This window comes from Chryseobacterium sp. FR048 (genome assembly GCF_056844665.1).
Map to the genome: position 1 here is coordinate 295,727 of NZ_JBXDSE010000008.1, position 57,671 is coordinate 353,397.

Sequence of the window (57,671 nt, forward strand, 5' to 3'; positions counted from 1 at the left end):
CATTCCTTGGGATCAAAGCCATAGGACTGGATAACAACATCTATGTACAGGTAGGACTGATCATGCTTATCGGTTTGTTGGCCAAAAACGCGATCCTTATTGTGGAGTTCGCTGTCCAAAGACGAAAGGCAGGACTCTCCATTCTGGATTCAGCATTAGAAGGAGCAAAAGCGAGGCTGCGACCGATCATTATGACTTCACTGGCCTTTATTGTAGGGATGATTCCATTGATGATTTCCACGGGAGGAATGGCTTCAGGAAATAAATCAATCAGTGTAAGTGCCGCCATAGGAATGTTGAGCGGAGTGGTTCTGGGGGTATTTGTAATCCCTGTACTGTACATGTTCTTTCAGTATCTGGACGAGAAATTTTCATCCAAAAAGAAGTATCCTGTAATCCAAAATCAATTGACAAATGAGACTATTTAATATAAAGAATTTCCTTATTTCAGGCGCATTGGCATCAGTACTGGTGTCTTGTGCCGTGGGGAAACCCTATACGAGAACAGATCTGCAGATTCCGGAGACTTATAAAGAATCTGTGCAGGTGACGGGAGATACGGTAGTACTTCCATGGAAGACCTTTTTCAAAGATCCTAAGCTGATAGGTTTAATTGATAAAGCACTCATCAGAAATACCGAGGTGAATGTCGCATTGAAAAACATCGAACAACTGGATCTGATCTATAAACAGGCTAAGCTGTCTCTGATGCCTACTTTGGATCTTACCGCAGGAGCCAACAGAAGCTGGGCTTCTACAAACACCCTTAATGGCTCTCTGAATGAGCAGTTCGTAGGAACCAAATATATGGATGATTTCAGTGCGGCCCTCAGACTTTCATGGGAAGTAGACATCTGGGGAAAAGCCAAAATGCAGAAAGAATCTGCAGCCGCTGAATATTTTGCCCAGAAAGAAAATTTAAATGCTGTAAAAAGCCGAATCATTGTTCAGGTAGCCCAGGCTTATTATAACCTGATAAGCTTAGACGAACAGTTGAAGATTGCCGAGCAGAACATCGAACTGAGCAATAATACTCTTAAAATGATGGATCTTCAGTTCAAAGCAGGACAGATCAATTCATTGGCGGTACAGCAGTCGGAGGCACAGAAGAAAACCGCTGAGTTGCTGATTCCGCTGGCCAAACAGAATATTTCCGTTCAGGAAAATGCACTGAGTATCCTTTGTGGTGAATATCCGGATAAGATCGAAAGAGAAGGTCATCTGAAAACAATGATCCCTGAAAATAAACTTTCAGAAGGACTTCCTGCACAGCTGTTGAGCAGAAGACCAGACCTGAAAGTTGCAGAATTTAATGTGATCAGCCTGAATTCAAAAACAGGATTGGCAAAAGCAGCAATGTATCCAAGTATCAGCCTGAGCCCACAGATAGGAGTAAACTCCAATAAATTCAGCTCATGGTTTGATATACCTGGCTCCATTACCAAAGCGATTGCAGCGAATCTTGCAGCTCCGATCTTTCAGAAAAAGCAATTAAAAACCGCTTATGAAACGGCTCTGATCGAACAGGAAAAAGCAGCTATTAATTTTAAACAGTCGGTAATGACTGCCGTAGGAGAAGTTTCTGATGCTATGGCAAAATCTAAAGGAACGTCCGAAAGATTACAGCTTTTAGACCAGAGAACAGCCATTTTAGACAAAGGCATCAATGATGCTCTTAAACTGTATAAAAGCGGTATGGCCACCTATCTTGAAGTGATCACAGCTCAGAACAATAAGCTTCAGAACGATCTTGAAGTCATCAATGTTACCCTAGAGCGTTTGAATGCTGAGGTGGATCTTTACAGAGCCCTTGGAGGTGGAGTACAGTAAGATATAAATGGTAAATAAATGCAGAAAAGGAAGTTACAGGTGTAGCTTCCTTTTTTGCTTAAATATTTGTGTTTTTACCAAAAAACTGATCGTAAATAATGAAGATGATGAAAACTATTTAGCCTGATAAGAGTAATCTTTAATAAAGTTCTGGCCTGCCACTACAGTTCTGTTCTCGTTCGTTTCTACAGTTCCACCTACCTCCGCTTTATAACTTACAGAAAGAGGAGCTCCGTCAAGATTAGCTAATATAATATGCAGACTGGAAAAATTAAATGGCTTTACGGTTTCAAATACATAGGTCTTCGTAGTTCCTGTAAAATTATTAACATCCAACTGAATATCGTTTTCATTACCCTGAGTTACTCCATTCATCTTCCAGACTGGGTTTCCGTATTGGCTGGTGTCGTGATTTCCTGCGCTTACGAGAAAATCTACCTGATCATTAGAATCTGCTCCGTTTACGGTAATCGTAAATTTCACATTGGCTTTGGCTTCTGACGGATCATCATCTTTGCTGCATGCTGTAGAAACTGTTCCCAGTAAACTTGCCATGAGAAGTCCTGAAATAATTTGTCTTGTGTTTTGAATTTTCATTCCCATTACTATTTTGCATTGTTAAAGGCAAATGTAGCTTGCAATGAAGTGTCAGAACAATACCATAAACTGGCGGTTTTTTTCTACCGGTAATTAGGTAGAGAAGATGAAAAAAATAAAGTCATAAGATTGTACATAAGGTAAAGTCTTATAAAATGCAAATATATAAAGATCAGAAGGTTTTATTAAAAAACGTTCAATGTTGAATGATTTTTATTTGCACAAAATCAATTGTTTATGAAAAATTTCATCTTTTTTTTTAAAAAAAGGATGCAAGATTTCTGAAATGAGTGATTTATATAAGTGAGTACTCGAAAATAATCAATGTTCAATGAAAAAATAATGCAATGAAAAAATTTACAGTACCCCGATTTTTAATAGCAGTTGTAATCGTATTGGTAGGATTTACTTTATCCTCATGCAATACCGACGGACCGGATGTACCACCGGTGAAGTTGGAAGAAATGAGCGGAAATTATAAAGGAAAACTGATTACCATACAGGGAAGCACAAGGAAAGAAAGTGTCAGAGATTTTAAAGTAAAAAAAGATACCATCATGTTTGCAGAATTTCCGATCAATGAAATTGTAAAAACAGTAGTGAAAGATCCGGTAAAAGCAGAAGCCGCATTAAAAGCGATTGGAAAAGTGAGATATGACCTTAAGTATACTGCATCAGTAAACCAAGCCAGTAATGTAGTGGAGCTGACTTTTGCCCCTAAGACGCTGGAACTGCAGATTCCAGTAGAAGGAGTGAATAAAAAGACTGTTGTGGTAATGACAGCAAAGCAGAAAGGATTTTATGTAGGCATGGACAGGTCGCTAAGATTTGCTGTCATGGCAGAAAAAATTACAGTAGACGGGACGTTACTTACCCCTTATGAGGTGATTGAGTATAACTTCCCATTCTGTATAAAAAATTAACAATAGATATGATCATAAATGGATTGCGTTTTAAAAGATGCAATCTATTTTTGCCCTGCCAATAGGGTCAATATTGAAACAGCTACGGCAGCAGTATATGAGTGAGAACAAAGAACAGATTTTAGTAAAGCAGCTTCTGAAAAAAGAGGAAGCAGCCTGGAAAGAGCTTTTTGGAGCTTATTCCGGAAATCTGACCTATGTGTGTTCACGGTACATCGCGGAAAAAGAAGATGTTCATGATGTTCTTCAAAACAGCTTTATCAAAATGTTCCGCTCGATAGAATCTTTTGAATATAGGGGAAATGGATCTTTGAGAGCCTGGATGACCCGTATTGTTGTGAATGAATCTTTGAAATATATCAGACGGAATAATGACTTCAAGTCTGCTGTGGAAGTAGAGGACCTCTCTGATATTCCTGAAGAGGAAGAACCTGATTTTGAAGAAGTACCACAGGAGGATATTATGAAAATGATCAGAACTCTTCCGGAAGGCTATAGGACGGTTTTCAATCTGTATGTGTTTGAAAAAAAGAGCCATAAAGAAATTTCAGGACTCCTGGGAATTGCAGAAAACTCTTCCGCATCGCAATTTCACAGAGCAAAAGCATTGCTTGTTCAGAAAATAAAAGAGTTTAAAATGTCAAAAAAAGCACAAGTATGAATAATGAATGGTTAAATAGCCTGCGCAGCAGAATGGAAGACCATGAAGAAGATATTCCTGATGGGCTGTGGGATGACATCAGAGACGAACTGTTCTCCGGAGAAGAAGAAAAAGGAGCTGTTTTCAGTTTAGCCTCCGAATCAGATAAGACTTCTGAAATGGGAGATACAGGAAACCCGGATGTGGGGCAAAGATCACTGCTATACCGTATAGGAGGTATTGCCGCAGCCATTGTACTGCTTATTCTGACCATGAAGTTATTGCCTGACAATAAAACAGATCAGATGCTTTCTGAAAATAAGGCAGATCATACAGAAAGTGCAGGGAAAAGTGCTGTTGAGAACAAACCGGAAAAGCCATTTACTCCAAATGCTGAAAAAGGAATGCATTTAAACACAGAAGCTTCTATAGCTCAGAATGCTTTTAATAAAGATGAGGTAAAAGAAACTGTGGGAAAAAGAAATTTTAACAACGTATGGAGAAGTGAACCCGGGAATAATAAAAAAGAACCCGGAAAAACAGAAAATATTGAAAAGTATTTCCCTGATAGTAACCTTGAGATGCCCAAAATAGTGTCTTCTGATGAAACCCCAAAAGGGTCGGTAAATGAGAAACCAGAAGATGAAGTTCTTTTGAAAGAACTTCAAAATGAGAAGGCCTATGCTGACCATAAGGATAAAACAGGAAAGCTTCATCAAAAAAGATCATGGATGTTGAGTATGCTTACAGGAAATGCTTCATCCAATTCGGCAGAACAGCAGTTTCCGGGGTATGCATCCATTGATGGGAAACCTATGAATATTGAACAAGTATGGACTGCAACAGAGTATGAAGAAGATCCTCTGACAGAAATTTTACTGGCCAATCAAAGCAGACCGGTAGAGGCCAGAATCAGGCATAAAGTCCCTGTTACATTAGGATTATCCCTGTATTATAACCTGGGAAAAAGGTGGGGAATAGGAACAGGACTGAATTACACCAAACTGGCTTCCGAGCTTCATTCAGGTAATGGAAGTAATTATATCAAAGGAGATCAGGTGGTTCACTATGTGGGAATTCCGGTTCAGGTCAATTATAATGTGATTCAGAAAGGACGGTTTACAGGATATGTTACAGGAGGGATGTTGTTGGAGAAACCTATATCGGGAAGTATTACAACAAATTATATCGTCAATGATGAGGTGAAAGAAACCATAAAGGAGAAGCTGGACCATAAGCCTTTGCAGTTTTCTGTCAATACGGCGGTTGGAGTACAGCTGAAAGTCATAGATAAATTTGGGATTTATGGAGAGCCGGGAATAGGCTATCATTTCAAAGGAGAAAATGCTCCCAATACAATGTATAAAGAAAAGCCACTCCTTTTTAATATAAAGTTTGGAGTCAGATTGCTGCTTGACTGAATGTAGAGGATGTTTATAGAGAAATCAACTTAAATGTCTATATATGAAAACAAAACTAATTTTTTTAGCCGTCGTATTATTCAGTTTTCTGAATATAAAGGCGCAGTGTAATCCTACCATAACCAGCCCCAGGCTTGGCTTGAAAATCACTGGAAGTATCCTGTTCTGTGATGGAGAGAATGAAGTCCTTTCGACACAAGCTTTCGGTTCATATCAATGGTACAAGCAGGAGTGGACCTGGCAGACCCCAAACAATAACCCCTGGGTTGCTATTCCGGGAGCTACATCACAGCAGTTGACGATTAACGGGGGCGATCAGCTTAATTATTTTAAAGTAGCAGTTGTGGAAGGAGACTGTATTGCAGAAAGCCCTGCCGTATTTGCAGATGGATTCGTTTACGGACTTCCTGCGATGATGTCTACTTTTACTCCGGGAACCTATGAAGAAACAGATACGGGAGCCATCAATGTATGCAATGGAGCATCAGTACAGTTTGATGATATTTTCCCTGTGGTATATGGGAAGCATCTTTGGTTCAGATGTGTTCCGGGAGGAAATCCTCCTGCCAACAATGATCCTTGTATTATTCCTGGCGTTCAGGGAGATACCTATGTTGCTACTCAAAACGGGAAATATGGATTTTATGCCTGTACAGAATATTGCCCGGAACAATGTCACATGCTGGATCCGCTTACGTTTGTAGAGCTGAACTTCGGAAACTGGGAATTCTGCAGTAATCTGGGAACAGGAGAGGTAAAAGCCCAAAATAACAACCTGAAAATATATCCGAATCCTACCGCTCAGTTCCTTTATATCGGGAAAGAATCAGATAAAAATTATAAAGAAATTACCATCATCGATATGTCCGGAAAGCTGATCATGAAAAAGAATGATCACAAGTATAATCAGGCGATTGATGTAAGCCACCTGGTCCCTGGAAATTATATCATTGTTTCTAAAAGTGATGACGGAACCGAGTATAAGAACAGATTTATAAAAAAATAAGATTAAATAATTTGAATACAGAAATATATTAAAATTTTGATTGTGGGAAAGAAGTATAGGTGCCGGAAGTAGGAGTATCCTTGTGCTGTAGAAGAAGATCTGAGCGTTATGTTTTTTTAATACTTGTGTAGAGCAACATCTCCTTGTTAAGTAATGGTCATTATAGGCCCCCTAATAAGGAACTTCTTCTTTTCGGCATCTGACTTCTTGATTTGAAATTTATTTTTTATTCAGAATTCAGATATATTAATTTCTTCGTTAGTTTAATAATAGTTGGGTCCGGTACAAATTGATTTTGTACCGGTTTTTTATTGTATGACGTTTTTATTATTTACGAATACCCGGAAATAATTGTAAATATAGATAGGAAAAAATGCTAGAAAAAGAGACAATAAGACATTTTTCTGAAATATATCGGCAAATTCAAAAGAGAAAAAAACAAACATTATATAGGTGATGTATAAACCTGCCGGAATCAAAATACTGATTTTTTTAGATCTTTTCCAATATAAAGCAACGGATGAAATAATATAAAGCATTGGGAAAAAGATAAAATTAAGCAGGTCAAGTAGTAGACTCCCTCCATGAACGTTTGAATATGGGACTTTACTTGTAAAGAAATCTGTTGATAGAAAAAGAATGGTAATTCCTGTAAAAAAGTCCAATACCGCATTCACCAACATCTTTTTTCTGAAGAAATATTTATAACAGATAATGATGCACAGTAATAAAATTAAAAAGAGAAGGCTTGAAAAAGTTAAGATCATAAGTGAATTCTAAATGATGATGATTAAGCGTCTGTGTGGTCTTGCATTTATTGAGAGATTTGCATAGGTAGGTAGACTATAGATTTACTGAAGGATAGATGCGCAATCCATTCCCAGGGTTTTCGTTTTCTCCTTTAAACCCATTTTTATAGCCTGTTTCTCAAGTTCTTTTATTTGTGCAGGCTTTGCAGTATTCAGCTTATAAAAAATGGTAAGCTCTTCCATGTTCAGTTTTTCACCTAATCCTTTTATAAAGCAATCTGCAAATTTTTCAGCATTTTTTTTAGAAGCACCCCCTTCGACTGTTCCTTTAGCGAGCTTGTTGCGTAATACCTTCAGCATAGAAACTTTGGTCTCAGTCGTTTTCGATTGTGCCATTACCCCATGGCTACAGCCTAAGATGATCATGTACAAGACAAAAAATAGTTTTTTCATGGTTATTGAGTTTAGTACCCGAAAATAAGACTTTTTATAACCAAATGATTGAATTTATTTTCTAGAAATGAATGGGTAATGGTATATTAAAGATCTGTCGAAGCACAAAAAGTGAAAGATGTACTTTCTGATCACTATTATCCAATCTTTGTTAGGAGCAGACAACTATTTTTCGTTCAGAATTTGTTGTAATATTAATGCGGTTGCTTTTGCATCATCTAATGCTCTATGAAATTTAAAATCTTCTTTTATATTCATTTTTTCTAAAACTCTTTCCAATGAAATTCCTGATGTAGAGATGTTTTTTTTAGCCAGCCAATAAATTCCCAGCGCTCGGATGTCAAAACCTCCACCAACAAAATATTGATTATAATCAAATCCAAATTCCGTAAACTCTTTTCTCAAAAGAGGCAAGTCATAATACAAACCCCAACCCGCTAACGTTGATTTATTTTTTTCTCCGTACCAATCTAAAAACAAAGGAATGGCTTCATCAAAATACTTTTCATGCTCAACCATTTCATTGGTAATGTTCGTAATATCTGTGATTTCAGGCAGAATTGGAAAATGTTTGGGTTTTATTAAAATTGAGAACTCGCTTTTTATTTCAAAAGTTTTCTTGTCTAATTTTACAGCCCCTATTTCTATGATATTCGTTTCGTGTATTTCATTTTTTCCAAAAGTTTTGCAACTTCCTTCTAAATCATAAATTACTAAATCACTTGAAAATTTCATAGTATGGTTTTTAAACGTTTTTAAATTGGGCTATCATTAATTTTTATCAAAGGTATATTATTACTGCGCAATCTATTAACGTAGGACCTTGCCTTTTGAGGCTGCCTTTTTATTTCGCTTTAATAAATGCTACAGCATCTACCTCTATCAGCATATTATCCAGAGCCAACCTTGGAACTGGAATGAGTGTACTGGCAGGAAGCTGATCATTTTTCCAGATCTTATTCGCTTCTTCTGTCCAAATTTTGAGTTTTTCCTGATTATGGTCTACAATCAATACTGTAATTTTAAGAACATCTTTAGGCTCTAATTTATATTCAGTCAATACTGTTTTCAGATTCTGAAGCGATGATTGTACCTGGGTTCTGAAATCTTCAGATAGCTGATGATTCAAACCTTCTCCACCGCTTTGACCGGATATATAAACATATTTTCCATTAGCTGTTGTGGGAGCTGCAGAATGCGAAAAAGCAAACGGAGTCGGGTCGAAAATGGCTGTTGGATTTTTATGTACAATTGAAGACGTTTCTTTTGTCGCTTTATGTTGTGCTAAAGCTAGAAAGCCCATGAAAAGGGCTGATAAGTTTAATATAGATTTCATTTTTCTTATGCTTGCAACAAATGTAGACCGATGGATGATAAGAAAACTATACATATGTTGATCGTATTTACCTAAAAAAGGTTAAGATAAAAAACAATTCCTCACTTGTATCTATAAAACTGAAGCAGAGATCTCAGGATCCATTTTTCTTAATATCGTTTTCAGAATATCTTTTTCCATAGAAAAAAATACAATTAAGTTCCTGATTTTCAAAATGACATATTAGTTATATTTACTTCAAAAACACACCATGCTGATCAAAATTTATGGCAGTGCCATTCATGGCGTTGCTGCACAGACGATAACGATTGAAGTGAATGTAGATACCGGAGTTGGATACCATTTGGTAGGTCTTCCGGATAATGCGATCAAAGAAAGCAGTTACAGAATTTCCGCTGCTTTGAAAAATGTAGGCTATAAGATTCCCGGAAAGAAAATTACCATTAATATGGCTCCTGCAGACCTTAGAAAGGAAGGTTCTGCGTATGACCTGAGTATTGCTATCGGGATTTTAGCAGCATCCGATCAGATTTTAGCTGAAGAAATTCAGGATTATATCATCATGGGGGAACTTTCTTTGGATGGAAGTCTTCAGCCTATAAAAGGAGTCCTTCCAATTGCTATTCAGGCAAGGGAAGAAGGATTTAAAGGAATTATTCTTCCCATTCAAAATGCGAGAGAAGCTGCCATTGTCGATAGTCTTGAGGTATATGGCGTAGAAAATATCAAAGAAGTCATTGATTTCTTTAATGAAGGGAAAGCAATTGAGAAAGTCGTATTGGATACCAGAAAAGAATTCCATGAAAAGATCAATGATTTTCCGTTTGATTTTTCAGAAGTAAAAGGTCAGGAAACGGCCAAAAGAGCAATGGAAGTAGCAGCGGCTGGTGGTCACAACATCATCCTGATAGGTCCTCCCGGAAGCGGAAAAACCATGTTGGCGAAAAGAGTACCCAGTATTCTTCCTCCTTTGACGTTAAAAGAAGCACTGGAAACCACTAAAATTCATTCCGTAGCAGGAAAGATAGGAACAGAAGCATCGTTAATGACTGTTCGTCCTTTCCGCTCGCCACATCACACAATCTCAGATGTTGCCCTTGTTGGTGGAGGAAGTTATCCCCAGCCCGGAGAAATTTCCTTAGCTCACAATGGGGTCTTATTTCTGGATGAAATGCCGGAGTTTAAACGGACGGTGCTGGAAGTCATGAGACAGCCTTTGGAAGATAGGGAAGTGACCATCTCCAGAGCACGGTTTACAGTAAATTATCCCGCAAGCTTTATGCTGGTAGCTTCTATGAACCCAAGTCCGAGTGGCTTTTTCCCTGATGATCCCAACAATACTTCTTCTGTGTACGAAATGCAACGATATATGAACAAACTTTCCGGGCCGCTTCTGGACAGGATCGACATTCATATCGAAGTACAGAAAGTAGAGTTTGAACAGCTTTCTGAAAAAAGGAAGGGAGAAAAAAGCAAAGACATCAGAGAACGGGTTTTGAAGGCAAGGGATATTCAGAATGAACGCTATAAAAATCTTAATATCAGTAGCAATGCCCAAATCGGTCCTAAAGAAATTGAAGCTTACTGTAATTTGGACGAAACTTCTTTTAACCTCATAAAACTGGCTATGGAGAAACTAAATCTTTCAGCAAGAGCCTATGACAGAATTTTGAAGGTAGCCCGAACGATTGCAGATCTCGAAGAATCTGAAAAGATCCTTTCCCATCATATCTCTGAAGCCATACAATACCGAAGCTTAGATCGTGAATTCTGGAATGGCTAATAGATTTGAATTCAAAAAATCATTACTATTGAAAAAGAAATTAAGTCTACTACTATAAATCAATATAATCTCAGACAACAAGAGACCTGATGTTTTAATTCTATTATAAATATAAATTTAGGTAATTACACAAAAAACTAGGAGATATATAAGATAAAAACTTTATTGTTAGGAGGTGCTTTTGTTTGTAGTTATAATACGATAAACTAAGTAACGCTGTAATTAAATTAGACAAATTTGTCATAAATTCGATGTCTGTTAATAAATAAACAAGTCATAATTTCAGTAATATAAAAGTTTTTTATATTTTTGCCGGCTTTTATTTGGATAGGTACAAAATTTGTATAAATTTGTATAGCATGTGAACACGTGTAATTTAATATTCATATTATGAAAAACAAATTAAAAGAACTTCTTAAAAGAGACTATTTAAAGTCTAAGAAAGGCTTTGTTGTTGGCATGGGTAGCATATCTGATATTTGGGGAAGTTGCTATTATGCTAATCCCAAACTAAGACCAGAAAAAGATTTTGACGAAATTTATTCTGACTGGATTTTTGTTGGAGAAGATATTGAAAATGCACTAAAGGAATTTAAAAAGAATATTAATTTAGAGAATAAGCGATTAAACAATAATAGCCATGCCAGAGAAAAGTCAGAATGCACCTGAAGAAACTTCAGTTGAGAATGCTTCTAAGAATAATAAGCCAGAATCAGAAAAAGAAACTGAAATTATTGATGCTGACTTCATAGATCTTCCAGAAGAATATAGGGAACCTGCACAAATTCTTTTTGAAGAGAATCCTAATATTTTTAATGGAATGAGTCGTTCTCAAAAAATTGAAGTTATTAAAACTGTTGGATTTGTTTCACTAAAGGCTACAAGTCACTCTGGCCCACTTCCAGATCCAGATTCACTTCAAAGATATAATGAAATAATACCTAATGGAGCTGACAGAATTATGAAGTTAGCTGAAAATCAACAAAACCATAGATTTGAATGTGATAGAAAAGATATTAAGGCAACAAATAATCAAACTACGAGAGGACAATGGTTTGCATTTATTCTAGCACTGCTATTTGCTGTATCTGGTGTTTATTTGGCTATGAATGACCATGAAACTGCTGCAGGAATTATTTTTGGAACAACAATTGTGGGTTTGGCTGGAACGTTTTTAGTTGGAAAAATTATAAGTAATAAAAATTCTAATGAATAACGCTTATTTGTACTGTAAATGAGATAAATTCACTATTATTTTATTTAAAAGAGCAATATCGTTTCTTTAGGTAATAACAATTTTAAATTACTAATATTAAATTGAGCTTATTAACCGTTTCCATAGATACAAATGAATGGTAAATAATATTTGCAAACGTCTATTGTTCAATTTTCTATTTACCACTTTTATATTTATATCTGCCATAACTTTACTTAAAAATAAAAGCTAATGGCAGATATTATTATTTTTGGTAATTTCTAATTATTAAAATTTGTATAGAGAGATTATAGTATCTAAGTTTAATTCATTGTTACTTTGATAATATTCTGTACAGCAGGAACTGAATATTGGGTTCCAACTTTAGAAATAGGTATACTTTCATTTTGTGGGGTTCCTCCAAATAAAGCCTGGTGATTTCCCGCTCCAGGATATTGGTCTACTCCCGTCCCGGAATCAAATAAAGAAGTTTTTGAAGTAAGATCCCCTTTTACATTAGCTTCGATACTTTGCTCATTGGCATAGAACCAGTCATTAGAAAATCCAAACATGGTTGCGTAGGCAATTTTGTCTCCAGGATCAGCATTGAAATTTGCCATTACCTTACTTCCAGGCGGCACAGGTGCATTGCCCGCAACATACACGCCTTTCACATTCGGTAACGATTTCAGACTGTTCTGAAGTTTCGTTACATTACCAAACTGGGCAATTTCTTTCAACCCCATTCCGGTATCTGTTTTTCCCAGTTCATAAATCGGATTCTTATCCCCACGATAAACGACAACCAATGCAGGGGAGAGCCCTGTCATAATTCCTGTATTGGCCATAAGTTTTACCTTCATTTTATCAATATTTCCCATCTGGGCAATATCTGTGATTTCAGGATTGGATAAAGCATTAGGCGTAAAAAATGGAGTGCTGTTCAGTAATTGAGTACCATTATAGTTGGAAACGGCCCATACCCCGGGAGAAAAAGGAGTCTCATTAGCTGTTCCGCCGGAAGTGTTCATAATAGTTAGAGTAAATTCGGAAGTTGCATCATTATAGGTAAGATTAAGTTTCATCAGTTGTGAAGCATTGACATTAGGAACCTGTGTGATAGGTTTGCTCTCAGACTGTCCGGTCATGTTGTCCTTCGTTCCGTTGTCCCATAATAACACGCTTGAAGAGACATCACCTGTGATGGCATTTCCATTAGTGTCAAAGAGTTTGATGCCCGGCTGCTGAGAAGCAAAGAACCAATCTTTTGAAGCTCCATACATGGTGGCAAACATAAGAGCCTGGGTTTTCCCTGCACTGAACTTGAAAGATACAGACTGCCCCGGCATAATCACCGGAGGAGTTCCTGTTCCCTGAAAGCTTCCGCTTTGCACAAAATCTTTAGGAGTAACAACGTTTTCAAAGGTAATCGTTCTTTGAAAAGACATATCCATCATTCCATTGTCTGAATCGCTGCATGATGAAAGAGTAAATGTTGCCATGATCCCTGCCATAGCTGCTGTGATTTTTAAAAAAGTCTTTTTCATAAAAGTTATTTTTTTATAGTTATAACTGGTAGTTGAAACTATAGTCGAAGCCTTTTTTAAATCCTGACAAAAAAATTGAATATTGATTGACGATGTATTTGTTACGTACTGTAAATCAAGATGTTTTTTTTAATTGTTTAATAAATAATACGTCAAGTTTTGTCGCAGTATAGGGTGATATTTGCATAAGACAAAACAAAATATGGCCATATAAGTAGTTGTCTAAAAAATTAACCTGTAATCAAAAAATATTAAAATGAAATTCACCGATGATTTTTTCTCAGCCACTTCAACAGATCCTGCCGATGAATTGGTACAATTAGTAGATAGTTATTCAAAAGAAAATGTAAACTATAAAAAAGTGACCAGCTGGTATCACGCTGCTGCTCCGGTTCCAATGACTGATGCATTATGTGACGGGATTATTTATAGAAAAAGATGGAATGCTTCTGAAAATAAAAATGATTATTATGTATTAACAAGCTTTTTAGCAGGAGAGCCAATTAATATTGAGCTTTTTGGGGCAATAGGAGATGCTACAACAGATGATACAAAAGCTTTTCAAAACGCAGCTAAATTTGTCAATGGACTTTATGACTTTGTATCAGCAAATCCAAACGACTCTCAGGAAAACTGGTCGCTTGAAAAAGTAGGCGTTACTTTAGTGGGAAACAGTCCTGTTGGATATAGAATAGAAAAAACAATCCAATTTAAAAAACCAGTCAACTTTTTGGTGGAAAAGATATTTTATAGAGGAACCTCTGATAAAACGGCTTTAATTTTCCAGAATAGCCATAGAAATGTTATTGATACTCATGTTACAGCATATCCGAAAGCTGATTTTTCTTCCGATGATTTTATTGGAATTCATATTCAGGGAGCTGTCTATTCTACACTTAAAGTTGGAGCTTCGTTCTTTACCAAAGGAGTTATTTGTGAAGCCAATAAAACTGCGGGAATATTTGAAGGTTTTGCATGGAACGACATTCAATTGAAATCATTTACCACGAATCTGGATTCTTTTGTCATAAGAAATATGAATAATGGCTGGGCCAATGCCAATAGAGTAACAGGAGGGGAGTTTGGTTCTTTTTCCGGGCTGCTTGATGAAAGTAAACCTGTACGAAGAAGAAGGACTTTTATAAAATTTGAAAAAGATGCTGCATCTAAAGAATGTAATTCCTGGTTATTTTTTAATCAGTCTTTTGAAGGAAAATATTTAGATAGCAATAAAAATCTGCTTGAGGAAACACTTTGCTTTGATTTTTCCGAGGCAAGTTGCTCAGGAATTTCAATTGTAGAACCTAGAATAGAAAATGTAAATGATAAAAGGGTTGGTATTTTCCGCCGAGGTTCAGAATTTACATTCAAATCGAACCAATATGTTTCTGTAACAGATTTTACAGATGAAAACGGAATCAAATATATTGGTGAAAATCCTCTTGTTCTTCTGGATGAGAATTTAGCAGGGGATTATAAGCGGGATGGTAAAACTGAGTCTACAACTCCGTATGTGGTCCCTCAGACCTATGTTAAAAATTTAGAATCATTTAACGAGAATACAGGCCTTATCCCCAATGCTTACTATCCTAATAAATTTTGTCAGGTCTTCAAAATCAATAATCCTAATACATCTTTATGGGTAAAATGGAACAGATTCGCAGAATTTGTTCTATTTGATAAAGACAGAAAAGTAATCACTAATTCTGTAAAGCTGAAGGAACAAATACAATTAATCAATAATATTCCAAGTGATTTTTGGGCAGATATTACTCCTAATATGGCGGTTATCAGATTAGGAGCAGAAACATATGGCGATTATATTAATAGCTTTCCATTCATCCCAGATGCAAAATATGTAGGTATTATTCAGAGAACTTTTGAGAATGCAAGGCTGAAAGTGATGATCAATAAAAAAGATATAGGATGTATTGAAAAAGTAAAATTCCTGGGTATTCCCGAAGATACTTATGCAATTGCAGATGACCCTTCAAGTTCTCTTATGTCTGGCTTCAACTTTAATACAGGTGAGAAGTTTTATAACTTTAGCACTCATAAGACGTCAGTTATTAAAGAGTCCGGAGTAGGAAGTCCTTTGTTAGGATATACAGTTGATGCAACCAGCGGCTTAAGTACGTTTATAGTAAAAACCGGAGATCCTGAAAAGTTATCTCTTGGAACTATATTTTACATCAATTCAGTTGGTGGAACGGTTCGTTTTAAAATTGTAGAGAAAAAAGGAAATATAATCACAACCAATATTCCTTCTTCTGTCACTGCAAATGATACGGCTGTTACTTTCCCGTTATGTACTTATGATACGTATTAAATTGAAATGATTCTTATTAAAAATTAATAACCATTATTGAAGAGTTCAGGAATTCCTGGACTCTTTTTATATTCCCCTTTTCCCATCCAGAATCATCTGGATCATTTTCACCTTTCTATTCTCTCTCGTCTCAGGTTTCTTGGCTTCTTCAATCCAGCGGATGTATTCTTTTTTGTGGGTATAGCTCATCTTGTCAAATAATATTTTTGCTTCAGGATTCTCATTAAAGACCAAAGTAATATCCTCTGCAATTTCAACGATGCGCTCTTCCTTATCTTCAATAAGAGAAACAGAAACCTCATCACCAAAAGTTTTTCCGAGCTGTTGTCTGACTTCCTGAGTCAGTCCTAAAATATGACAATCCGATTTCATTTTGACAAGACTTCCACGGTATTCAACCTTATCGTCGAAGGTAGCTTTTATTTTTACCTGTCCTTTTTTACCGAACATATCTTCTGCGGAGAAGGGAAACTCTACATAAGCAGCGTTCATTTCCCCATTTTGTTTAATGATGGCGGCGAACTTTATAGGTTGAGGATTCATGACTGATATTTTAATCATTAAAAATAAAAAAACCGTGAAAATTAATTTCACGGTTTTCAAAAATAAATCAGATCAGATTATTTTTTCTTTATTTTCTTAGGAGTTGCAGTAGTTCCTGAGTTTTTAGTTTTAGTATCAGCAGGAGTATTTGCGTCTCTTACAAGCTTCAATTCGTCCACTAGTCTTCTTGCACCAGCATATTTGTCGATGGTCCAAAGAACGAAACGAACATCTACGTTGATCGTTTTCTGCCATTCAGATTCGAATACAATATCACCGCTTAAAGCTTCGCTGTTTCCATCGAATGCAATACCGATAAGGTTTCCGTCTCCATCAATTACCGGAGAACCAGAGTTACCTCCTGTAATGTCGTTGTTGGAAAGGAAGTTTACAGGCATATATCCTTTAGCATCAGCATACTGTCCGAAATCTTTAAGGTTATAAAGATCGATCACTCTTTGTGGAAGATCAAATTCTTCATCCCCTTTCTTATATTTTCCAACAAGACCGGTCATATCAGTGTAATAGTTGTCTGTAACACCGAAATAGTTTCTGTCATTTCTGATAGGAAGTTTATCTACAGTACCGTAAGTTAATCTCATTGTAGAGTTAGCATCCGGGTAGAATTTCTTCTCAGGCATTGCCTTCATCAGACCTGCTAAGAACAGACGGTTGTTTTTGGCAAAATTGTCATCCACTTTCACAAATCTTTCATTGCTCATCTTTTGATCAGCAGAAATTCCGTTAGCTGCTTTCCAAAGCGGATCAGCATCAAGCTTCAATGCATCCGGATTCAATAAGAAGTTCGTTGCAGAAGTTTTGTTGGCAAAAATTGAAGAGTAAGCAAGGTTTGAAACCGTTTTAGCATCTAAACCTAAAATCGTAGCAGAAGCAACTTCTGTGTTTTTTACTCTTGATTGGTAAAGACTTGTCATAGCAGCAAGCATTTCTCCCTCCAAAGATGGGTTGAAGTTTTCATAAGCTTCTTTAATAGCCGCTTCAGTTTTAGCCTTCATAGCCAATCTTCCCTGCATATCCTGAGCAGCATAAGCTTTAAGTACAGAACCTACTTTTTGAGCAAGAGAAATATATTTTGCATTTCTGGAGAACTGTGTTGCATAGTTTCTTTCAACATTTCTTTCAGATACCTGCTTATAATAAGCCTCTATATCTCCCAGAATACCATCATATTCTTCATTTCCTGTCTGGATAGACCATTTTCTGTATATATCTTCGATCTTTTGCTTGTCAGTAATAGTACCGTTTTTCTCTACTGCATCAATCGTTCCCTGTCTGTTTTTCCAGTAGTTAGCTACTGAAGCATACTGAGAAGCATAATTAAGTTGAGTTGCTTTATCCTTGTCCATGTATTTTTTCATAACATCCATGGCTACTTTAGAAGCTTCAACCCATGCCGGATAGTCTTTGTTTACCATCTGCTGAATTCCGTAAGAAGTCAGATAACGGTTTGTTCTTCCCGGATAACCCATGATCATTGAGAAATCACCTGGCTTAATTCCCTTAAGAGAAACCGGAAGTGAGTGCTTCGGAGTCAAAGGAACGTTGCTTGGAGAATATTCCGCAGGGTTTCCTGCAGCATCAGCATAGACTCTGAAAACCGTGAAGTCTGCAGTATGTCTTGGCCACTCCCAGTTATCAGTATCACCACCGAATTTTCCTAATGAGGAAGGAGGAGCACCTACTAATCTTACATCTTTATAATCTTGGTATACGAAATAATAGAATTCGTTTCCGTTGAAGAAATCCTTTACAACTACTGTATATTTCCCGTTCTCAGAATTTTCTGTCTGAATTGCTTTTGTTTCAGCATCAATAATAGCCTTTCTCTCAGCGCCGGTCATATTGTTGTTCAGTTTGGATGTGATTCTTTTAGTCGCATCATCCATTCTTACCAGGAATCTTACATAAAGATCCTTTGCATTGAATTCGTCTTTCTGTTTCATTGCCCAGAAACCGTTCTTCAAATAATCTTTTTCAGGAGTAGAAGCAGCAGCTACAGCTCCGTAACCACAGTGGTGGTTGGTAAATAAAAGTCCTTTATCAGAAACAATTTCACCCGTACAGAAACCACCGAAGCTTACGATAGCATCTTTCATACTTGAATTGTTCACAGAATAAATTTCCTCAGGCGTCAGGTGAAGACCCTCTTTTTGCATATCAACACCGTTAAGTCGTTTGATAAGCATAAGCAGCCACATCCCCTCATCCGCCCTCATCTGAGCAAAGCCCAGCAAGAAAGTGAATAGTAGAAATAGTCTTTTCATTTTATAAAATAATTTTTGTGTCGCTAATTTACTAATTTTTACGAGATTCTATCCCGGATTGGTATGAAAATGGAATGATAATCCGCATGAAAAAAATGCTTTTACCTCTTTTTACGGTTTTGTTTTTAGGCCTTGTCTGGAATTGCACAGCAGTACCGGAGAAAAATCCTTACCTGCAAAGACAATGGATGATGGTGTCTTTTGATGGTTTTACCAAAGATCAGCTGATGGCAAATAAGGCGGAATTTAACCTAACATCCCACATGGAAAAAGGAAAAATTCAGGCAAGCGCATACATGGGCTGCAACAGGATGTCTTTTTCTTCAGAATTTAAAAAAGGAGGAAAAGTAAAAATATCAAAAGGGATAAGCACAATGAAAGCCTGCCAGGATATGAATCTGGAAACAGCTTTTCAGAAAAAAATAGAAACAATGACTACCTATTCCATAGAAGGGCATTTTCTCACTTTGTCAGACGGTAATGGGAATTCAATGAAATTTGTGGCTGCAGACTGGGACTGATCTCAGGCTTCGATATAAAAAAGTCCGCATCGTAGCGGACTTTCTTTTTGTTTGAAAAATCTAGTTTGGCTATCAGTTTTTTAGAAATTCTTATATTTCTCTCAGAGTTGCCATTCGGATCTCAGGGCATTAAAAATTTGTGTTCCTAGAATTAACCGTATTGACGGACTGCCTGTTTTTGAGATGTTATTGAGTTATCAGTTTTATTGAATTGATTTTGGGAAGACTAAATTACAACCTGTCAGAAAAAGATGATGAAAAAATAGACCAACGGCAGAAATAATCGACGAATAACATTTTTGTGAATTTCTGAGTGGGCTGTTGTTTTTTTTAAGGCTTGAAGAAGGATAGATTATCTTTATAGGTCCTGCCGATAGGAAGCCTGATATGATGGGCGAGTTCTATTTCGTGACAGTTTTTTCCACGAATGAGGTGGCGGGGAACAGCATAGCTCCGATGAATTCTTACAAAAGAGTCAAAAGCGTTTTTTTGAAGAATATTGCCCAGAGAATTTAGAATGCAGTGCTTTTTTTCAAGAGTAATGATGCGGGTATAGTCTTTTAAAGCTTCCAGATACAAAATGTCTTTCATCCTGATCTGGGAAATATTTCCGCCTTCTTTTATGGTAATGGAGCTTTCTCCTATCATGGCATCATAGCATTCACATTTTTCTCTCATTTCAAAAAAGGTGAAAAGTTTCTGCATCGAATAATGGAAGCGTTCCGAAGTCAAAGGTTTGGTGATAAAATCTAAAACATTCATTTCAAAGACTCCAGCTGCCAGTTCCGGATGGGAACTGATAAAAATACAGGCCGGGACCTTATGGGCCGTCTTTCGGAATTCAAGCCCGCTCATGCCTTTTAAATTGGTTTCTGTGATAAGGAGATCAACAGGAAGATGAAGACAGGAAATTGCCTTTTCTGCTGAATCGAAGGAGCCGACAATTTCTATATTGCCGTACGGTTTGATATAATGCTGAAGAACCAGTCTGTCCAGTTCATCATCATCAATAATCATACATCTAATATGGGAAATCATGATCTTCTGGATGTTAATTTTTAATTTAAATATTTAAAAATCAGAAAATTATTATATAAAGTTATTTATTTTTTATAAAATATACCAGAGACAAACTTAAATTTATATTAAAATATGTTATTAAATAAAATTTGATTTTGTTTTTTTTCTGAAAAATATTATCTTGTAAAAATCATAAACATAGACAGAACTTAATGTTAGAAAAGAAAGAACATAATTATGAGAAAGCAGTCCTGGTAGGTGTTATCACACAGAACCAGGATGAAGAAAAACTGACGGAGTATTTGGATGAACTTGAGTTTTTGGCTTTCACAGCAGGCGCAACCGTACAAAAGCGCTTTACCCAAAAATTAACACAGCCGGATTCCAAAACCTTTATTGGAAGCGGAAAAGCAATTGAGATAAAAGAGTATGTAAAAGAAAATGAGATCGGAACCGTTATTTTTGACGATGAACTTTCTCCTTCACAGCTTAAAAATCTCGAGAGAGAAATGGAAGTGAAGATTTTGGACCGTACCAACCTTATTCTTGATATTTTTGCCCAGAGAGCCCAGACTTCTTATGCAAGAACTCAGGTGGAGCTGGCACAGTATCAGTATCTTTTACCAAGATTGACTAGGATGTGGACCCACCTTGAGCGTCAGAAAGGGGGAATCGGGATGAGAGGTCCCGGGGAAACGGAAATTGAAACCGACCGTCGTATCATCCGTGACAGGATTACCCTGCTGAAAGACAAGCTGAAGACGATCGATAAGCAGATGGCGACTCAGCGTAACAACCGCGGAAAAGTGGTGCGTGCGGCTTTGGTAGGATATACCAACGTTGGAAAATCTACCCTGATGAATTCCATTTCAAAATCTGAAGTTTTTGCAGAAAATAAATTGTTTGCCACCCTGGATACTACCGTAAGAAAAGTAGTGATCGGAAATTTACCGTTCCTGCTTACGGATACGGTAGGATTTATCAGAAAACTGCCTACCCAGTTGGTTGAATCATTTAAATCTACACTAGACGAAGTTCGTGAAGCTGACCTTTTGATTCACGTGGTAGACATTTCTCACGAAAGTTTTGAGGACCACATCGAATCTGTAAATCATATTCTGATGGAGATCAATGCTCATCAGAAGCCGATGATCATGGTTTTCAACAAAATCGATGACTTCAGCTATGAGAAGAAAGACGAGGACGATCTTACCCCTTCTACCCGCAAGAACGTTTCCCTGGAAGAATGGAAAAAAACCTGGATGGCCAAATCCAAATATCCAACGGTTTTCATTTCTGCGCTGACGAAGGAAAACTTCCCGGAAATGAAAAAAATGATCTATGATGAAGTGATGAAAATTCACATCTCAAGATTTCCGTACAATGATTTCCTTTTCGAGTATTTTGATAACGAAGAAGAAGAAAACAATTAATGAAATACTACTTTTCCCTACTATTCGTCATCTTTTCGGTTTTTGGGTTCAGCCAGAAATCAAAAGTGGATTTAAAAGCTATTGAGAAAAGCCTTAGCCGTTCAGATTCCCCCTACAATTATGATAAGCTTATCTTTAAATACAAGGGGTATCCGAAATCTTTAGACAGTATAGAATCTCAGTATCTGTACTATGGCAGGAACTTTAGAAAAGACAAAATATCCACCTCAGACGAAGGCTTTAAGAGTCTGGCAGAAGCTTTTAAACAAGGCAATTTTGCAGATTGTATCAAGCAGGGAAAAGCATTGTATGACAAAGACCCTACCAATCTGGATATTCTGCTGATCCTTCTCAGAGCTTATGATTCTCTGAAAGACGGAAATAATTTTATGCATCATCTCAACCAATTCCGCTCATTGACTGACGGGATAAAGAGTTCCGGAGACGGGCTGTCTGAGAAAACAGCTTACCTGGTCAATTCGGTGGGGGATGAATACATTCTGCTGAATATTCTGAATATAGGGCAGGACTACAATAGAAATTCAAAGGCCGTAAAAGACGGTATGATAGATGTCTGGGGAAAAGGAGATCGGCAGGTCTACATCAAGATACTCTATTTAGACTAACTCATTAATCTTAAAAAACACTTAGTGGAATTATATTATTCATTTTCAGCATTAATCGTATTAGCATCAATATTTGCATATCTTAACTACAGATTCTTAAAACTTCCAAGTACCATCGGAATTATGGTGATTGCCATCGTAGTTTCTATTTTCCTGGTAATGTTTGGAGAAACGGTACTTCCAAGAACGTTCGGACATCTTCATAACCTGATGAACAGTATCGATTTTACGGAAGTCCTGATGGGAGCTATGCTTAATTTTCTTCTTTTTGCAGGAGGAATTCATATCAACATCAATGATCTGAAAGAACAGTTCAGACCGGTAGTGATATTTTCAACGGTAGGGGTTGTGATCTCTACTTTTGTGGTAGGATTTGGAATGTTCTATTTACTGCCTTATGTGGGCGTTAAATTACCCTTTATTTACTGTCTTGTTTTCGGAGCATTGATTTCACCTACCGATCCGGTGGCGGTTCTGAGTGTCCTGAAACAGGCAAAAGTATCCAAATCACTGGAAACAAAAGTAGCCGGAGAATCTCTTTTTAATGACGGTATGGCAGTTGTTGTTTTTACCGTAGTATTGCAGCTTGCTGTGGGAAAAGAAGTAGATCTTGGGGTTGAAAATATTGCGTTACTTTTACTGCATGAAGCTGGTGGAGGAATTCTGTTAGGCGTTTTGCTGGGTTGGGTTACCTCAAGGCTGATGCGTGAAGTGGATGATTATATTATTTCCGTATTGGTGACGCTTTCTGTGGTAATGGGTGGTTATCTTATTGCAAGACAAATGCATATTTCCGGACCATTGACGATGGTAGCAGCAGGATTGTTCATGGGTAATTTCAACAGGAATTTCAAGATGAAATCTGTTACCCAGGACTATCTGATCAAATTCTGGGAGCTGATTGATGAAATTCTGAATGCGGTATTATTCCTGTTTATCGGATTTGAGCTTTTAATGATCAAAGATCTGAAACATTTCATGATTCCTGGTCTGTTGGCCATTTTTGTAGTGCTGTTTGCAAGATTTATTTCTATCTGGGGACCTACGAAATTTACTTCTCTGAGAAAAAGTTTCAGCCCGCAAACCGTAAAAGTATTGGTCTGGGGAGGAATTCGTGGTGGTGTTTCCATTGCACTGGCGATGTCTATTCCCAAAAGTGAGTACAGTGAGATCATTCTGAGTATCACGTATTGTGTAGTGGTTTTCTCTATTATTGTTCAGGGGCTTACTATTGCTAAAGTGGCGAACCCTAAACAGATTGTGAAAGAAGAGGAAGAACAGGAGGGGGGAGCCTTAGAGGAAAAAGCTTAATGTCTTCATTTAGCATAAGGTAACATGAGCAGCATCATTAAAGAAATACAGGAGGCATTGGCTGTATTATCCATTCCTGAAAAAGCAGAATTTTTTCCAAGATTTTTCAAAACCGGAAAAGGAGAATATGGTGAAGGAGATTTGTTTCTGGGAGTAAAAGTTCCGGACCAGCGGTCTGTTGCAAAAGAATACTATTCAAAAATAGATCTGAAAGAACTAAGCAGCCTGCTTTCTTCAAAATATCATGAGCATCGCCTCACCGCGCTTTTTATACTGATCTCAAAGTTTGAAAAGACAAAAGACCAGTCCATAAAAGAGGAAATTGTGAATTTTTACCTCAATCATCTCGCTTACGTCAACAATTGGGATCTGGTAGATTCAAGCTGCTATAAAATTTTAGGAAGATATGCTTATGAGACTCAAAAAGAGCATCTTCTGAGAGACCTTTCAGAGTCTGAAGAGATGTGGCATAAAAGAATTGCCGTTGTAGGAACGATGCATTATGTGAAAAAAGGCTCATTTGCTCTTACAAAAGAACTGGTAACCCGAAACCTGAAACATCCCCACGATCTTATGCATAAAGCAAACGGCTGGCTGCTGAGGGAAATGGGAAATATCAACGAAAAAGAACTGATAGATTATCTGAATCAGTATTACAGAGAGATGCCAAGAACCTGCCTCAGATACGCCATTGAAAAACTGGACGAAGATCTTCGCCAGGACTACCTTAAAGGACGTATTTAAAAAAGAGTAAATACCAAAAATGAGAAAATTTTCCGTCCTGAAAAAGTACCGGAAAACAGCTATTTATGCTCAAAAAACCAAACATTATAAGGATTTAAGGCCAGAATTGAGTAATTTTGTGGTTTTAAACCCAGTCATGAAAAATTTTCTCAGATTATTTCTCTTATTTGCCCCTTTGCTATTCCTGACAAGTTGTTTCGATATTTTGGATAAAGTGAATCTAAAGGCGGACGGAACAGGAGAATACACCATTATTCTCAATGCCAGCAAAAGCAAAACGAGATTGGCTTCCATTGCTAAAATGGAAACCATAAACGGCAAAAAAGTGCCCCAAAAATCAGAAATTGAAAATAAGATCAATGAAGCGGCAAAGATCTTCAGAGCCACTCCGGGAATCAGTAATGTGAAGACCTCTATGGATTTTGATAATTACATTCTCAGGCTGAGCTGTAATTTTAAGAATATTGAAAATATCAACGCCGGACTGGAGAAACTTAAATCCCAGAAGATATTGGGAAAAATGGTTCCTACCCAGATCTACAGCCATAGTGCGGAAAAGAAGTCGCTGACCAGAAATAAGGTAAGTACCTTCAAAGCAGACTATGACAAGATGAGTAAGGCAGACAAGGAAATCTTCAATGATGCTAAATATACCTCGATCATGCAGTTCGAAAATACGGTGAAATCCCAGACGAATACTGCCTATCTGCTTTCTCCGAACAAAAAGGCACTTAAGCTGGATGCTGATATTCTGGATCTTATCCTGCAGAAAAAACAAATACAGAACACCATCCTTTTTCAATAAATTTCTACCCTATCGTTATGAAATCTATACTATTAAAAACACAAAAAATTATTCTTCTGATCTTTGGCTTCACACTTGCCTTTGCTCAAAACAGCATGAAAGTTCCGGGTGATGCCGTATTTTATATGGAAGTGAACGGAAAACAGCTTAACAACAAAATTAACTGGACTAAGCTTAATCCTTTGCTGCATGAGCTGAGTAAAAAGACAAAAGAAAAACCTTCATGGACAGACTATTCCAAAACGGGGATCAAATATGATGCGGTACAATACCACTATGCAAGCTTTAACGATTCTATCAAAGCATACCATACCCATTTCATCATCGATAATAAAGAAAAGTTCCAGGAATTTGTAGATTCTGTTAAGAAAAAAGGATTGGAGGTTTCCAGAAAAAGCAACTATTCTTACGTAGATATAAATGATGATGTCTTTGTAGCATGGAACGGAAACCGTGCTGTACTTAGCATGGTAAGCTATACTAAACCTTATAAAGATATTTGGAAAGATGAAGCGGTGGCAGATAGCGCTATAGCCGTGGTTGTTGATAGTGCCGCAGTAAAAGCAGCAGAATCAGCTGATATGGAAGAGGAGGAAAAGCCTTTTGACTATAAGAAAGAAATAGAAATGCTGAAGGGAGATATTCATTATTATAAAGAATATAATAAGCAGAATAATGCAGAAATAGCAAGAATTCAAAAAGAAATTAAATACCTTCAAAAATATCACAAATATCCTGAAACAAAGGAAGATCCACGTAGTCCTGTTCTACCGGATGAAGAAGAATCCTCGAAAGAGGAAATTCCAAATTATGACGAAACAGAAGCGGATAAAGCTTTTCAGAAAGAACAGGACTCCATCCGAAAAGAGAATTATAAAATTGTAAAAAAATATGCTGAAGGCCGTTTCGATGCATATTTCAGTTCCAATTTGGAAGTAGAAGCTCCTAAAGAAATGCTGAAGTTCAGGGATGCCAACTCTGATGTTTTTGTGTATACTGATTATGGAAGAATTGTGAATGAAGGCATTTATGGTAAAATGACAAAGTATTATACCTATGGGCAGATCTTCAGGAATATGTACAATTCCAACTATTCATACAACCTGTATTTTGATAAGGATAAAGTAAGGCTAATCAATAATTATCAGCACAAAGATGCTGAGATTCAGAAAAGTATTTCATCTGTTTATAAAGGCAAGAAAAACAAAAAGCTGCTGGAACTGATCAATGAGAAAAGCGTGGGTTACTATGCGATGAACGTAAATGGAGCAAAATGTTTTGATGTGATGTACAGTCTTCTTCAGAATTCGGGAGAGCATGAGTACAGGAAAGAAATGGAGCTGATCATGGAAACGATGAAAATTGTGCTGGATGAAGAAGCCATTGCCAAAATAGCCCCAGGAAACGGAATCTTTGTTCTGAATGAGCTGAAATCCAAAACCGTAGAATATACGGACTATGAATATGATGAAGACTTTAATTCAAAAGAAGTAAAGAAAACAAAAGAAATAGCGGTTCCTAATTTTACTTTCGCTTTTGCAACGGAAAATGAAGGCTACTGGAATCGTATTTTCGACCTGCTGACCACCAATAAAAAACTGGCTAAAAGATTTTCTAAAAAAGGAAACTTCTACACATTTAAAGGAGATAAAAGCGGCGGATATATCGACCAGCTGTTTTTTACCGTAAAAGATGGTGTTGTGTATCTGATGAGTTCTACAGATAATATTGTATCAGTTAATCAGTCTGATGTTTCCAGAAAATGGGCAAAAGATTCAGCCAAATATCCTCTATCCGGAAGATTGGATATTCAGAAACTATTGACCGGGCTGGATAAAGAATTCAAAAGTCCTTCAGAAAGAAGAACATTGGATGCCATCAGAAAAAATGTTGGGGAACTTTATTATAAAACAGAGGCAAAAGGAGAAAGTATCCAGACTGAAATGAATTATATCATCAAAGATTCTTCAGAAAACAGCCTGATGTATTTCTTCGATCTTTTTGATCAGATCTTTAAAACCAAAGAATCAGAAAAGAAATCACCAATATTATAGATGAAGAAAAAGAAGATTATTGTCCCGTTAGTTCTGTCACTCGCTGTGGCCTTGTATTGGGTGTTTTTTCATAAAGATAAAACCCTGAGGTTTATTCCTGACAATGCAGATGCTGTTGTTTTGATTGATGTGAAACAAGTAACGGGACAATATATCTTCAGTTTTATTACCCATCCTTCACAATGGTCCGGAGGTGAAAAGAAAGACAGAAAAAACAGTTCTCTGAAAGATTCCGGAGTGAGAATTCCCGACTTTTTGCAGATATTCCACCTCAAAGAATCCCGCTTCTCCGAGTGGTATACGGTTTTGGAACTCAAAGATCCACAAAAGTTCCAACGTTTTTTAAAAGAGCAGAAATTTACAGACAAAGGGAACCTCCGCTTTCAGAAAGATCAGATTTTCCTGATGATCGATGGAGATCTTTGTATTGCCGGAACTACTGAACAGGCTTTTGAACCAATCAGGCAATATCTGCACAGTTCTTCCCCGAAAAAAACTCTTCATGCCGATCAGTTGATCCTGGGTACACCGGGCAGTATTTCTTTTATTTCAGGAACAAAAATTCAAAACTTTTCTGTTGAGTTAAAAGACGATGAAATCGAAATAAAGAACAATGTTGGTTTTAATGGATTACCCTCTATTGAATCCAGGCTTCAGCAGACGCCTCATTTTCTTGAAATGGAACTGGATGCTGCGAATGTAAAGCACTATGCCCGTTTCTTCAACAAAAGCATTGCTGATTCATCGGAAATCAGCAACTTCAGAGCAATAGCTGATCTTGAGCAGGTAAACGATACCATTATCAGCTATGAATATGATGATAATTTTAATGAAGTTGAAAAAAAGAGCATTCAAAAGATTACCCAGCCTAATTATACCATCGATCTTCAAAGTAAAATACCTGAAAAAACATGGGAATATTTTCAGTCTAAAAAATGGATCAATACCGAGAATCAGTTTACTGCAATTCCGTTTCAGCCTAATAAGGTCAGCCGTTCCGTTAACGGAATTACCATACAGTCTGTCAGAAAACCACAGGCATTATCTTCAGGGTTGAAAGAAAATTTCATTCTGATCAGGAACAATTCTTTATTGTATTCTTCCCTGAAAAGTTTAGGAAAAATAGAAAAAAAGATCATTTCAGACATCGATTATATCCTTTATGAGAATAAGGGCGCAGATTATCGGGTGAAACTGAAAGCAAAAAAAGGAGAATTACCTTTAATCTTAAGATGGTAATCATATCTAACCTCTAAACGAATATGTTGTAATGACCCCTTCAGAAATTATGCTGCTCAAAACAATCACGCATTATTTTTTGCACTTTGTTTTTCCCTTGTTTATTGCATTGGTCTTTTATCGTAAAAACTGGAAGAAAGCGTATTTTATTCTATTGGCAACAATGCTGGTGGATCTGGATCATCTTTTTGCCAATCCCATTTTTGATCCGTCCAGAGGAAGCATCGGGTTTCATTTTCTGCATTCCTATTATGCAATTGCAGTGTACTTTTTGTTGTTGTTCTTTAAAGGAAACGTCAGAATTGTTGCGATCGGGTTGCTGTTTCATATGCTGACGGATTATCAGGACTTTAACTTCTGGCCTCATTAAAATATCATTAATATTTTCTTTTAATATTTCAGATTTTATAGATTTTTTGTACTTTGTAGTCACTATATGAGACCTAAAGAATTTTTACATTATACCTATATTCTCCCTCTCCTTACGGTAGGGTACTACTTTTCCGGATTGATGGGAACAGGAGTTGTTTATGACATCATTGCCGGAGTTTTACTTATCGGAAGTGTTTTATCAGCAGTACATCATGCAGAAATGGTTGCTCATAAAGTAGGAGAGCCTTTCGGAACAATCATCCTGGCCCTTTGTATCACAATTATTGAAGTGGCACTCATCATCTCACTGATGGTTGCCGGTGGAGATCAGGCGATCACACTGGCCAGAGATACGGTTTTTGCTGCTGTGATGCTTATTCTGAACGGAATTCTGGGAATCTGTATTTTGGTAGGTGGGGTTAAATACCACGAGCAGTTTTTTGCGAGAACCTCTGCTACAACCTATCTGGTAAGTATCGTTTCTATTCTGATCCTTACCCTTGTTCTTCCTAATTTTACTTCAAGCGTTAATGGGCCTTTTTATAACGAAGCTCAGCTTATTTTCATATCCATTGCCTGTCTTGTCATCTATGGGGTATTCTTGATGGTACAGACGGTGCGTCACAGAAGTTATTTCATTGTTCCCGATGAACACCCGGAAGAGCATTATATTCCTTCATTAACGAAAACGATGATAAGCTTCGCTTTTTTGGTGGTTTGCCTTGTTATTGTGGTTTTAATGGCGAAAGGACTTTCTGATACTATCGAAGGGATGGTACAGAGTGTAGGAGCCCCGAAATCATTGGTAGGGGTAATCATTGCGGCTGTAGTTCTTCTTCCGGAAGGAGTAGCGGCTATACGTGCGGCAAGAAGCAATCAGATTCAGTCCAGCTTAAATCTGGCACTAGGCTCAGCTCTTGCAAGTATAGGGCTTACAATTCCTGCCGTATCTGCCGTATGTATTCTGTATGATATTCCTTTGGTTTTAGGACTGGACAAAAAAGACGTAATTCTGCTTTCTTTATCCGTGTTTATTGTGATGCTGTCATTAAGCCGTGGAAAAACAAATATCCTCTACGGAACCGTTCTTTTGGTGAACCTGGCGGCTTATATCTTTACGGTAATTGTTCCTTAGGAGGTTGGATAGGCAAAAGGGCAAAATAGCTAAAAGGTAAAATAAGGGATTTGTTTATTTGTAAAACAGTTTCAGATGTAATATTTATATCCCGTACCTGCATTCCGTTATAACCTTCTTGCCAGTTCCATTTTGAATGCCATTAGTTTGGCAATATTCTCAGATTTGTAGATCGCCATATCTGCATTTTCACCCACAAAATTTTCTTCAATGGTGGTACGCCATAGCTCAAGCCATCTGTCGAAATGTTTCTGTTCCATAGCCTGTATTTCATTGATCGGAAAGTGTACTCCCATAGGATTCCCTTTATAAGTCATTTGCCCAAAGAGAATAGATTCCCAGAAGGAATACATCTTCGGAAGGTGCTTATCCCAGTCTACTTTGGCAATATCATTGAAAAAGAATCCAATGGTCTCGTCCTTAACGACCTTTGTGTAAAATGAATTAACAAGATGTTCAATATCTTCTCTAGATTCCAACTTTTTCATACTTCAAATGTACAGTAAAATCAAATTAGAAATCAAATGATTCAATTGATAAAATTCATGAAAACAATATTTTATCTTTGCATCAGAAACATTGAAAATAGCAGACTCGTTCATTGCCTTCAAATGGTTCCATAAACAAATGTTACAAAAATGACAGGAGGGTTCAGAAAAAAGATCCGTCAGAAAAACGCGGAGAACAGTGGCTTCGGAGGCAATGCATCCGGAAGGTTTATCAATAAAGACGGCCTCCCGAATGTTCAGAGAAAAGGCGTGAATGTCTTCAACAGACTGAGCTGGTATCATACCATGCTGAATCTGTCTTCATTCCGGTTTATTTCTTATCTGGTTATCGCTTATATTCTCATCAATCTTCTTTTTGCCATGATCTACTATCTGATCGGGGTAGAGCACCTTACCGGAATTGATAAAAGTGATCCGCTGAATGAGTTTATAGACGTCTTTTTCTTCAGTTCACAGACCTTTACCACTGTTGGATATGGAAGAATTGCTCCTGTAGGATTTATGGCCAGCCTTGTGGCAACTTTTGAAGCTTTTTTGGGATTGCTTACCTTTGCCATTGCAACCGGGCTTTTTTATGGGAGATTTTCAAGGCCAAGAGCTTACCTTAGATTTTCTGATATAGCGGTCATCGCTCCATTTCATACGTCTTCAGCATTGATGTTCAGGCTTGCTCCTTACAAAAATAATGCACTGACGGATGCTGATGTTATCGTTTCCACAGCGATTGAAGTGATAGAAGATGGTGTTGCCAAAAGTAATTTTTACAGATTAGAGACCCAATTGAGTAAGATCAATACTTTGGCCCTGAACTGGACCGTTGTACATCCTATCAACGAAAATTCTCCTTTTTACGGATTTTCTGAGGAAGATTTTAAAAATACAGATATTGAGATCATTGTTCAGGTAAGAGCATTTGATGAAGTTTTCTCCAACACCGTCGTACAGAGATCGTCTTATGTGACGGGTGAAATTGTATATGGAGCAAAATTTGTCCCGATGTATTATCCGAATAAAGAAAACCTCTCCACTGTGCTGGATCTGGATAAGATTAATGCCTATCAGAAAGAAGAATTGCCGGTCTCAGTGAGAAATAAAGAATAAATGAATTTAGATTTTTATAAAAAACAGGCTTTACAAAAGCAAAAAGAACATAAAAAATTTCTGGACGGATTGAAGAAGAAACCGCCCAAGAATCTTGATTATATCGTCCAGGAAACCCATGATGAAGTCTTTGAAGAAATAGACTGTTTACAGTGTGCCAATTGCTGCAAAACGACAGGCCCATTGTATACAGAAAAAGATATTGAGCGTATCTCAAAACATCTCCGTATGAAGCAGGCCGACTTTGAAGCTAAATTTCTGAGAGTGGATGAAGATAATGATAAAGTTCTGCAGAACCTCCCTTGTTTTTTCCTGAATGATGATAATACCTGCTCTATTTACGAAGTAAGGCCGAAAGCCTGTCGTGAGTATCCACATACCGATCGTAAAAAAATCTACCAGATCAATAATATCATGCTTAAAAATACGGTGATCTGCCCGGCTGCTTTTGAGTTTGTAGAGAAAATGATGAAGAATATTGCGAAGTAGATGTAATGTAGGGAAGCTGGATGATAGAGGTGGGAAGATCTTTTCGTTGATAATATGACTATTGCTTCTTTGATTCTAAACTTAGTAAAATAGACTATTGAGCTGTTGTTTTCACCTTAAAAAACTTCCAGCATCCATCTTCCGCCTTTCAGCCGAACTAATTGAATCTTTTTCCAAAATCTTCTTAAAAAATGATAAAGTACGTTAAATAAACTAGTTACGCATAATTTTGTAAATGATGCTCCGTTTAAGTTAAACAATCATTTAAAATATTACATTATGAAAAAGTTATTTTTAACGGCCGCATTTACATGGGTCGGAGTTATCGCAGTATCGGCACAGACAGACCAAAAACCTGCCGAAGAGACCAAAAAACCTTCGACTACCCAAACCCAACAACCGGATTCAAAGACTAACCCCACTACGCAGGATACCGGTACCACACAACAAAATACTACAACAACTGTAGAAACAGCTCCCGCTACTGAAACAACACCAGGTAAAGTAACAACGATGGAGTCTACGAAGCCTACAGATGCTACCAAAGAAGAAAAAAAAGATAAGAAAAAGAAAAAGTAGTAGAAAATTCATTTTAGCAAACACTAGTCGGAATCCTGAAATCTCGTATTTCAGGATTTTTTGTGCTGTTTTTATTAATACAAAAAGACAGAAGGGCTAGCTGCTTTTTTTATCTTCTATTTCCTTCATCCGGAACTGTACAATCTTATGGACCAGATCCAGAGGAAGAGGAGCGTCTATGGGAAACTGTACGGCGCCTTTGGAAAATTTATAACTTCTTTTTTTGAAATCGTCCTCAAAGTTGCTGATTCCTTTAGCGCCAGGATAAAAACCGATATGCTTTTTGTGCCCTGCAAAATAAACCAGAGGTTTTCCTTTATATCTGAAAGCAGGCATCTGATACCCGATGTATTCTTCAGCATCAGAAGCCAGAGAATGAATAAACTGTCTTAGTTCAAGCAGTTTTTCCTGTATTTCTATCGGAAAGAGGAGAATATACTCATCAATGTTTTTAAAGGTGTTTTTCATATACCTAAAAATAAAAAAAGTGCTGCAATACGCAGCACTTTCTCCTTTCACTTTTTACTTTTTTCCCATTATCCCGGGAACAGGCTATATTAAAAAAGGTCGGGAGTTTTTCCCAACCTTGTCTTTTTATGTTACACAACTCCTTGAGCCAACATTGCTTCTGCTACTTTTACGAAGCCGGCAATATTTGCACCTTTTACGTAGTTTACATAACCGTCTTCGTCTTTTCCGTAGTCTCTACAAGCTTTGTGGATACCGATCATGATTTCCTTTAATCTTGCATCAACTTCTTCAGAAGTCCAGTTAAGACGGATAGAGTTCTGAGTCATTTCTAATCCTGATGTAGCAACACCTCCAGCGTTGGAAGCTTTACCAGGAGAGAATAATACTTTATTGTCTAGGAAATAGTTGATAGCGTCTAGTGTAGAAGGCATGTTAGCCGCTTCAGTTACACAAAGACATCCGTTTTCAACTAATTTTCTTGCGTCATCTAAATCTAATTCGTTTTGAGTTGCAGAAGGGAAGGCTACATCACACTTCACATCCCAAGGACGTTTTCCAGCATGGAATTCCGCAGATGGATATTTTTTAGCATAGTCTTCAGCTCTGTTGTTTCCAGAAGATCTAAGTTCTAATAAATAATCGATCTTTTCTCCGCTGATACCATCTTTATCGTAGATATATCCGTCAGGACCAGAAATAGTTACCACTTTAGCTCCCAGTTCAGTTGCTTTTTTGATAACTCCCCAAGCTACGTTTCCGAAACCTGATACAGTTACTGTTTTCCCTTGGAAATCCTGTCCGATAGTCTTAAGCATCTGCTCAGCGAAGTATACAACTCCGTATCCTGTAGCTTCAGGACGGATCAATGAACCACCGTAAGCAAGACCTTTTCCTGTAAGAACTCCGGTAAACTCGTTTCTGATTTTCTTGTATTGTCCGAATAGGTAACCGATTTCTCTTGCTCCTACACCAATATCTCCTGCAGGTACGTCTGTTTCAGGACCGATGTGCTTACATAATTCTGTCATGAAAGCCTGGCAGAAACGCATTACTTCCATATCAGATTTTCCTTGTGGATCGAAATCTGAACCTCCTTTACCACCTCCCATTGGAAGAGTTGTCAAAGAGTTTTTGAATACCTGCTCGAAAGCTAAGAACTTAAGAACGGATAAGTTTACAGTAGGGTGGAAACGGATTCCTCCTTTGTATGGTCCAATAGCAGAGTTCATCTGAATTCTGAAACCTCTGTTAACCTGAATTTCTCCTTTATCATCAACCCATGGAACTCTGAAAATAATAATTCTTTCAGCTTCAGCCATTCTTTCAAGCAGCTTCATTCCGTTATATTCTTTTTTCGTAGCAATGAATGGAATTACAGTTACGGCAACTTCTTTTACAGCCTGTAAGAACTCCGGTTCGTTAGGATTTTTTGCTTCAATTTTTGCAATAAACTCTTGGATTTTCTGGTCAATATTATATTGTTCCATATATTAAGGTTGAATATTATTGTCAACAAATTTAATTTTTTTTTCAAGATTCACAACACTATATTTTAACATTGTTAAAAATTAAATAATAATGTTTGAGAATATTATTAAATTGATAATTTGTGATTAAATTTTATTAAAAATGAAATGTTATGTGTGAAATAATGCAATATTAAGAAATCATTAAATCTTAAATTGCGATAAATTGCCTCCCGGAAAACGATTTTACTTTCCCCAAAAGTTCTAATTCCAAAATTATTGGTAAGATTTTGTGGGAAGAAATTGAAATCAGGTGGGTGAGATCATCTAACGAAATCTGTGGATTCTCTTTTATGGATTTATATATTAAATTCTGGTTATCAGTCAATTGAATGGTAGTTTCGCTGTATGGAAAAAGCTCTTCTATTTTTTCTTTTGGATTATTAAATCCAAGTAAGGTGATCAGATCTTTGACCGTTGAAATGGCTGTCGCTTTATTGTGGAAAATCAACTGATTACACCCCTGGCTGTATATATCAGTAATCTTGCCCGGAAGTGCAAAGACATCCCGGTTATACTCATTGGCAAAGGCTGCCGTACTTATAGATCCACCCCCAAATCCGGTTTCCACAACGATGGTGGAAGGTGAAATTCCCGCTACAATCCGGTTTCTCTGAATGAAATTTTCCCGGTCCGGTTTTCTGGAAGAGCTGAACTCTGTAAGCAATGCACCGCCTTCCTGAAGAATTTTCTCTGAAAGTTTTTTATTTTTTGAAGGGTATAAAAACTGAAAGCCGTGAGCAAGAACTGCTATTGTAGGCTTCCGGTGACGAATGGACTGCTCATGAACCTCTTTGTCTACTCCTAAGGCAAGTCCGCTTACCGATATATAGCTGGAAGATTGCGAAGCCTCAAAAAACTCTTCAATGAACTGCTTTCCATAGCCGGTCATACTTCTTGTTCCTACAATGCTTGTCTTTTGTAGAGTATCATCAATATTTCCTTTCTGGTAAACTATGGCGGGAGCATCAGGGCATTCGTTGAGTAGGGAAGGTGTCTCGTTAAGGTGTCTGATCGTGATCCGGATATTATTCTTTTCACAAAATTTCAGTTCTTCTTCTGCGAATTTCAAATGATCCGGGTTGCCTATATCTGAAACGGTTTTCAGACCTATTCCTTCCCGTTTTTTATAATCTTTTTTTGCTTTTTTCCAGGCTTCCTGAGCACTTCCGAAAGTCTGAACAAGCTTATGAAAATTGATGTCACCAATCTGGCTGCATTCCCGCAGGGCGATTGCATAAAGATATTCTTCGGAGATCATGTGTGTTTTTTATCAAATGTAATGAAATAAGTTTTATCTCTTTCTTAATTCATCCAAATGATCCCAGATGTCATCTTTTTTCTTATAAGGAAGTTCCAGAAAATCTTCCGGATGATTTTCTTTATACTCCTGCCACAATTTATCGTCTTTTTCACTATAATAATTAGGGAATTCCCAGATGTATCTCTTCTTTTTTTCACCCACATTTTTAAAAGCAAAAGCAATGATACTTCCCACTACAGCTCCTGAGAGATGGGCCTGCCATGAGATTTTACTCGGTTCCTGCATATTATAGAAGAGCTCTTCAGGAAGCATCCCCCATATTAAACTTCCATAATATAATACGACAAGCATTGAGATGGTAAGAAGCTTTGTATTCCATTTGAAGACTCCGCTGAAAAAAAGGAAAAATGCAAGAACATATACTACACCACTGGCGCCGATAGTACAGGTGTACATATAATCGCCGGTGAAAATATCAATAGGAGGAAGAAGCCATACCAAAAGTCCGGTAGCCAGCCAGCCGATAACAAATACTTTATTGGCAACCAACGGATAAAACTGATAAAGCAGAAACATAAGAGCGGCAATAGGAATTGAGTTTCCTATAATATGGTCTATATTTCCATGTAAAAGAGGAGAAGTGATCACCCCAAGAAGACCTTCCGGTAGAAGAGGGATAATGGCTCCGAAGCAACTGCCAAAAAAGCCCTGCATCTGTAAAAAATACCCGAACCACATTGCAGAAAGCATCAGCAATGGATATATGATCGCTCTTTTGGAAATTACATTTTTAAACATGAGGATTCTACGTCAAATCAAAAGCCAATGATCAATTTCGGAAAATTTGTCGATGAATTGGCTCTAGTGATCTGATTTTAAGACAAAAAGTTTCAATTTTAACTCTTCAGGCCATTAATTTGGCACTGATTTTATTGAAGTATTGTATTGCAGAAGAATAAATGGTGATGAAAATAGATTCTTTAAAGCCGAATATGTCTTTAAAAAAAATTATTATTAATATTTTTGCAATGAAAATTATTTAGAGAAATGAAGAAGTTTTTATTGATTCTTTCCTTTTCTATAGGGATTTATGCGAGTGCTCAAGAAGATTTAAAAAAAGACTCCGTAGTGGTAGACACCGTAAAATACTGGTCGGTGCTAGGGAAAAACACCTTAATGATCAATCAGGCAGCCTTTTCGAACTGGGTAGGAGGGGGAGCCAACAACGTAGGATGGCTTGCCGGTGTCAATTATAATCTGACGTATGAAAAAGACAAAGATCTTTGGGAAAATATTATTATCATGGGATACGGGCAGAATGATACCAAAGGATTAGGAATAAGAAAAACCCAGGATGTCATTAATGTCTCAACCAACTACGGGCGAAAGTTTTTGAAAAGCTGGTATCTGTCTTTAGGGGTAGGTTTACAATCTCAGTTTGCTCCGGGATATGAAGATGGAAACAATCCGGAAGCTAAGAAAATCTCAAACTTTATGGCTCCAGGGTATGTAAACGTCGGGATGGGTCTTACTTACAGGCCTAATGATAATTTAACGGTTACTTTACGTCCTACCAACGCCAGATGGACTTTTGTACTGGATAAAAGTCTTCAGCTTGCAGGAAATTACGGTCTGAAAAGCGATGGAGACTCTTCTTTACTACAATTCGGTTTCCTGGGAACGGCAATATATAAGCTTAAAATCATGGAAGATATTTATTTAACCAATACCGCTTCGGTCTTTTCCAACTATCTGGACCGTCCGGACAGGCTGGTGCTTGCTTATGGAGCACTTTTGAACCTGAAGGTCAACAAATATATTTCATCCAATATAACCCTGGATTTATTATACGATCATAACCAGATCGAAAAAACGCAGATGAAGCAAACCCTTGGTATTGGTTTCGCTTATACTCTTGATAATGGGGTGAAGCGTTCTGACCGTAAAGACAGCCAGTGGTGGATCAAAAAATAGATCAGCATATATAGATTTTAAAATACAAAACATCTCAGCAATGAGGTGTTTTTTTGTTTGAAAAATACTGTAATTTTAAGTACCTTTAAGTTTGGGGCTGCTGGTGAAGTTGAGTTATGTGTTTGTAGACAGTTTGTTACAAGCGATTTTTTGAATATGTTAAATTCATTTTAAAGTGAATTTTATCCTGGCGTAGATTATTATTTATACATTTGTATAAATCCTTAATTATGAAAAAACTTTTATTGATCGCTTCCGTTTCTTTCGGAGCTCTAGTAACAGCTCAGGAAACAAAATCAGATGCTCCGGCAGCAGATACCGTTAAAGCTTGGTCTATTCAGGGACAAAATACATTGATGCTTAATCAGGCTGCCTTTTCAAACTGGGTAGGTGGTGGAGCCAACAATGTAGGATGGCTTGCCGGTGTCAATTACAACCTGACATATGAAAAAGGTAAAGATCTTTGGGAAAATATTATCATTCTCGGCTATGGACAAAATAATACCCAGGGTACAGGAGTAAGGAAAACACAGGACGTTATTAATCTTTCTACAAACTATGGTAGAGAATTTGCCAAAAACTGGTATTATTCTATGGGGGCAAGTCTTCAGACACAATTTGCTCCGGGCTATGAGGACGGAAATAATCCAGATGCTAAGAAAATATCCAATTTCTTTGCGCCGGGATACCTGAATCTTGGAGCAGGGGTTACCTATCGTCCTAATGATAATTTGACGGTAACTTTACGCCCGGCCAACGCAAGATGGACTTTTGTACTGGATAAAGATCTTCAGACCGCAGGAACTTATGGGCTTAAAAATGATGGAGATTCTTCATTATTCCAGTTCGGTTTCCTGGGAACGGCTATGTATAAGATCAAGATTATGGAGAATATTAACCTGACCAATACGGCTTCGGTATTCTCAAATTATCTGGATCATCCAGACAGATTGGTGCTTGCCTATGGTGCTATTTTAAATATGAAAATCAATAAGTATATTTCATCCAATATTACCCTGGATCTGCTGTATGATCACAACCAGATCTGGAAAACACAGCTGAAGCAGACATTGGGGGTAGGATTTGCTTACAATATAGACAACGGAAAGAAACGTTCGGATAATAAAGACAATCAAAGCTGGTTGAAAAAATAAATCCAATCGATTAGATTACAAAAAAGCACTCCGTTTCTGGAGTGCTTTATGTATCAATATATATAATGTTTAAAACTCTATATCTACTTCTAATTTCTCAGCCAATAGCTTAGAAATTTTTTCTTTTAGAGGCTCAATGTCGATATTCTGCATCGCATCATTGGCAAAAGCGTATAAAAGTAATGCCTGAGCTTCTTTTTTAGAGATTCCTCTGGCTCTCAGATAGAACAGGGCATCTTCGTTCAGCTGACCTACTGTACATCCGTGAGAACATTTTACATCATCTGCAAAGATCTCCAACTGAGGTTTAGTATCAATACTTGCTCCTTCACTTAGCAATACGTTGTTGTTCTGTTGGTAAGCATTGGTTTTCTGAGCAATCTTATCTACAAAAACTTTCCCGTTGAAAACTCCGTGTGCATTGCCATCGAAGATTCCTTTGTAGTTCTGGTAACTCTCACAGTTCGGGAAGTTGTGGTGAACTGCCGTATGGTGGTCTACCAACTGATCCTTTCCAATGATTGTAATACCATTCATAAATGAGTTGATATTAGATCCGTTATGGATAAAATCAAGGTTGTTTCTTACCAGTTTACCTCCGAAAGAGAATGTGTTCACAGTCGTTAAGCTGTCTTTCTCCTGTTTTGCGAAAGTATTATCGATAAGATATGATGTATTGTTATCATTCTGAAGCTTGTGCCAGTCTGCTTTTGCATTTGGATAAGTGAAGATCTCTGTCACAGAGTTGGTCAGTACATACGTGCTGTCAAAATTGTGGTGACTTTCAATAACTTCTACTTTTGCCCCTTCTTCTACGATCAATAAGTTTCTCGTGTTATAGAATGTGTTTTCTTCCTGATTTTGAGAAATGTAGAAAACGTGAATCGGTTTTTCAATCACTACATTTTTAGGAACCTTAAGGAAGAACCCGTATTTGCAGTAAGCAAGGTTAAGATTGGTAAAAGCCTGTTCCTTTGAAGCGATGCTGTTGAAATATTTTTCAAAAACCTCTTTATGCTTGTCATCATTCAATGCATAATTGAATGAAAGAAACTCTACATTTTCAATAGAAACTTTCGAAAGTTCCTTGTGAAGCTTACCGTTTACAAAAACGATCCAATCAAAGTTTTCCTCACCCAGGTGTAATTGGTCAAACTGCTCCTTAGTAATATTATGGTGCTCATTCGGGAAAAAATTATAGTTTTTCTCCGTGATCTCCTTTAGATTGGTATATTTATATTCTTCGTCTTTCTTTGTCGGAAAACCAATATTTTCAAACTTTTGAAGAGCTGTTTTTCTCTCCTCATCCAGAAATCTGTGACGAAGACTCTCCAAAAACCCATTATGGTTTTCTATAATTTGTTCTTTTAATGCCATTACTGGTATATCTGTGGTTTGCACCATTTTTTCTTTTTATTTGAACTAAAATATGGTCATTCCAGGAAACAAGGAATCCCAATTTTCAATAATAGAGATTCTGTATTTTGCTACACTTCACAAAGAATGACAGCGAAAAATTTTTGATCTCCGAAATAATCGATTTCCTTCTTAGTTAAGAAGCCAATCGTAACCTTTTTCTTCAAGTTCCAGAGCTAAAGACTTATCACCTGTTTTGATGATTTTTCCGTTAGCTAAAACGTGTACGAAGTCAGGTTGGATATAGTTTAGCAATCTTTGATAGTGGGTAATCAAAAGAACTGCATTTCCTTCGTTTTTGAAGTGGTTTACTCCGTCTGCCACGATTCTTAAAGCATCGATGTCTAATCCGGAATCGGTTTCATCCAGAATAGCCAATTTAGGATTAAGCATCATCATCTGGAAGATCTCGTTTCTTTTCTTTTCACCTCCTGAGAATCCCTCGTTCAATGATCTTGAAAGGAAATCTTTTTTGATTCCTAATTTTTCAGATTTCTCACGAATCAGGGCAAGCATTTCTTTTGCCGGCATTTCTCCCAATCCGTTTGCTTTTCTTGTCTCGTTTAAAGCAGCTTTGATAAAGTTCGTTACTGAAACTCCCGGAATCTCCACTGGATACTGGAAAGAAAGGAAGATCCCTTTGTGTGCTCTATCTTCAGGAGCGTCCTCAACGATGTCTTCTCCTTCGAAAAGAATCTTTCCACCCGTCACTTCGTAATCTTCTTTTCCTGCGATTACAGAAGAAAGGGTAGATTTACCGGCTCCGTTCGGCCCCATGATAGCGTGAACTTCACCCGGCTTTATTTCAAGATTAATGCCTTTTAATATTTCTGCGCCATCTTCAATTCTGGCGTGAAGGTCTTTAATTTGTAACATTCTTGCTAACTTTTTCTTTTTATAATTGTATTAGCTTCCTCTGTACGTGGAGTACCCGAATGGCGATAAAGTGATCGGAACATGATAATGTTCACTATCCTTGATCTTGAATACCACCTCAATTGACGGATAGAAGCTTTCTATATTTTTATGTTTGTAATAATCTTCTACAAAGAATATAAGTTTGTATTTCCCGTTATTACCAGTCTTTTGATAAGGTAAAAAATCTGAAACCCTGCCATTATTATCAGTTTGCTTTTTACCTATAGAAACCCATTGTTTAGTAGTTTCATTAAATTTCTCCAGTTCTATTTCTACTTTTCCGGCTGGTTTGCCCTCCGAAATATCCAGAATATGGCTCGAAAGCTGAAATCCTGTCTTTTCCTGAGCAGAAAGACTGAAGAAAATCAATCCAAAAAATGCTAATAACAACTTCTTCATAGCGATCATCTTTTTCTGTGGATTATCCTACTGATCCTTCTAATGAAATTTCCAGAAGTTTCTGTGCTTCAATGGCAAATTCCATCGGAAGTTTATTCAATACCTCTTTACTGAATCCGTTTACAATCAGAGCAATTGCTCTTTCCGTATCAATTCCTCTCTGGTTGCAATAGAAAATCTGGTCTTCCCCGATTTTTGAAGTCGTTGCTTCATGTTCCAGCTGTGCAGAAGGATCTTTGATTTCAATATAAGGGAAGGTATGTGCTCCACATTCATTACCCATCAATAGAGAGTCACACTGGGAGAAGTTTCTTGCCCCTTTTGCAGAAGGCATTACTTTTACCAATCCTCTGTATGAATTCTGAGATTTTCCTGCAGAGATCCCTTTTGAAATGATAGTAGACTTGGTATTTTTACCAATGTGGATCATTTTTGTTCCTGTATCAGCATATTGGTGATTGTTCGTTACAGCGATAGAGTAGAACTCTCCGATAGCGTTGTCACCTTTCAGGATACAAGAAGGATACTTCCATGTTACTGCTGAACCTGTTTCAACCTGTGTCCATGAGATTTTTGCGTTTCTTTCGCAAAGTCCTCTTTTCGTTACAAAGTTGAATACCCCTCCTTTTCCTTCTTCATTACCAGGATACCAGTTCTGTACTGTTGAATATTTGATTTCAGCATTGTCTAATGCAATCAGTTCCACTACAGCAGCGTGAAGCTGGTTTTCGTCTCTTGATGGTGCTGTACATCCTTCAAGATAAGACACATAACTTCCTTCATCAGCAATCACAAGGGTTCTTTCAAACTGACCTGTTCCTGCCTGGTTGATACGGAAGTAAGTGGAAAGTTCCATCGGACATTTTACGCCTTTAGGAATATAGCAGAAACTTCCGTCAGAGAATACTGCGGAATTCAGTGCTGCGTAGAAATTATCTCCTCTCGGAACTACTTTTCCAAGATGTTTTCTTACTAAGTCAGGGTGGTTTTTAATCGCCTCAGAGATTGAACAGAAAATAATTCCTTTTTCTGCTAATGTATCCTGAAAAGTAGTCTTTACAGAAACTGAGTCAATAACAATATCTACGGCTACCCCTGAAAGTCTTTTTTGCTCTTCTATGTTGATTCCAAGCTTTTCGAAAGTTTTCAATAATTCCGGATCTACCTGATCAAGGCTTTCCAGCTCAGGTTTTGCTTTTGGAGCAGCGTAGTAACGGATGGCTTGAAAATCAGGTTTCTCATATTTGATATTTGCCCATTCAGGCTCTACCATTTTCTGCCAGATTTTGAAAGATTCCAAACGCCATTCAGTCATCCATTCAGGTTCCTCTTTTTTAGCAGAAATCGCACGGATGATGTCCTCATTTAAACCAATCGGGAAATCTTCGTAATCAATCTTCGTTTCCCAACCGAATTCGTATTTTTTATTTTCTAGATCGACTCTTAAATCGTCTTCAGTATATTTACTCATTATATTTTTTTAGATTTCAGATTATAGATTACAGGGATCAGAAATTCTGAGCAGTGTAATCTAGATCTTATGTCTTTCTCTAAAGACTAAATGATTCGCCACATCCACATGTTCTGGATGCATTCGGGTTGTTGAAAACAAACCCTTTTCCGTTCAATCCTCCTGAATATTCAAGAGTAGTTCCTGCTAAATAAAGAATGGATTTTTTATCAATGATAATTTTAATATCATTATCTTCAAAAATCTGATCGGTGTCTGTTTTTTGGTTGTCAAACTTTAGAACATACTCTAAACCAGAGCATCCGCCACTTTTCACACCCACTCTTATATAATCTTCAGCAGGGTTAAAACCATCTTCCGTCATCAACTGGATGGCTTTCTCCTTTGCATAGTCTGATACTTTTATCATTGTATTTATTTAGAATGATTTAATGATGCAAAAATACGAACTAATTTCCGCAATCTCAAATCGAAGCTATCTATTTTAATGATTCTGATATTAGTAGGGGATTTCTGAAGTCCTGTTTATGTTAAAATACGATAAATTTTCTTTTCAGAGGTGAAGATTCCGTTTCCTATTTTAACCTTAAATCGTATTTTCCATCTATAAAGAAAATATACAATGAAAAAAATAGGTGTTATTGTTCTGGCGCTTTTTATGCAGCATATTTCTGCGCAGGCTAACAGATTTGTATACCAGGTGACGATGAAACCTGATGCAGAAAATAAATCTGAGGTTAAAACTGAAAATGCATATCTTGATATTTCTCCTGAAAAATCGGTTTTTTATTCTGAAAACAGGATCAAAAGAGATTCTATCATGCAAAAAGCTTTTCAGGGTGGTGGTGGAAGAGCCAGCATTAGCAGAGATCAGATGGAGGGATTGAGAAGCAGTATTAATTATTCTGTTGAAAAAGATAAAGCCAATCAAAAGATTTATTATAAAGACAGAATCGGCAGGGATATTTATTCTTATGAAGAAGACAGACCTATGACATGGAAAATATCTTCCGAAACCAGAAAAATAGGCGAGTATAAAGTGCAGAAGGCAGAAACTGATTTTGGCGGAAGAAAATGGACTGCCTGGTTTACTACAGATCTTCCTTATCAGGATGGACCGTATAAGTTCGGAGGACTTCCCGGTCTGATTGTAAAAGTAGAAGATGATAAAGGTGATTATTCTTTTGATCTTATGAAAAACTATAAGATTGCTGAATTCCCTACTTTGAACCAGTTTGGAAATACTCTAAAGGTAAAAAGAGCTGATTATCTGAAGCAGCAAAAGAAGTTTCAGACTGACCCAATGTCATTCATGACTCAAGGGGGAGGAGGATTTGCGGCAACCAGAATAGGTGGCGGAAGAGGACCTGGTGGCGGTGGAGACCAAAACCCTGCTGATATGAGAAAAAGAATGGAAGAAAGGGTAAAAGAAGATGCTAAGAAAAATTCTAATCCGATCGAATTACAATAATTGAAAGGAACCCTAACAGGTTTTCAAAACCTGTCAGGGTTAAATTTGATGATTACAAATAAAAATCCCCGGCGTGAAACTTCACGCCGGGGATTTTTTATCATTTAAATCTATTGATTATTTCAAAAGCTGATTAAAAGTATCACCTTGTCTTATATCTCCGGTATTATAACCTTTCATAAACCATTCTTTACGCTGTGCAGAAGATCCGTGGGTAAAGCTTTCCTGGTTGACATATCCCTGAGATCTTTTCTGGATATTATCATCCCCTACGGCCTGAGCAGCATCTATGGCAGACTGAATATCCCCGGGTTCAAGAATTTTCTTGGAGTCGTCTGTACGTTTGGCCCAGACTCCGGCATAGAAATCAGCCTGTAATTCTGTGGCTACGGATACCCTGTTCATTTCTGCTTCAGAATATCCTCCACTGCTTCTGAGTGCATCTACCTTCTGGGTAGTGCCTAAAAGGGTTTGTATGTGGTGGCCCATTTCATGAGCAAGAACATAGGCTACTGTAAATTCTGTTACTTTGGCACCGAATCGTTGCTGCAGCTCCCCAAAGAAACTCATATCCATATAGATTTTCTGATCGGCAGGACAGTAAAAGGGTCCCATGGTAGATTGTGCAGTACCACAAGCCGAATTTGTAATACTTTGGAAAAGTACGATTTCAGGATCACTGTAGGTCATCCCATTTTCACGAAAGATCTGAGTCCAGGTTTGGGTATTCCATGCGGCCATCATTTTGACCATTTCTCCGATCTTTTTTTCCTCAACCGTTAATTCTCTTCTTTCTCCTGAGTTGTCCGCAGACTGTAAGCTCCCGGAATTCAGAATACCAGAAGGGTCTCCCCCCAAAAAGAAAACAATTGCAGCTATAATTAAAGTTCCGAGCCCGCCGCCTACGATCATACCACCGCCTCCGCCTCCGGAACCACGGCGGTCATCAACGTTTCCGCCTCTGTCGTCTGTCCATCTCATAATAATATCATTTTTTGTGTCGTAAATTTATAAAATTAAAGTTTATAATAATTTATTAAGTTACAAATGCTTTCGGGTTTATTGATCATTGAACTTTTCTACTAGAATTTTTTTATAATACTCTTTATTGTGGCCATTGATATGTTCAAGATAGTTGTATTTCTGACGGAAATACTGCTTCTGGCAGCTTTGAGGAAGGTACTGATTGACGTTGTCATCCTCTGTGTGCTCTACAATGGGGTAGAGGGGAAGCTTAGTCTTTAAAAGCTCTTGATTCTTTGCTAATGTTTGAATAGCGCTGTACTGAAAAGCGTTGTTACAGTTATATCTGGCAATATCTGTTTCCATATATTTTTTGTAATAATAATTGATCGCTTCAGTTCTGAAAGCTTTGTCTCTTCTGCTAAAAGTAAAAAATACGGTATACAGCCAGTTGTATTTGATGTGGTTTTTTAATTTTTTTATTGAAATTTTATCTTCAGGAGAAAGAAGCACATTGGAAAGTTTTACCTTTTTTAGAATTTCCACGAGATGCAGTTCAGAAACATTTTTCAGTTCCCCAATATTTTTCTTCTCTCCAATTTGTTCATAGACATTTATTTTTCCAAAAGTATCAACGTTTAACTGATCGTTAAGATATTCATGAAGAGAAGCCTTGTCCCCGGAATAAGTTACTTTATCATCTTTTTCTACCGTGACGGTTAATTTTTCTGTTGGCTCTAAAAATAATTCTATTGATCTTTTGAGATGATTGGAATTGCTGATTGAGACAGCAATTATTTCCGAAAAGTCCTTTTTATGATTGGCATTGGTTTTTATTTCCCGGTTGCCGTCATTGACACTTAGAGGCTCACCGGTCTTATTGATAACGGTAAGCTTTTGGCTTTGTATGGTGATAAAACAAAATAAGAGGACACCGAAAGTGATCCTCTTATTTAAAAACGAATATTTCATATTCTAAAATATAAAATTATCGGTTAAGTTGTTTGGTTTTCAGCCAATATGATGTTGACTGGTAAGCAGAAATTGCATCGTCTACCAGTTTCTGATCCGTATTTTTTAATAGTTTCTCGTTGTAGTACAGTTTAAATTCAGGAGCAAGATCGCTTTTTTCCAGTTCCAGAGAGTATTGCTTTACCTTTTTTACCGGAGAGATGATGGTCAATCGATTGTCTTTTACAAATCCAAGATCCTGGTAAGTGGCAATATAAGCTTTAGGCTGGAATTCCTTTTTGAAGACATCTTGGCCTAAGAATTTAGACTTGTAACTGAAATTCAGTAATCCGAAAAGGGTAGGCATTACATCGATCTGGGACATCAGGGTATCAAACTTCTGAGGCTGGATAAATCCTTCTGAAAATACCAAGGCAGGAATCCTGTATTTATCCATCGGAAGCTCTGTTTTTCCTGCACTAGATGCACAGTGGTCTGCAATAATAACGAAGACTGTATTTTTGTACCAATCCTGTTTCTTAGCCATTTCAAAAAACAGTTTAAGAGAGTAATCGGTGTATTTTACACCTCCTTCACGGGATTTTGCTGTACCCGGAATATCAATTCTTCCATCAGGATAAGTGAAAGGTCTGTGATTGGATACCGTCATCCAGTGATTGAAAAACGGCTTCCCTGATTTAGCTTCAGCATTCATTACCTGAATGGCCTTTCTAGCCATATCTTCATCAGCAACACCCCAAACATTGGCAAAAGTAATTTCTTCAGGTTTAAAGTTGTTTCTGTCTACAATATCATAGCCATTTCCACCAAAGAAATCCTGCATATTATCAAAATAACTGTAGCCACCGTATAGGAATTTTACATCATATCCTTTAGATTTGAATACATTTCCTGTTGTGAATTTATTTTTATTGTCATTTCTTTTGATGATACTTTCCCCGGCAGTAGGAGGGATGCAAAGCGTTAATGCTTCCAGTCCGCGTACAGTTCTGTTTCCTGTAGCATAAAGATTAGTAAACATCAATGACTTTTCCGCAAGGCTGTCCAGGAACGGAGTGATTTTCTGAGTATTTCCGTAATGTGCCATGAAATCTGCAGAAAGACTCTCAATAGAGATCAGTACTACATTTTTCTTTACTTCAGGCTGTTCAGCGACAATATTTCTGGATAATGTATGCTGTGGAAACTGGCTTAAAAAACTCTTTTCAGCCTGTTGCTGATTAAGCTGTGAATAAAACTGGAAATAGTCAAGCTCATTGTGAGTGAAAGCCCAGTAGAACTTAGGAAGTCCGTTGGCTTCAATTTCATCAGCGAATACATTGTCTGATTTGATCTGCATTAAAGAAGGTAAAGCCAGCAGACTGACTGCACAAAGAATGATAAATGATCCCAGTAGAACCATTTTCTGTTTAAAATCAGGCAGCTCAAGCAGCTCATCCTTGGTTTTCTTATAAATAAACCATGTAATGGTAAGCGTAACGATCATGATTCCTGAAAACAGAGGAACAACCGGATAGCTTTCCATAATATTCCCGATAACTTCATTGGTGTAAATCAGATAATCTACCGCAATGAAATTATAACGAACTCCAAATTCATTATAGAAGAAATATTCACTTACCCCATTGAAGATGATGACAAGAACATATAGCAATAATGTAATAAAATACAGGGTATTGCGAATTTTTATCCTTTGGGTAGGCAGGAAAAGCATCAATCCGAAGAAAAGAGTCTTTATTCCTACGAAAACAAGGGCAACTTCTGTGACAGATCCTCCATATTGCTTAAAAATATTGTTGGGGATAAGCCAGATGTAGAGGAAGAATAAAACCAATGCTCCAAAAATAATATACCCATAGGGTTTTTTGTATTTCGAATTGGATAGAAACAGAAAATAAAGGGCAAGGATGGCACTGGCCAGAATGAATACGAAAATATCATTGACAAGCCCTACCAGCAGCACTTTGATGACCTCAAAAAAACCAAAACTGGCTGTCGTGATGGGATGAAAAAAGAATACTGTTCTTATTATCAATGAAATAATAAGGTAGAAAACTCCTAAATACAGGAACGGTTTTATTTTTTTTAAAAACATGTATCGACTATCTATATTAGTTTTCACAAAGATAGTTTTTGTGTACAACTTATAGCGGAAAAAAAGCAAAACATAGCGTTTATTAATAAGATTTTATGAATTATTTAATAGAAAATGAGAGGAGGATGGAGGAAATAGGTATGGTTAATTACCCCAATAAAAAAGGACTATTAAAAAATAGTCCTGTATGGTAGTAAGATTGATCAAAAATTAAGAGTGACCAAACCCGATATTTCCTTTTTTATCAGATAATTTCTTTTTGAAATCAATCATCTTTAAAGCGGTTACTGCTGCTTCTACCCCTTTGTTTCCAAGATCACCACCGCTTCTTGCGATAGACTGTTCCTGGGTATCATCTGTCAGTACACAGAAGATGGTAGGAGTATCCGTCATGATATTACAATCCTTGATACCTTGTGCTACTGCAGAACATACGTAGTCGAAGTGAGGTGTTTCTCCACGGATTACGCATCCGATAGAGATCACAGCATCATATTTTCTTTCTTTGCAAAGCTGCATGCTTGCATAGCTCAATTCAAAAGCTCCGGGAACAGGGAAAAGTTTGATATTTTCTGGTTTTACCCCTTCTTTTTCAAGGATTTCCAAAGCTGCATCACGAAGATTGTACGTTACAAAATCATTCCACTCAGAAAAAACAATGCCGATAGAAAAATCTTCGGCATTAGTTATATGAAGTGGCTTGTAATCGGAAAGATTAACTGTTGCCATTTTTTAGTAATATTTAGTCATTTCAATATAAGAATCAGACATTCCGTTGTCGTAGTCCTGATATTTCTCGTCAATTGCTGAGAAGTATTTTTTAGCTTCTGCATTTTTCTTTAACCCTAAAGCTACCAAACCTGCTTTTCTTGTGAAAAAGTAAGAAGTGTATGGGTCATCAGATGCAGTTGCTGCCTGGTCTAATAAAGTCAGCGCCTCTTCATTTTTGTTAAGACCTGATTTGGCATCAGCCATAGCTCCCAGTTTCATGGCCATTAAGGTTTTATTTTTAGAAGAGAATTTGTCTAGCAAATCATAAGCCTCCTGGAATTTTCCTTCTTTGAATTTCAATAAACCGGCATTGTAAGAAGAAAGCTTACCGATTTCAGTAGAAGAATATTCATTAGCGGTACCTATAAAACCTGGATTGGCTGCAGATTTTCCACCTAATGCATCTTTATCTTTACCTTCTGCAAGGTTTTTTTGAGCAGCAAGGAAACTTTTCACAGCTTCAGTGTTCTTAGGAGCAATTACAAATTGCTTGTAAGCAAAGAATCCTAAAACCCCTAAAATCAAAGCTCCAAATACAATTCCTAGCGGTTTTGAATATTTTTCAACAAATCTTTCAGTGTTTAAAGCTTCTCTGTCAAGGTCTTTAAAGAACTCAACCGTTTCTTTACCTTCTTGCTCATTCTGAGCAGTCTTTCCCAATTTTGCCATAAGTTTTTAAAAATTGAAATGCAAATTTAATTGTTTCTGAGAGATTTACAAAATACTTTGTGAGTATTATTGATAAAAGTGAATAAATAGAGTGAATTGTTAATGTTGAATCCATTAAAAACGCTTCGACTCCGTTCTGTATGACACTTCCAATACTGCCTTTTTAAAGGTTTCATTAGCCATTGTCATGCTGAACGGAGTCGAAGCATATGATGTAGTATTCTAGTATTCCAGAATGTGGTAAACTTCTGCGTTGAATTTTTTCAATTTTTCGTCCCCTTTCAGACCTTTCAGTCCGATCAGGAAACTGAATTGAGAAACAGTGGCACCTTGCTTTTTTACCAGCTTGGCTGCGGCTTCAGTAGTTCCCCCTGTTGCCAAAAGATCATCATGAATCAGAATTCTCTGCCCTGGCTTTATTTGTCCTTCACGGGTTTCGATAACAGCGCTTCCGTATTCCAGATCGTAGCTTTCCGAAATGATGGGCGGAGGAAGTTTTCCTGCTTTTCTGATCAGGATGAAAGGAACTTCCAAAGCAACGGCAATGGCGATTCCGAACAGGTACCCACGGCTTTCTATTCCGCAGACTGCATCTACTTTACCTTTACTGAAGGTTACAAGATCTGCAATCACTTCTTCATAAAGTTTCGGATTCAGAAAAATGGGTGAAATATCTTTAAACTGTATTCCGGGAATAGGAAAATCAGGGATATTTTCAATGGTAGTTTCTAATTTTTTGATCAGTTCTGCTGAAGCCATTTATGGGTTGATTTTATAGCTGGAAATTTTCCAGTCTCCGTTTACATTTTTAAGTCCGAAAGTTACTTTAAGAGAAGTTGTTTTACCAGCCTTATCTGTCACATCATACGTTGCGTTTACGCTTGCTCCATTGGCATTCGCTGCGCTTGTCGTGATGTTTTTCACACTTACATTTTTGATGGCTCCAAAACCTGAGTTGGGATTAGAGAAAGACTCATAACTTCCCCAGCTTGGGTTGTTGGCCGTTTCGTAAGCTGCTTTTAAATTTTGAGAACTTACATTGTTCAAAAATTTACTTACGGTATTTTTAGGATCTGCCGTTGGCTGTTTCGGTGCAGCTGGTGCTGTAGGAGTTGCCGCGGCCGGATCTGTAGTTGTTGCCGGAGGAGTTGCTGTAGGATTGTTTGGATCTACTACTGCGCTTGGCTGCTGTGGTACAGCAGTTGTATCGGTTTTAGGCACTACAGGAACTTTCAGTGCTGAAGCGTTGACATCAAGCCCTACTTTTGACATTTTAAAGGTCTTAGCCGTTGTTTTTACAGAAACCGTAATATCGATCTTATTATCAACTACTTTTGCAGCCGGAATTGATGAGAATTTTAAGTTGAATCCTTTAAAGTTGTTATCCCGCATCAGGTTTTTAGCTGTAGAAAGTCTTACTCCGTTGCTGAAAACTTCTAATGTAGCTTCCAGACCAGCTCCTGTGAAAGATACCGGTTTTCCTGCTGCATCTACAAGTCTCGGAACAATCTGGATGGCTGTAGGCGCTCCCGTACCGTCATCTCCGGTAGGAGTTGTTACAATGCTCAATGATCCTGCTTTTACATCATTAGGGTCACTTTCCTTCGCTTTATCATCTCCAAAGATATTCATTTCTCCTAATGACGGCGGATCAGTACTTGCCCATTCTATTCCGTTTTTCTGTGCAACTTCATCTGCCAGGGTCATGATCTCAGGAACTTTTTTCCCGTTGATCAGTTTTCCTAAGGCTTTTAGCTCATTTACATCTCCGTCTGCCTCTACACCAAATGTTTTAAGGATATAAAGAGCTTCATTAAACTTGATCTGCTTAATGGTAGGTAAGCTGGAAGTCATATCATTGATACTTGACTGCAGCGTTTTAGTATTCGTAGCATCTACATGATCTTTTTTGCATGCTGTAAAAAGCAACAAACTGAAAACAAGTAGAAAAGAAAACTTTTTCATTTTTATTTGGTTTGTTGCAAATTTAATAAAACCTTTATTAATAGAGGATTTTATTTTTTGATTTGTTTTTCCTTCAGGTCATCTTTAAAAAAGCTGCTGAAGATCGTTTGCATATTCGGGAATGAGGGATCTTTCCAGAACTGAGTCTGGTAGTTGCTGTAATCCCTGTCGAATTTTACTTTTTCAATCTCTTTATCATCGCTGAAGCTTAATTCTGTAGGGTAAAAATTATTGTACCCAATGATCTGATTGTAATCCGGCTCACTTTTATGTTTAAGTTTTACAAACATCACTTCGTTGAATTCTAAGAAATTCTTTAAGTTTTTTTCAGAATTTTTTTCGAAAGACATATTGAGTATGGTTTTTATATCGTAAAGCCTGAATCCGAATAAGGAAAGTTCCTTATCCTGAAGAACCGCATCGGTCACTTCAATCTGGTCTTTCTGATCTCCTTTCAATTCTTTGATGACGTTTCTTTTGGTTTTATACTCTTCAGGATTTCCTACATACTTAAGGCTGGGAAGTTTTAATGAACTGCTGGTATCCCATGAGGACACTTTCTTTTTTTCATTTTGGGCATCTGCCAGATAAAAAATTCTGTACTGCTGAATATTGGTGCTCTTCAGTTTTTTGGTCTTATTATCAAAAACATAGGTGATGATCCCATCCGTATAACTATTCAGCCTATTGTTCATGGTGACATAGGCATTAAAATTCCCCTTTACAATAATATATTTGGCAGGCTTGCTGTTTTTGATAACAACAGTTTCTATCTCTTTTACTTTGTCGTTGATGCTGATAATACCTTTGTCCAGATCCGAATAAGAAAGACTAGCTACCGGGAAATTATTGTAGACAATCTGAAATTTTTCCTGAGAAGGGGATAAGGACTGTTTATCGATTTTTCCGTCAATATCAGAAAAGGCAAGTATACTTCCGTCTTTGCCGAATACTGAAACTTTGGAGAGCGGCTTATTGGTGGTTTCGGAAACAAAAGTAATGGTCTGAGCATTGGTGAAAACTGAGATCAGACAGAATATGATGTAAAACAGATATATTCTTTTCATAGCAGTATTTTGTTTTTGGGTTAAATATTTAAAACAGACTTTATTGTAAAGACGGGAAAAACTAAAAACAGTTGCCTGAAAAAATTAAGTTTTATCTCATGATACAAAAAGACTGATCATTTCACAATCAGTCTTTTGTAGTTTTATTTTGTTACAGATCTTCATAAAGGATACTACGATCGAATTCAGTTTTTTGTAAGAAAAGGTAGTTGTGAAAACGATTTTCTATAAAACATCATTTTTCATTTTTATGAAGAATCAATGCTGATGTAGATGTTTTTCTGTTTGTCATATTTAGTTGGCTAACTTTCTACAGGATAAATTTGAGTCTTCTATTGCTCAATTTTTAGATTCTCATGAACAGGTTAATTTTGACTAAGTGAAGTCTTTGCATAGAATACTTGCCCGGCAGAAGGTACTTTTTCTATGTATCACAAAATTCTTGCTGAAGTTATAATTCATGAGCTTCGAACCTTTTAAAATATATAAAAAAAGACCGATCATATTGACCGGTCTTTTTGTTTATTTCTGTTACAAGTCCTTAGAAAGGATACTCATAAATTTCAGATTCATGTAAGTAAGGGTTTCCTGTAGGAATCAACTTCAGTTTAGATAGAGCTGAAAGTACAGTAAACATAAATAATCCGATTACGAATAGTAAAGCTCCTAGGATCAGGATAAATACTTCCGGAGTGTTCCAGTAAGGTCCTACCGTTCCTGGCATTACCATGTTGAAATAATCAAGGATGTGTCCTAAGATCACTACTACTGCCATCGTTGTAACAACTTTGTAGTTTCTCTTAATGCTGCTACTTACTAGTACCAATAATGGTAATAAGAAGTTGATGATCAACATTGGTAAGAAAGTAGGAGAGTAGTGTTGGAATCTACCGAAGAAGTAGTTAACCTCTTCCGGAACGTTCGCATACCAATAAAGCATGAACTGAGCGAACCATGTATACGTCCAAAGCATACTTGTAGCGAAAAGGAAAACTCCTAAATCGTGTAAGTGGTTGTCATTGAACTGTGGTAAGAAACCATTTTTCTTAAGATAAACACTTAATAAGATGATTACAGCAATACCACTTGATAGGCAGCTAACCATTGAATACCAGATATACATTGTAGAATACCAGTGAGGGTCAATAGACATCAACCAGTCCCAAGCCCAAGCTGCAGAAGCAAATCCGAAGAATGCGATATATCCTACTGCCCATCTGTAAAGCATTTGATATTCAACTTTAGATTTAGTATCATCTACTTTTTTAGACTGAGCTTTAAGTTTCCATGCAAAGAAAGAAGCACCTACTACATAAATGATCGTTCTGATAGCATAGAATGGTATGTTTAAGAATCTTTTCTTTTCGAATAGAATAACGTCGAAGTGAGCCGATTCAGGGTTTGTTAATTCCGGATCCATCCAGTGGAATAAATGGCCATTGTGAGTGATGTTTAAAATCATCAGAATAACCAGAATTGCACCTCCGTAAGGAATATAAGAAGCAATAGCTTCCATTACTCTTGTAATAATAATTGGCCAACCAGCGTGGGCAGCGTGCTGAATACAGTAAAAAAACAATACAGCACAACTTACTCCAAAGAAAAAGACAGCTACAAAGTGTAACGATGCCAATGGCTGATTGTGAACCTGAAGTTCAGCGTGCTCTAAGTGAGCAGCGTGGTCTTGTGGTCCAACCATTTCACTTGAGTGTGTAGGAGCAGTATGACCTGAAGCATGAACAGCTTCCATCATTTGTTCTATTTTCTCAGTAGAAAGTCCTTTATTCATAAAGAAACCAATACCGAACAGAACTAAACCTACAACAAGAAGTATTAGAGAAGTTGATTTTAATTTTGGTGAAAAACTATACATTTCTTTTCTTATTTTTTAGTTTCGGTAGTCGTTTCAGTTGCTGGTGCCGCCGCTGTAGCTGCTGCCGGTGCTGCTGCTCCTTTTTTGAAAGCACTCATCACATACATAGCCACTCTCCATCTGTCTCCTGCGTTCAATTGTCCCGCATAAGACCCCATCGCATTTCTACCGTTAGTTAATACATAATGAACAGATCCTACAGTAAGCTCTCTGTCAGCATAGTTTGGTACTCCTGAGAATGCTCCACTTTGTACGATTGGTCCTTGTCCATCTCCTCCTGTTCCGTGACATGCAGCACAAGTGTGATCAAACAATACTTTTCCTCTTTCAATATCCTTAGCTGCATTAGCCGGGTTCAAAGGAGAAGCTGTAAGTTTTTTAGAAGCATCATATCCTGCATTGTATTGATCTACATTTTTAGGAAGTAAACCTTCTTCAAAAACTCCATCTTTATTTTGAGCTACTGATCCTTCTACTGGAGAAAGACCTGTTGCGCCACTATTTTTAACGAAAGCAGGAATTTCATTTTCATGATCTGAATACGCATCCTGAGCCTTCATCAATGGATCATAAGCTACCGGAAAATACATGTCCGGGAAGTAAACCAGTGGAGTGTTCTCCTTTGGTCCGCAAGAGTTAAGTAAAACTGTTGTTAAACCTAAAACTGCTGTAATTCTTAATACATTCTTTTTCATTTTAAGCGTCTTTAACAGTTATTTCTTCAACTCCAGTTTCGATTAGCAACTGCTTTACAGATTCTACATCTTCAGTTACGAATTCCATCATGAATTTATCATCAGTAGTTCTTGGATCAGGATTCTGAGCCGGAGCTCCCGGATACATTTTGTTTCTAACCAGGAAAGTTAAAGACATCATGTGAGCTGCACAGAATACCATTAATTCGAACATTGGAACTACGAATGCCGGCATGTTGTGTCCCCAGTCAAAAGCTGGTTTACCACCGATATTCTGAGGCCAGTCGTGGTTCATTACATACCAGGTCAAAGTAGCACCGATAGTAACCCCATAACAGGCATAGATGAAAGCAGCATCAGAAATTCTAGTTTTCTTTAACCCTAAAGCTTTATCTAGTCCGTGAACCGGAAACGGAGTATAGACTTCGTTTATTTTGATTCCTTTATCGTTGAATGCTTTAACGCCGTTCATTAAATCGTCGTCGTCAGCATAAAGTCCGTATACAATTTTAGTGGTGCTCATCTCCTTCTTTTGCTTTATAAGTTTCACCTGAGATTTTCAAAATCGATTTTAATTCAGCCTGTGCAATTACAGGGAATGTTCTTGCATATAATAAGAATAATACAGAGAAGAATCCGATAGTTCCTAAGTATACACCCACATCAATGATCGTTGGCTTAAACATTGTCCAAGATCCTGGTAAGTAGTCTCTAGAAAGGTTGATAACGATAATATCGAAACGCTCAAACCACATACCGATGTTGATGATCAATGCAACGATGAACGTCCAGATAATGTTTGTTCTTGCTTTCTTGAACCAGAAAGAAGCTGGTACAACAAGGTTACAGATAATCAAAGACCAGAAAGCCCACCAGTAAGGTCCTACTGCAGCACCCGGTGAAAGGTATGTAAAGTCTTCAAATCTTGATCCTGAGTACCATCCGATGAAATATTCAGTAGCATAAGCCACAGTTACCATACCACCTGTAAGAACGATTACGATGTTCATAATTTCGATATGATACATTGTAATGTACTCTTCAAGGTGACATACTTTTCTTGCAACCAACAATAGGGTCTGTACCATTGCAAATCCTGAGAAGATCGCACCAGCAACGAAGTAAGGAGGATAGATTGTTGAGTGCCATCCTTTAATTACTGAAGTCGCGAAGTCAAAAGATACGGTAGTGTGTACTGAGAATACAAGTGGAGTTGCCAAACCTGCAAGAACCAAAGAAAGTTCTTCGAATCTTTGCCAGTGTTTTGCTTTACCACCCCAACCGAATGCAAGGAATGTATAAATTTTTCTCGTCCAAGGAGTTTTAGCTCTATCTCTGATCATTGCAAAGTCAGGGATTAGTCCCATGAACCAGAATACAGTTGATACTGAGAAATACGTAGAGATCGCAAATACGTCCCAAAGTAGAGGAGAGTTGAAGTTCCCCCAAAGAGAACCGAACTGGTTTGGTAAAGGGAATACCCAATATCCAACCCAAACTCTACCCATGTGGATTACAGGGAAGATTGCTGCCTGTACAACCGCAAAGATCGTCATCGCCTCTGCAGATCTGTTTACAGACATTCTCCATCTCTGTCTAAATAATAATAATACTGCTGAGATTAGGGTCCCGGCGTGACCGATACCTACCCACCATACGAAGTTGGTAATATCCCAACCCCAGTTAATAGTTCTGTTAAGCCCCCATGCTCCAATACCTGTCCCGATAGTGTAAGCGATACAGCCGAATCCATAGAGGAATAGAACTAGCGCAGCATATAATGAGATCCACCATAATTTACCTGCTCTTTCTTCGATAGGTCGTGCAATATCTTCTGTGATATCGTGATAAGTTTTGTGACCAATAATTAGAGGTTCCCTTATCGGAGCTTCGTAATGTCCTGACATTTTTTACCTATTTATTATTTAAACTTTATTTTTCTACTCTGTTTCTTACTTTAGT

General features: G+C 37.3%; 57 protein-coding genes (2 of these 57 running past the window's edge). 26 read left to right on the forward strand and 31 right to left on the reverse strand.

What is annotated here, in order from left to right; genetic code table 11:
- Together AC106K_RS21955 and AC106K_RS21960 are read left to right on the forward strand one after the other, a co-directional pair.
- Positions 1–428: the 3' portion of an efflux RND transporter permease subunit gene (locus AC106K_RS21955; protein ID WP_185289968.1), read on the forward strand. Its footprint begins 2,731 nt before the window's first position; only the last 428 of its 3,159 coding nucleotides appear in the window; the start codon falls outside the window, past its left edge; it ends in the stop codon at positions 426–428.
- The gene (locus AC106K_RS21960; RefSeq protein ID WP_482447580.1) at positions 415–1,830 is read left to right on the forward strand and encodes an efflux transporter outer membrane subunit; all 1,416 of its coding nucleotides are present in this window, start codon (positions 415–417) and stop codon (positions 1,828–1,830) included. The genes AC106K_RS21955 and AC106K_RS21960 overlap by 14 nt, the downstream gene beginning before the upstream one ends.
- Positions 1,831–1,944: 114 nt before the next feature.
- On the opposite strand, the gene AC106K_RS21965 is transcribed toward AC106K_RS21960, so the two are convergent.
- Positions 1,945–2,427 (reverse strand): hypothetical protein, encoded by a 483-nt coding sequence (locus tag AC106K_RS21965; protein WP_482447581.1) that lies wholly within the window; start codon positions 2,425–2,427, stop codon positions 1,945–1,947.
- Positions 2,428–2,774: 347 nt separating this feature from the next.
- Here AC106K_RS21965 and AC106K_RS21970 point away from each other — a divergent pair, with 347 nt between their 5' ends.
- The 4 genes from AC106K_RS21970 to AC106K_RS21985 all read left to right on the forward strand — a co-directional run bounded on the left by AC106K_RS21970 (position 2,775) and on the right by AC106K_RS21985 (position 6,417).
- Complete coding sequence (locus tag AC106K_RS21970; RefSeq protein ID WP_482447582.1) at positions 2,775–3,350, forward strand: DUF4840 domain-containing protein; 576 nt, start codon at positions 2,775–2,777, stop codon at positions 3,348–3,350.
- A 97-nt stretch (positions 3,351–3,447) separates the two neighbouring features.
- Positions 3,448–4,011: an RNA polymerase sigma factor gene (locus AC106K_RS21975; protein WP_482447639.1), complete on the forward strand. Its 564-nt coding sequence runs from the start codon at positions 3,448–3,450 to the stop codon at positions 4,009–4,011.
- Positions 4,008–5,411: an outer membrane beta-barrel protein gene (locus AC106K_RS21980; RefSeq protein ID WP_482447583.1), complete on the forward strand. Its 1,404-nt coding sequence runs from the start codon at positions 4,008–4,010 to the stop codon at positions 5,409–5,411. Before AC106K_RS21975 ends, AC106K_RS21980 begins: the two co-directional genes overlap by 4 nt.
- 43 nt (positions 5,412–5,454) lie before the next feature.
- On the forward strand, positions 5,455–6,417 hold the full coding sequence (locus AC106K_RS21985) for a T9SS type A sorting domain-containing protein (protein ID WP_482447584.1): 963 nt from the start codon (positions 5,455–5,457) through the stop codon (positions 6,415–6,417).
- An 851-nt stretch (positions 6,418–7,268) separates the two neighbouring features.
- Here the strand turns inward: AC106K_RS21985 and AC106K_RS21990 are convergent.
- The 3 genes from AC106K_RS21990 to AC106K_RS22000 form a co-directional block, all read right to left on the reverse strand.
- A complete protein-coding gene (locus AC106K_RS21990) occupies positions 7,269–7,619 on the reverse strand; it encodes a hypothetical protein (protein ID WP_482447585.1) in 351 nt (116 codons plus the stop codon).
- A 165-nt stretch (positions 7,620–7,784) separates the two neighbouring features.
- Entirely contained in the window at positions 7,785–8,354 is a 570-nt protein-coding gene (locus tag AC106K_RS21995; protein WP_482447586.1) for an exonuclease domain-containing protein, read from the reverse strand.
- Positions 8,355–8,463: 109 nt separating this feature from the next.
- A complete protein-coding gene (locus tag AC106K_RS22000; protein ID WP_482447587.1) occupies positions 8,464–8,955 on the reverse strand; it encodes a RidA family protein in 492 nt (163 codons plus the stop codon).
- A 250-nt stretch (positions 8,956–9,205) separates the two neighbouring features.
- On the opposite strand from AC106K_RS22000, the gene AC106K_RS22005 reads away from it, so the two are divergent.
- From AC106K_RS22005 to AC106K_RS22015, 3 genes are all read left to right on the forward strand, one after another.
- Positions 9,206–10,738: a YifB family Mg chelatase-like AAA ATPase gene (locus tag AC106K_RS22005; protein WP_482447588.1), complete on the forward strand. Its 1,533-nt coding sequence runs from the start codon at positions 9,206–9,208 to the stop codon at positions 10,736–10,738.
- Positions 10,739–11,128: 390 nt separating this feature from the next.
- A complete protein-coding gene (locus AC106K_RS22010) occupies positions 11,129–11,407 on the forward strand; it encodes a hypothetical protein (RefSeq protein WP_482447589.1) in 279 nt (92 codons plus the stop codon).
- Positions 11,379–11,954, forward strand: a complete 576-nt coding sequence (locus AC106K_RS22015) for a DUF2335 domain-containing protein (RefSeq protein ID WP_482447590.1) — start codon at positions 11,379–11,381, stop codon at positions 11,952–11,954. The genes AC106K_RS22010 and AC106K_RS22015 overlap by 29 nt, the downstream gene beginning before the upstream one ends.
- 302 nt (positions 11,955–12,256) lie before the next feature.
- Here the strand turns inward: AC106K_RS22015 and AC106K_RS22020 are convergent, their stop codons facing one another.
- The gene (locus AC106K_RS22020; protein ID WP_482447591.1) at positions 12,257–13,480 is read right to left on the reverse strand and encodes a spondin domain-containing protein; all 1,224 of its coding nucleotides are present in this window, start codon (positions 13,478–13,480) and stop codon (positions 12,257–12,259) included.
- 256 nt (positions 13,481–13,736) lie between these two features.
- Here AC106K_RS22020 and AC106K_RS22025 point away from each other — a divergent pair, with 256 nt between their 5' ends.
- Positions 13,737–15,809 carry a hypothetical protein gene (locus AC106K_RS22025; RefSeq protein WP_482447592.1) on the forward strand — a complete coding sequence of 691 codons (2,073 nt, stop codon included), beginning with the start codon at positions 13,737–13,739 and terminating at the stop codon, positions 15,807–15,809.
- Positions 15,810–15,875: 66 nt separating this feature from the next.
- On the opposite strand, the gene AC106K_RS22030 is transcribed toward AC106K_RS22025, so the two are convergent.
- On the reverse strand, positions 15,876–16,352 hold the full coding sequence (locus AC106K_RS22030; protein WP_482447593.1) for a YdeI/OmpD-associated family protein: 477 nt from the start codon (positions 16,350–16,352) through the stop codon (positions 15,876–15,878).
- Positions 16,353–16,429: 77 nt separating this feature from the next.
- Positions 16,430–18,637: a S46 family peptidase gene (locus tag AC106K_RS22035; RefSeq protein WP_482447594.1), complete on the reverse strand. Its 2,208-nt coding sequence runs from the start codon at positions 18,635–18,637 to the stop codon at positions 16,430–16,432.
- Between the two features lie 95 nt (positions 18,638–18,732).
- On the opposite strand from AC106K_RS22035, the gene AC106K_RS22040 reads away from it, so the two are divergent.
- Positions 18,733–19,158 carry an META domain-containing protein gene (locus AC106K_RS22040; RefSeq protein ID WP_482447595.1) on the forward strand — a complete coding sequence of 142 codons (426 nt, stop codon included), beginning with the start codon at positions 18,733–18,735 and terminating at the stop codon, positions 19,156–19,158.
- Between the two features lie 330 nt (positions 19,159–19,488).
- Here AC106K_RS22040 and AC106K_RS22045 read toward each other — a convergent pair whose 3' ends face one another.
- Complete coding sequence (locus AC106K_RS22045; protein ID WP_482447597.1) at positions 19,489–20,196, reverse strand: LytR/AlgR family response regulator transcription factor; 708 nt, start codon at positions 20,194–20,196, stop codon at positions 19,489–19,491.
- Between the two features lie 194 nt (positions 20,197–20,390).
- Between AC106K_RS22045 and hflX the strand changes: the two genes are divergently transcribed.
- From hflX to AC106K_RS22090, 9 genes are all read left to right on the forward strand, one after another.
- Positions 20,391–21,611, forward strand: coding sequence for a GTPase HflX (hflX, locus tag AC106K_RS22050; protein WP_482447599.1), 1,221 nt, complete (start codon positions 20,391–20,393; stop codon positions 21,609–21,611).
- Positions 21,611–22,237 (forward strand): DUF4919 domain-containing protein, encoded by a 627-nt coding sequence (locus AC106K_RS22055; protein WP_482447601.1) that lies wholly within the window; start codon positions 21,611–21,613, stop codon positions 22,235–22,237. Before hflX ends, AC106K_RS22055 begins: the two co-directional genes overlap by 1 nt.
- Positions 22,238–22,261: 24 nt before the next feature.
- Complete coding sequence (locus AC106K_RS22060) at positions 22,262–23,548, forward strand: cation:proton antiporter (RefSeq protein WP_482447603.1); 1,287 nt, start codon at positions 22,262–22,264, stop codon at positions 23,546–23,548.
- 24 nt (positions 23,549–23,572) lie between these two features.
- Complete coding sequence (locus AC106K_RS22065) at positions 23,573–24,292, forward strand: DNA alkylation repair protein (protein ID WP_482447605.1); 720 nt, start codon at positions 23,573–23,575, stop codon at positions 24,290–24,292.
- A gap of 136 nt (positions 24,293–24,428) precedes the next feature.
- Positions 24,429–25,097, forward strand: a complete 669-nt coding sequence (locus AC106K_RS22070; protein ID WP_482447607.1) for a hypothetical protein — start codon at positions 24,429–24,431, stop codon at positions 25,095–25,097.
- 17 nt (positions 25,098–25,114) lie between these two features.
- Complete coding sequence (locus AC106K_RS22075) at positions 25,115–27,151, forward strand: hypothetical protein (RefSeq protein WP_482447608.1); 2,037 nt, start codon at positions 25,115–25,117, stop codon at positions 27,149–27,151.
- A complete protein-coding gene (locus tag AC106K_RS22080) occupies positions 27,152–28,390 on the forward strand; it encodes a hypothetical protein (protein ID WP_482447609.1) in 1,239 nt (412 codons plus the stop codon). It abuts the gene before it with no gap.
- A 31-nt stretch (positions 28,391–28,421) separates the two neighbouring features.
- Complete coding sequence (locus AC106K_RS22085) at positions 28,422–28,760, forward strand: DUF6122 family protein (protein WP_482447610.1); 339 nt, start codon at positions 28,422–28,424, stop codon at positions 28,758–28,760.
- A gap of 66 nt (positions 28,761–28,826) precedes the next feature.
- A complete protein-coding gene (locus AC106K_RS22090; protein ID WP_482447611.1) occupies positions 28,827–29,897 on the forward strand; it encodes a calcium:cation antiporter in 1,071 nt (356 codons plus the stop codon).
- Positions 29,898–30,004: 107 nt separating this feature from the next.
- Here the strand turns inward: AC106K_RS22090 and AC106K_RS22095 are convergent, their stop codons facing one another.
- The gene (locus AC106K_RS22095) at positions 30,005–30,385 is read right to left on the reverse strand and encodes a group III truncated hemoglobin (protein WP_047098047.1); all 381 of its coding nucleotides are present in this window, start codon (positions 30,383–30,385) and stop codon (positions 30,005–30,007) included.
- A gap of 150 nt (positions 30,386–30,535) precedes the next feature.
- On the opposite strand from AC106K_RS22095, the gene AC106K_RS22100 reads away from it, so the two are divergent.
- The 3 genes from AC106K_RS22100 to AC106K_RS22110 all read left to right on the forward strand — a co-directional run bounded on the left by AC106K_RS22100 (position 30,536) and on the right by AC106K_RS22110 (position 32,575).
- The gene (locus AC106K_RS22100) at positions 30,536–31,507 is read left to right on the forward strand and encodes an ion channel (RefSeq protein WP_482447612.1); all 972 of its coding nucleotides are present in this window, start codon (positions 30,536–30,538) and stop codon (positions 31,505–31,507) included.
- Positions 31,508–31,996 (forward strand): YkgJ family cysteine cluster protein, encoded by a 489-nt coding sequence (locus tag AC106K_RS22105; RefSeq protein ID WP_482447614.1) that lies wholly within the window; start codon positions 31,508–31,510, stop codon positions 31,994–31,996.
- Between the two features lie 279 nt (positions 31,997–32,275).
- Positions 32,276–32,575: a hypothetical protein gene (locus tag AC106K_RS22110; protein ID WP_482447615.1), complete on the forward strand. Its 300-nt coding sequence runs from the start codon at positions 32,276–32,278 to the stop codon at positions 32,573–32,575.
- Between the two features lie 96 nt (positions 32,576–32,671).
- Here the strand turns inward: AC106K_RS22110 and AC106K_RS22115 are convergent, their stop codons facing one another.
- From AC106K_RS22115 to AC106K_RS22130, 4 genes are all read right to left on the reverse strand, one after another.
- The gene (locus AC106K_RS22115) at positions 32,672–33,043 is read right to left on the reverse strand and encodes an iron chaperone (protein WP_482447617.1); all 372 of its coding nucleotides are present in this window, start codon (positions 33,041–33,043) and stop codon (positions 32,672–32,674) included.
- Between the two features lie 131 nt (positions 33,044–33,174).
- Complete coding sequence (gene gdhA, locus AC106K_RS22120; RefSeq protein ID WP_047098042.1) at positions 33,175–34,533, reverse strand: NADP-specific glutamate dehydrogenase; 1,359 nt, start codon at positions 34,531–34,533, stop codon at positions 33,175–33,177.
- A gap of 190 nt (positions 34,534–34,723) precedes the next feature.
- Positions 34,724–35,833, reverse strand: coding sequence for a DNA-processing protein DprA (dprA, locus tag AC106K_RS22125; protein ID WP_482447619.1), 1,110 nt, complete (start codon positions 35,831–35,833; stop codon positions 34,724–34,726).
- Between the two features lie 33 nt (positions 35,834–35,866).
- Positions 35,867–36,634, reverse strand: a complete 768-nt coding sequence (locus AC106K_RS22130; protein WP_482447620.1) for a rhomboid family intramembrane serine protease — start codon at positions 36,632–36,634, stop codon at positions 35,867–35,869.
- A gap of 249 nt (positions 36,635–36,883) precedes the next feature.
- Here AC106K_RS22130 and AC106K_RS22135 point away from each other — a divergent pair, with 249 nt between their 5' ends.
- Together AC106K_RS22135 and AC106K_RS22140 are read left to right on the forward strand one after the other, a co-directional pair.
- Positions 36,884–37,810 (forward strand): DUF3078 domain-containing protein, encoded by a 927-nt coding sequence (locus AC106K_RS22135; protein WP_482447621.1) that lies wholly within the window; start codon positions 36,884–36,886, stop codon positions 37,808–37,810.
- Positions 37,811–38,040: 230 nt separating this feature from the next.
- Positions 38,041–38,964 (forward strand): DUF3078 domain-containing protein, encoded by a 924-nt coding sequence (locus AC106K_RS22140; RefSeq protein ID WP_047098038.1) that lies wholly within the window; start codon positions 38,041–38,043, stop codon positions 38,962–38,964.
- Positions 38,965–39,033: 69 nt separating this feature from the next.
- On the opposite strand, the gene sufD is transcribed toward AC106K_RS22140, so the two are convergent.
- From sufD to AC106K_RS22165, 5 genes are all read right to left on the reverse strand, one after another.
- Entirely contained in the window at positions 39,034–40,341 is a 1,308-nt protein-coding gene (gene sufD / locus AC106K_RS22145; protein WP_482447640.1) for a Fe-S cluster assembly protein SufD, read from the reverse strand.
- 171 nt (positions 40,342–40,512) lie between these two features.
- On the reverse strand, positions 40,513–41,256 hold the full coding sequence (sufC, locus tag AC106K_RS22150) for a Fe-S cluster assembly ATPase SufC (protein WP_482447622.1): 744 nt from the start codon (positions 41,254–41,256) through the stop codon (positions 40,513–40,515).
- 30 nt (positions 41,257–41,286) lie between these two features.
- A complete protein-coding gene (gene uraH / locus AC106K_RS22155; protein WP_047098116.1) occupies positions 41,287–41,697 on the reverse strand; it encodes a hydroxyisourate hydrolase in 411 nt (136 codons plus the stop codon).
- Positions 41,698–41,719: 22 nt separating this feature from the next.
- Positions 41,720–43,168 (reverse strand): Fe-S cluster assembly protein SufB, encoded by a 1,449-nt coding sequence (gene sufB, locus AC106K_RS22160; protein ID WP_047098036.1) that lies wholly within the window; start codon positions 43,166–43,168, stop codon positions 41,720–41,722.
- A gap of 79 nt (positions 43,169–43,247) precedes the next feature.
- On the reverse strand, positions 43,248–43,577 hold the full coding sequence (locus AC106K_RS22165) for a HesB/IscA family protein (RefSeq protein ID WP_047098035.1): 330 nt from the start codon (positions 43,575–43,577) through the stop codon (positions 43,248–43,250).
- A 213-nt stretch (positions 43,578–43,790) separates the two neighbouring features.
- Between AC106K_RS22165 and AC106K_RS22170 the strand changes: the two genes are divergently transcribed.
- Positions 43,791–44,639, forward strand: coding sequence for a GLPGLI family protein (locus tag AC106K_RS22170; protein WP_482447623.1), 849 nt, complete (start codon positions 43,791–43,793; stop codon positions 44,637–44,639).
- Between the two features lie 117 nt (positions 44,640–44,756).
- Here AC106K_RS22170 and ypfJ read toward each other — a convergent pair whose 3' ends face one another.
- From ypfJ to AC106K_RS22235, 13 genes are all read right to left on the reverse strand, one after another.
- Positions 44,757–45,620, reverse strand: a complete 864-nt coding sequence (ypfJ, locus tag AC106K_RS22175; protein WP_482447624.1) for a KPN_02809 family neutral zinc metallopeptidase — start codon at positions 45,618–45,620, stop codon at positions 44,757–44,759.
- 78 nt (positions 45,621–45,698) lie between these two features.
- The gene (locus AC106K_RS22180; protein WP_482447625.1) at positions 45,699–46,574 is read right to left on the reverse strand and encodes a hypothetical protein; all 876 of its coding nucleotides are present in this window, start codon (positions 46,572–46,574) and stop codon (positions 45,699–45,701) included.
- 16 nt (positions 46,575–46,590) lie between these two features.
- On the reverse strand, positions 46,591–48,669 hold the full coding sequence (locus AC106K_RS22185; protein ID WP_482447641.1) for an LTA synthase family protein: 2,079 nt from the start codon (positions 48,667–48,669) through the stop codon (positions 46,591–46,593).
- 210 nt (positions 48,670–48,879) lie between these two features.
- Entirely contained in the window at positions 48,880–49,398 is a 519-nt protein-coding gene (gene ribH, locus AC106K_RS22190; RefSeq protein WP_482447626.1) for a 6,7-dimethyl-8-ribityllumazine synthase, read from the reverse strand.
- 3 nt (positions 49,399–49,401) lie between these two features.
- Complete coding sequence (locus tag AC106K_RS22195; RefSeq protein ID WP_047098672.1) at positions 49,402–50,109, reverse strand: YfgM family protein; 708 nt, start codon at positions 50,107–50,109, stop codon at positions 49,402–49,404.
- A gap of 222 nt (positions 50,110–50,331) precedes the next feature.
- Positions 50,332–50,868, reverse strand: a complete 537-nt coding sequence (locus tag AC106K_RS22200) for an adenine phosphoribosyltransferase (protein ID WP_482447627.1) — start codon at positions 50,866–50,868, stop codon at positions 50,332–50,334.
- Positions 50,869–52,074 (reverse strand): hypothetical protein, encoded by a 1,206-nt coding sequence (locus AC106K_RS22205; protein ID WP_482447628.1) that lies wholly within the window; start codon positions 52,072–52,074, stop codon positions 50,869–50,871.
- A 50-nt stretch (positions 52,075–52,124) separates the two neighbouring features.
- Positions 52,125–53,141: a hypothetical protein gene (locus AC106K_RS22210; RefSeq protein ID WP_482447629.1), complete on the reverse strand. Its 1,017-nt coding sequence runs from the start codon at positions 53,139–53,141 to the stop codon at positions 52,125–52,127.
- Positions 53,142–53,682: 541 nt separating this feature from the next.
- Positions 53,683–55,014 (reverse strand): hypothetical protein, encoded by a 1,332-nt coding sequence (locus AC106K_RS22215; RefSeq protein WP_047098678.1) that lies wholly within the window; start codon positions 55,012–55,014, stop codon positions 53,683–53,685.
- Positions 55,015–55,022: 8 nt separating this feature from the next.
- Entirely contained in the window at positions 55,023–55,709 is a 687-nt protein-coding gene (locus tag AC106K_RS22220; protein WP_482447631.1) for a c-type cytochrome, read from the reverse strand.
- A 1-nt stretch (position 55,710) separates the two neighbouring features.
- The gene (locus AC106K_RS22225; protein ID WP_047098680.1) at positions 55,711–56,232 is read right to left on the reverse strand and encodes a DUF3341 domain-containing protein; all 522 of its coding nucleotides are present in this window, start codon (positions 56,230–56,232) and stop codon (positions 55,711–55,713) included.
- Positions 56,219–57,616, reverse strand: a complete 1,398-nt coding sequence (nrfD, locus tag AC106K_RS22230; RefSeq protein WP_047098681.1) for an NrfD/PsrC family molybdoenzyme membrane anchor subunit — start codon at positions 57,614–57,616, stop codon at positions 56,219–56,221. Before nrfD ends, AC106K_RS22225 begins: the two co-directional genes overlap by 14 nt.
- Positions 57,617–57,641: 25 nt before the next feature.
- Positions 57,642–57,671, reverse strand: the end of a protein-coding gene (locus tag AC106K_RS22235) for a TAT-variant-translocated molybdopterin oxidoreductase (RefSeq protein ID WP_482447633.1). 3,033 nt of this gene lie beyond the right edge of the window; only the last 30 of its 3,063 coding nucleotides appear in the window; its start codon lies off the right edge, out of view; the stop codon is at positions 57,642–57,644.

Excerpts from the sequence above, each read along its gene's own strand:
- AC106K_RS21990 (WP_482447585.1), bottom strand. The coding sequence starts at position 7,619 with ATGAAAAAACTATTTTTTGTCTTGTACATGATCATCTTAGGCTGTAGC.
- AC106K_RS21985 (WP_482447584.1), top strand. The coding sequence starts at position 5,455 with ATGAAAACAAAACTAATTTTTTTAGCCGTCGTATTATTCAGTTTTCTG.
- AC106K_RS22095 (WP_047098047.1), bottom strand. The coding sequence starts at position 30,385 with ATGAAAAAGTTGGAATCTAGAGAAGATATTGAACATCTTGTTAATTCA.
- uraH (WP_047098116.1), bottom strand. The coding sequence starts at position 41,697 with ATGAAGAAGTTGTTATTAGCATTTTTTGGATTGATTTTCTTCAGTCTT.
- AC106K_RS21960 (WP_482447580.1), top strand. The coding sequence starts at position 415 with ATGAGACTATTTAATATAAAGAATTTCCTTATTTCAGGCGCATTGGCA.
- AC106K_RS22130 (WP_482447620.1), bottom strand. The coding sequence starts at position 36,634 with ATGTTTAAAAATGTAATTTCCAAAAGAGCGATCATATATCCATTGCTG.
- ribH (WP_482447626.1), bottom strand. The coding sequence starts at position 49,398 with ATGGCAACAGTTAATCTTTCCGATTACAAGCCACTTCATATAACTAAT.
- AC106K_RS22000 (WP_482447587.1), bottom strand. The coding sequence starts at position 8,955 with ATGAAATCTATATTAAACTTATCAGCCCTTTTCATGGGCTTTCTAGCT.
- AC106K_RS22115 (WP_482447617.1), bottom strand. The coding sequence starts at position 33,043 with ATGAAAAACACCTTTAAAAACATTGATGAGTATATTCTCCTCTTTCCG.
- AC106K_RS22220 (WP_482447631.1), bottom strand. The coding sequence starts at position 55,709 with ATGAAAAAGAATGTATTAAGAATTACAGCAGTTTTAGGTTTAACAACA.
- AC106K_RS22185 (WP_482447641.1), bottom strand. The coding sequence starts at position 48,669 with ATGTTTTTAAAAAAAATAAAACCGTTCCTGTATTTAGGAGTTTTCTAC.
- AC106K_RS22015 (WP_482447590.1), top strand. The coding sequence starts at position 11,379 with ATGCCAGAGAAAAGTCAGAATGCACCTGAAGAAACTTCAGTTGAGAAT.
- AC106K_RS22025 (WP_482447592.1), top strand. The coding sequence starts at position 13,737 with ATGAAATTCACCGATGATTTTTTCTCAGCCACTTCAACAGATCCTGCC.
- AC106K_RS22035 (WP_482447594.1), bottom strand. The coding sequence starts at position 18,637 with ATGAAAAGACTATTTCTACTATTCACTTTCTTGCTGGGCTTTGCTCAG.
- AC106K_RS22020 (WP_482447591.1), bottom strand. The coding sequence starts at position 13,480 with ATGAAAAAGACTTTTTTAAAAATCACAGCAGCTATGGCAGGGATCATG.
- AC106K_RS21975 (WP_482447639.1), top strand. The coding sequence starts at position 3,448 with ATGAGTGAGAACAAAGAACAGATTTTAGTAAAGCAGCTTCTGAAAAAA.
- AC106K_RS22005 (WP_482447588.1), top strand. The coding sequence starts at position 9,206 with ATGCTGATCAAAATTTATGGCAGTGCCATTCATGGCGTTGCTGCACAG.
- AC106K_RS22215 (WP_047098678.1), bottom strand. The coding sequence starts at position 55,014 with ATGTATAGTTTTTCACCAAAATTAAAATCAACTTCTCTAATACTTCTT.
- AC106K_RS22105 (WP_482447614.1), top strand. The coding sequence starts at position 31,508 with ATGAATTTAGATTTTTATAAAAAACAGGCTTTACAAAAGCAAAAAGAA.
- AC106K_RS22110 (WP_482447615.1), top strand. The coding sequence starts at position 32,276 with ATGAAAAAGTTATTTTTAACGGCCGCATTTACATGGGTCGGAGTTATC.
- ypfJ (WP_482447624.1), bottom strand. The coding sequence starts at position 45,620 with ATGAGATGGACAGACGACAGAGGCGGAAACGTTGATGACCGCCGTGGT.
- AC106K_RS22135 (WP_482447621.1), top strand. The coding sequence starts at position 36,884 with ATGAAGAAGTTTTTATTGATTCTTTCCTTTTCTATAGGGATTTATGCG.
- AC106K_RS22195 (WP_047098672.1), bottom strand. The coding sequence starts at position 50,109 with ATGGCAAAATTGGGAAAGACTGCTCAGAATGAGCAAGAAGGTAAAGAA.
- AC106K_RS22010 (WP_482447589.1), top strand. The coding sequence starts at position 11,129 with ATGAAAAACAAATTAAAAGAACTTCTTAAAAGAGACTATTTAAAGTCT.
- sufD (WP_482447640.1), bottom strand. The coding sequence starts at position 40,341 with ATGGCATTAAAAGAACAAATTATAGAAAACCATAATGGGTTTTTGGAG.
- AC106K_RS22065 (WP_482447605.1), top strand. The coding sequence starts at position 23,573 with ATGAGCAGCATCATTAAAGAAATACAGGAGGCATTGGCTGTATTATCC.
- dprA (WP_482447619.1), bottom strand. The coding sequence starts at position 35,833 with ATGATCTCCGAAGAATATCTTTATGCAATCGCCCTGCGGGAATGCAGC.
- AC106K_RS22080 (WP_482447609.1), top strand. The coding sequence starts at position 27,152 with ATGAAGAAAAAGAAGATTATTGTCCCGTTAGTTCTGTCACTCGCTGTG.
- AC106K_RS22100 (WP_482447612.1), top strand. The coding sequence starts at position 30,536 with ATGACAGGAGGGTTCAGAAAAAAGATCCGTCAGAAAAACGCGGAGAAC.
- AC106K_RS22045 (WP_482447597.1), bottom strand. The coding sequence starts at position 20,196 with ATGATTTCCCATATTAGATGTATGATTATTGATGATGATGAACTGGAC.
- AC106K_RS21965 (WP_482447581.1), bottom strand. The coding sequence starts at position 2,427 with ATGAAAATTCAAAACACAAGACAAATTATTTCAGGACTTCTCATGGCA.
- AC106K_RS21980 (WP_482447583.1), top strand. The coding sequence starts at position 4,008 with ATGAATAATGAATGGTTAAATAGCCTGCGCAGCAGAATGGAAGACCAT.
- AC106K_RS22070 (WP_482447607.1), top strand. The coding sequence starts at position 24,429 with ATGAAAAATTTTCTCAGATTATTTCTCTTATTTGCCCCTTTGCTATTC.
- AC106K_RS22140 (WP_047098038.1), top strand. The coding sequence starts at position 38,041 with ATGAAAAAACTTTTATTGATCGCTTCCGTTTCTTTCGGAGCTCTAGTA.
- AC106K_RS22055 (WP_482447601.1), top strand. The coding sequence starts at position 21,611 with ATGAAATACTACTTTTCCCTACTATTCGTCATCTTTTCGGTTTTTGGG.
- sufB (WP_047098036.1), bottom strand. The coding sequence starts at position 43,168 with ATGAGTAAATATACTGAAGACGATTTAAGAGTCGATCTAGAAAATAAA.
- AC106K_RS22040 (WP_482447595.1), top strand. The coding sequence starts at position 18,733 with ATGCTTTTACCTCTTTTTACGGTTTTGTTTTTAGGCCTTGTCTGGAAT.
- AC106K_RS22165 (WP_047098035.1), bottom strand. The coding sequence starts at position 43,577 with ATGATAAAAGTATCAGACTATGCAAAGGAGAAAGCCATCCAGTTGATG.
- sufC (WP_482447622.1), bottom strand. The coding sequence starts at position 41,256 with ATGTTACAAATTAAAGACCTTCACGCCAGAATTGAAGATGGCGCAGAA.
- nrfD (WP_047098681.1), bottom strand. The coding sequence starts at position 57,616 with ATGTCAGGACATTACGAAGCTCCGATAAGGGAACCTCTAATTATTGGT.
- hflX (WP_482447599.1), top strand. The coding sequence starts at position 20,391 with ATGTTAGAAAAGAAAGAACATAATTATGAGAAAGCAGTCCTGGTAGGT.
- AC106K_RS22210 (WP_482447629.1), bottom strand. The coding sequence starts at position 53,141 with ATGAAAAGAATATATCTGTTTTACATCATATTCTGTCTGATCTCAGTT.
- gdhA (WP_047098042.1), bottom strand. The coding sequence starts at position 34,533 with ATGGAACAATATAATATTGACCAGAAAATCCAAGAGTTTATTGCAAAA.
- AC106K_RS22030 (WP_482447593.1), bottom strand. The coding sequence starts at position 16,352 with ATGAATCCTCAACCTATAAAGTTCGCCGCCATCATTAAACAAAATGGG.
- AC106K_RS22085 (WP_482447610.1), top strand. The coding sequence starts at position 28,422 with ATGACCCCTTCAGAAATTATGCTGCTCAAAACAATCACGCATTATTTT.
- AC106K_RS22200 (WP_482447627.1), bottom strand. The coding sequence starts at position 50,868 with ATGGCTTCAGCAGAACTGATCAAAAAATTAGAAACTACCATTGAAAAT.
- AC106K_RS22225 (WP_047098680.1), bottom strand. The coding sequence starts at position 56,232 with ATGAGCACCACTAAAATTGTATACGGACTTTATGCTGACGACGACGAT.
- AC106K_RS22090 (WP_482447611.1), top strand. The coding sequence starts at position 28,827 with ATGAGACCTAAAGAATTTTTACATTATACCTATATTCTCCCTCTCCTT.
- AC106K_RS21995 (WP_482447586.1), bottom strand. The coding sequence starts at position 8,354 with ATGAAATTTTCAAGTGATTTAGTAATTTATGATTTAGAAGGAAGTTGC.
- AC106K_RS21970 (WP_482447582.1), top strand. The coding sequence starts at position 2,775 with ATGAAAAAATTTACAGTACCCCGATTTTTAATAGCAGTTGTAATCGTA.
- AC106K_RS22205 (WP_482447628.1), bottom strand. The coding sequence starts at position 52,074 with ATGAAAAAGTTTTCTTTTCTACTTGTTTTCAGTTTGTTGCTTTTTACA.
- AC106K_RS22180 (WP_482447625.1), bottom strand. The coding sequence starts at position 46,574 with ATGAAATATTCGTTTTTAAATAAGAGGATCACTTTCGGTGTCCTCTTA.
- AC106K_RS22170 (WP_482447623.1), top strand. The coding sequence starts at position 43,791 with ATGAAAAAAATAGGTGTTATTGTTCTGGCGCTTTTTATGCAGCATATT.
- AC106K_RS22075 (WP_482447608.1), top strand. The coding sequence starts at position 25,115 with ATGAAATCTATACTATTAAAAACACAAAAAATTATTCTTCTGATCTTT.